Raw genomic sequence first — 55,620 nt, 5'->3', positions numbered from 1 at the left:
TTTTCCAGTAAACATTCTAACCAAATTAACCTACGATGTTACGAGTAAGGAGCTAGTTTCGTTCATGATAACTCGCTTCGGTCTCCCGTGTTCTCTTCATCCCGCAGGAGTCAAGTGCCTTCCGCTTCAGTCCACTGGTTTCTTATGATCACACATTCTGAAGCAGCATTATACAGGCAAACAAAATAAAGACGCGCTATTGCAGCGTGTCTTCCTGGTGCATGTCTTCAGTTGTTTCAAAGCTCAGTCTGCCAAGCTTTTCATGACGTATTTCCCTGACGATGAGTTCTGCAGCTTTATCGTAATCCACAAAGCCTCCGGACATCATGCAGCCGCGTTTCTTTGCAACGGCATCAAACAGCTCTATCCGGTCTTCAGGTATCGCGTCAAGTGCGAATCTTTCCTTTAGACGGTTTGGATAATGGGCGCTTAAAAACTCGAGGGCAAACAAAGCTACTTCCTGCAAGTTAAGAATGGCATCTTTAATCGCACCTGTAGTTGCAAGTTTTAATCCCACCAGCTCATCTTCGAACTTAGGCCAGAGAATTCCCGGAGTATCAAGCAGTTCCAGTTCTTTTCCGACTTTCACCCACTGCTGTGCAGTTGTAACACCGGGTCTGTCTCCGGTTTTCGCCATATTCTTTTTTGCCAGACGGTTGATCAGGGTCGATTTTCCGACATTCGGAATGCCGATGATCAGTGCTCTTATGGCTCTTGGCCTGACGCCTTTTGCCGCGAGTTTATCAAACTTCTCTTTCAGCACTTCTTTTGACATCGTGACAATCTGCTTGATGCCTGTCCCTGTTTTGGCATCAATCGGAAGGGCGTGAATGCCCTGCTCTTTAAAATAGGCAAGCCATTCCTGTGTTGCTTTCGGATCTGCCATATCTGCTTTATTCAACAGAACGATCCGCGGTTTGGCCGAGATGATTTCATCAATCATCGGATTTCTTGATGAAACCGGAATTCTGGCATCGACAAGTTCAAACACAATATCGATTAATTTTAATTTCTCGGTAACCTGTCTTCTTGCTTTGGCCATATGGCCGGGAAACCATTGTATGGTCATTCTTACCACCTGCTCTTATTCCTTACTTGACAAAACGGATATCGTTCAGAGGCCAGTAAATCAGGCTTGTCTGACCCATTACCTCGTCTTTTGAAACCGGTCCGATATGGCGGCTGTCTTTGCTGTAGCGGCGGTTATCGCCCATAACAAAAAGCTGTCCTTCAGGGACCTTTTCCACTGTAAATGGCTCTGTAAGCGGTCCGTCTATCAGTGTATTCTTGTATTCTTCAAGGTAAGGCTCCGCGTAAGCCTTTCCGTTAATATAAAGTGTATCATCTTTGTATTCAATCCGGTCACCGGGAAGACCTATGACTCTCTTGATATAATCCTTCTCTTCCGTTGCGTGAAAGACAACGATGTCAAACCGCTCTGGTTCACCAATTTTGTAGCCGATTTTGTTGACAATCATCCGGTCCTGATCATGAAGAGTAGGCATCATGGAAAGTCCGTCAACGACAATCGGTGCAAACAGGAAATAACGGATAACGGCTGCGAGTACTACGGCGACAGCAAGTGCTTTAATCCATTCAAACAACTCGCTCTTTTTTCGAGTCATGCTTTGAATTCACCTTCTCATACACTTTATTGTAGGCTGCTTGTTTGTTTATAGTATAGGATGACAGCTTCATTTGCAGTCATGTTATTTTTTTAATGATGAAAAAAGGGCTTGTTCATAGTAAACAAGCCCTTTCTGGTGCAATTATCGAATTTCTTTAATACGAGCCGCTTTACCGCGTAGTTCGCGCAGGTAGTAAAGTTTCGCACGGCGTACTTTACCGCGACGGATTACTTCTAACTGTGCGATTTTCGGTGTGTGAACAGGGAATGTACGCTCAACGCCTACTCCGTAAGAAATCTTGCGAACCGTGAACGTTTCGCTGATTCCGCCACCACGACGCTTAATGACAACACCTTCAAAAATCTGAATACGCTCGCGAGTTCCCTCAACAACTTTCACGTGTACACGGACAGTGTCTCCAGGACGGAACGCAGGAAGATCAGATCTTAATTGTTCTTTAGTGATATCTTCAATTAGTTTTTGCATCGTTTTCAACTCCTTCCAACAGATGTTCATTACAAAACATTTCATGCAGCGGAACACCGTTTTAGTGCGCGGCACCTATCAAGGAAAAAACCTTTATAGGCAACCAAATCACAAGAAACATCATATCATATTGCCCGGACGCATGCAATACTTCAATTATTGTTTTTTAAATTCATCGATCCACTTTTTCTGCTTATCTGACAATGTGTATGATTCAAGAAGATCCGGTCTTCTCTCAAACGTTCTTCGGAGGGATTCTTTTTCCCGCCATTCTTCAATTTTGGCATGATTGCCAGATATCAGTACATCAGGCACCTTCAGTCCCCTGAAGTCAGAAGGCCTCGTGTAGTGAGGATGCTCAAGGAGGCCTGTGCTGAACGAATCAAGGACAGGAGAGTCTTCATTCCCCAGCACGTCGGGAAGAAGCCTGACGACACTGTCAGCGATCACCATGGAAGCAAGTTCACCGCCGGTCAGAATAAAATCCCCAATTGAAATCTCATCTGTCACAATGTGTTCTCTTATCCGCTCGTCATAGCCTTCATAATGTCCGCAAATAAACACAAGATGATCTTCCTTTGCAAGCTCTTCCGCTTTTTTCTGGGTGTAGGTTTCTCCCTGCGGACACACAAGGATTACTTTAGGAGCAGAGCTTTCCTGTTTAATCGCTTCAACCGCATCAAAAATCGGCTGCGGCTTTAAAACCATGCCCGCACCTCCGCCATACGGATAATCATCAACGGTTGCATGCTTGTGATCTGAAAACTCTCTGAAATTTGTCACATTAAACTGGACGGCGCCTTTTTCTTCCGCTTTTTTTAAAATGGAGTTTCCGATGACTCCGTGGAACATTTCAGGAAAAAGCGTTAAAAAGTCTATTCTCATTCTTCAATAAGTCCTTCCATCAGTGAAATCACAATGCGCTTTTCTTCAGGATCGATTTCTTTTACCACATCATCAATAAAAGGGATCAGCGCATCCTTTTTCCCTTTCCGCTTGATGATCCAGACATCATTTGCACCCGTTTCGAGAATTTCGTTGACGGTGCCGATTTCTGCGCCTTCATCCGTTACAACGGTGCAGCCGATGATCTCGTGGAAATAATATTCGCCTTCTTCAAGATCTGCAAGCTGGCTTTCCGGCACTTTGATCACGGAGTTTTTATATTTCTCGACATCATTAATAGAAGGATGGTCTTCAAACGTAAGCAAATTGAACGTTTTATGGAACCGGTGAGATTTGACTGTTACCTCATCAGGTGTTGCTTGTCCTTCTTTAAATAAGTAGAGAACGTTTCCCGCCTTATAGCGTTCTTCCGGGAAATCAGTTGTCGACAGTACTCTGACCTCTCCCTTTACTCCATGAGTATTGACGATTTTTCCTACATTAAACCATTTCTCTGCCATATGTTCACCTCTAGCGTATTTCGACGACGATGCCGTCTTTTATCACGATGGTTCTTTCTTTCACAAGCTCATCCCAGCGGTCGCCGACGTTAATATCGACAAGTGCATTCATTTCTTTTTCTTTCATTTCGCTTCCGAGAGGGAGAGTTTCAAGCTGCTGCAGCTGAAAGTCAGCTATTTTTATTTTATCCATCCTTCTTGAGATCTCACGCTGATACTGTTTTCTCATCTCTTCAGTCTGAATGGTCTTTTCTTTTTTCTTCAATTGAAAGGAAAGCTGATCAATTTCCCTTTCAAGCTGCTGTTTCGTTTGTTTAAATGTTTTCATGAGCTGCTCTTTGCTTGCTGCTGTCAGGATCTGTTTGACCGTTACCGTCTGGAAGATCTCCATCTTCATTCCTCCGTCAGCTTTTGTTCAGCCATTCTTCTCTTTTATTGTACAAAAAAAAGGAAGGCTGATCCTCCCTTTTTTTCTTAATCATTAATTTCAAGCTGAACTCTCTTTTTAGAGCTGGATCCTGCTGCATAAACAACAGTCCGAATCGCTTTCGCTATCCGTCCGTGCTTTCCGATTACCTTGCCGATATCATCTTGATGTAAGGTTAATTCGTAGACAATTTGATGTTCACGTTCATTTTCTACAACAGACACATCTTCAGGATGGTCAACAAGCGGCTTAACGATCGACTCGATTAACTCTATCATTGAAGCAGCCCTTATTTGCTGTGCTTAGCGTTATGGAATTTTTCCATAATGCCTTGGTTTGAGAACAAGTTGCGGACTGTGTCAGATGGTTTTGCACCATTTTGCATCCACTTAAGAGCAAGCTCTTCATTGATCTCAACGATTGCAGGGTTTGCAACCGGGTTGTACGTTCCAACTGTTTCGATGAAACGTCCGTCACGAGGAGAACGAGAGTCTGCAACTACGATACGATAGAAAGGAGATTTATTAGCTCCCATGCGTTTTAAACGAATTTTTACTGCCATTTTAAATAGCACCTCCGAAAATATTTCAACAAGATAGTATGATATCAGTGAAAAACCACTTTGTAAAGTGTTTTTTCTTAACACCTAAAAATTGTTACATGAACGGAAACTTCATTCCGCCTTTTTTCTTGCCTTTTGACATGCTTGTCATCTGCTTCATCATCTTTTTCATGTCCTCAAACTGCTTAAGCAGGCGGTTCACTTCAGGCACGGTTGTCCCGCTTCCCTTTGCAATACGCTTGCGTCTGCCTGAGTTGATGATTTCAGGATGCTGTTTTTCTTCCTTCGTCATCGAACGGATGATGGCTTCAACAGAGCCGATCTGCTTTTCATCGACTTGGGCATTTTTCAGGCCTTTGATTTTATTTGCCCCCGGAAGCATGCCGAGGAGCTCATCAAGCGGTCCCATGCTGCGGACCTGGCCAAGCTGTTCAAGAAAATCGTCAAATGTAAACGAAGCGGTTCTCATTTTCTGCTCGAGTTCTTTCGCTTTCGTTTCATCTACGTTTGCCTGAGCCTTTTCAATAAGAGTAAGCACATCGCCCATTCCGAGAATCCGGGAAGCCATGCGCTCCGGATGAAATGCCTCAATGGCATCGAGCTTCTCTCCAAGACCGACGAACTTGATTGGCGTCTGAGTGACAGAACGGATGGAAAGCGCCGCTCCGCCGCGCGTATCGCCGTCAAGCTTCGTCAGAACTACACCCGTGAGTCCGAGCTGCTCGTTAAAGCTTTGGGCAACATTGACAGCATCCTGACCTGTCATGGCATCTACCACAAGGAAAATCTCATCAGGTTTTGACAGTTCTTTTACCTGCTTAAGCTCGTCCATTAAGGTCTCGTCAATGTGCAGGCGTCCCGCCGTATCAATCAAAACATAATCATGATGCTCTTTTTTGGCGTGTTCAATTGCCTGTTTGGCAATCTCAACAGGACTTACCTGATCCCCAAGTGAGAAAACAGGCATATTCAGCTGTTTTCCAAGCGTTTCAAGCTGCTTGATTGCTGCAGGACGGTAAATATCGGCTGCAACAAGCAATGGCTTGCGGTTATGCTTTTTGCGCAGAAGGTTGGCAAGCTTTCCGGTTGTCGTTGTTTTACCTGCCCCCTGCAGACCTACCATCATAATGACAGTCGGCGGCCGGTTGGCAACAGCAATTTTGCTCTGCTCACCGCCCATTAATGCAGTCAGTTCTTCTTTAACAACTTTAATGACCTGCTGGCCGGGAGTAAGGCTTGTCATGACTTCCTGCCCGACAGACCGTTCGCTTACTTTTTTAACAAAATCTTTTACGACTTTGAAGTTAACGTCCGCTTCAAGCAATGCAAGACGCACTTCGCGCATCATTTCTTTAACATCAGACTCCGACACTTTGCCTTTGCCGCGGATTTTTGCGATTGTATTCTGCAGTCGGTCGGCTAATCCTTCAAATGCCATACATGCCGCCTCCTAATCTAATTTCTCAAGCGATTCAACAAGCGATAAAACGTGTTCGTTTCCGTCCAGGTTCACCACTGCTGTTTTCAGCTGCTCAATCAGCTGCAGCCGCTTTTGAAATTTTTCAAAAAGCAATAATTTTTCTTCATATTGTTCGAGCATCGCCTCAGTCCGTTTAATGTTATCATAGACGGCCTGGCGGCTGATGTCATACTCTTCAGCAATTTCACCCAAGGAGTAATCATCCAGATAATAAAGCGACATATAGCTCTTTTGCTTTGGTGTTAACAACGATTGATAAAAATCAAACAAGTAATTCACTCTCGTTGTCTTTTCAAGCATCACTAAGCCTCTCTCCTTTGTTAAGGGAATTGCCTTTACAAGTCATTAGTTTACATTTTCAAAAGGGGGATGTCAAGTTTTTTTCTTGACTGCCAGAAAAGCGGAATCAGCCGTTTAGCTCCGATAGACAGATAAGAAATCGACCAGAAAGGCCGGGCTTGCCTTTTTCGGGGATTTTGTTCTGGCAGAGGAGTTGGTTGATGGAGCTGGACAATGCGAAATGCAGAATCGCCCGGGCAGCTATCTAAACAGAGTCCCTGAATTTTATATTTACTTGCTTCATTAGAAGGTATACTTGAATTTTTTCTTTGTTTACTTGAAAAACCAGACCCCTTATTTGCCGAAATCCCATGTTTGCTTGAAAATTCCCAGCTACCTCCTAATTTCGAAGAGGGGAATACGGCATCTCCGCCCATTAAGGTTTCTCTAATTGCTTCTGGGCATCTGATTCAATCTGTGAAACTCTGCAGTTTCGATCTTGATTCCCTAAACTCTCATTTACATGCCGTTTTAAAAAGATAATTTGATAACTTCCTCTTTTACTTGAAAAACCAGACCCTTTACTTGCGAAACCCCAGATTCACTTGAAGATTCCCGGCTGCCTTCCAAATTTTCCGGCCGCCAGCTTCTGTTTTCCCCACAAAAAAACCGCCCCCCTTCTTCATCGGAAAAAGAGAGCGGTTTTCATGTTTTTATGCTTCTTCCACAAGATCCGCAAACAGGCCGTAGACGTACTGTTCTGCATCAAATTCCTGGAGATCGTCCATTTTTTCGCCTAAGCCGACAAGTTTTACAGGGATGCTCAGCTCATTGCGGATGGCAAGGACGATGCCGCCTTTTGCCGTTCCGTCAAGCTTTGTAAGCACGATGCCTGTGACATTTGTCGCCTGGGAAAACTGCTTTGCCTGCACCATGGCGTTCTGGCCCGTGGTCGCGTCAAGAGCCAGAAGGACCTCATGCGGAGCTCCCGGGATTTCGCGCTCGATGACCCGTTTTACTTTTTCGAGCTCGTTCATGAGATTGACTTTGTTTTGCAGGCGTCCTGCTGTATCGCAGATCAGCACGTCCGTTTTTCTTGCTTTTGCCGCCTGAACAGCATCAAACATGACGGCTGCAGGGTCTGAGCCTGCGGATTGCTTAATTACATCCACTCCAGCACGCTCTCCCCATACTTCCAGCTGCTCAATTGCACCTGCACGGAATGTATCTCCTGCTGCAAGCAGAACTGATTTGCCTTCCTGCTTCAGCCTGTGGGCAAGCTTGCCGATGGATGTCGTTTTGCCGACTCCGTTTACGCCGACAAACAGAATCACATTTAGGCGTCCTTCCTGAATGTCAAGCTTTGGAGACTCTTCATCTTCTCCTTCATAAATCTCAACAAGCTTTTCAGAAATCACTGATCTTACATCTTTTGAGTCCTGAATATTCCGCCGCTTTACTTCCATCTTCAGCTCATCAATAAGATCCATTACTGTTGCTACGCCTACATCGGCGCCAATCAGAACTTCCTCAAGCTCTTCAAAAAACTCTTCATCTACTTTGCGGTATCGGGCAACGAGATTATTGACGCGTTCAGAAAATGATACTCTCGTTTTCGCAAGCCCCTCTTTATACTTTTCCGGTGAAGCATCAGGCTCCTGCTGCTGTGTAAATTTATCTTTTAATTTTTTGAAAAAACTCACTTAAGCTTCATCCTCTCATCTTGATTCGGCAAATTCTTTTGTTTCCTCCAGGCGGACTGAAACCATCTTGGATACGCCTGATTCCTGCATCGTTACGCCGTAGAGTACATCTGCATCTTCCATAGTGCCTTTTCTGTGTGTAATCACGATAAACTGTGTATCTTGGCTGAATTTTTTAAGGTACTGCGAAAATCTGTGCACATTCGCCTCATCAAGGGCTGCTTCGACCTCATCGAGCACACAGAACGGAACCGGTCTCACCTTTAAAATGGAGAACAGAAGGGCGATGGCTGTAAGAGCCCGCTCTCCGCCGGACAGGAGTCCCAGGTTCTGCAGCTTTTTGCCCGGAGGCTGAGCGACAATATCCACTCCGGTATTCAGCAGATCATCAGGATTTGTAAGCCTGAGCTCCGCCCGGCCTCCTCCAAAAAGAGCCTGAAAAACAGATTCAAAGTGTGACCTGATCTGAGTAAAGGTCGAGTGGAATCTCTTTTTCATTTCTTCATCCATCTCGCCGATTACCTGGTGGAGTGTATCTTTGGCCTCCTGAAGATCGTTGCGCTGGTCTGTCAGGAAATGATAGCGTTCAGACACTCTCTCGTATTCATCGATGGCGCCAAGGTTAACAGTGCCCAGTTCTTCAATCGCAAGCTTGATCAGCTTGACCCGTTTTCTCGCTTCTGCAGCATCTGTCTGAAGCTCATACTTTTCTTTTGCCGCTTCAAACGAAAGAAGATACTCTTCGCGAAGATGATTGAGCCTGTTATCAAGCTCCACATCATAACGGTTCAGCTTCACTTCCTCATCCTTCAGCAGCTCTGACAGCTGTTTGTACTGCCTGTTCAGTTCTTTCACTTCTTTTTCTGCTGTTTCAAGCTGATCCTGAAGCTTCAGACGCTGACTTCTTCTCACAGAGATCAGTTCAATCGTTTTATTTTTATCTTCCCGCTTTTCTTGTGCTGTTTGCTCGAGTTTTTCTTCCCCGGAAAAATCAGAATTCATTTCATCCTGAAGAAATTCCAGGTCTTCTTTTGCTTCGCGGTATTTTTTCTGCTGCGCGAGCAATTCCTGCTCTGTCCGTTCAGCAAGAGCGAGCTGATTTTCAAGCGCCTGCTTTTTGCCGGCAAGCACCACTTTTACATCTGTTATGTCCGACTGAACTTCTTCTTTGGACATTTGCTGACTTGATTTTTTGGCGCTCAGTTCAGCGATAAGCTGATCAAGCTCTCTTTTTTTGCTGTCATCCTTTTCAAGCCGGAGAGTCAGTTCTTCCTTGCGTTTTACCATTCTGGCCTTTTCTTCCTGATATGATTCTTTTTCGGCATCATAAAGGGAAAGATGGCTGTTTACATTCTTCTCCATCAATTCAATTTCTTTCAGGTCTGACCTCACAGCTCCTGTATCCATGCGGAGCTGTTCGCCTTTTTCCCTGAGAGATTCGAGGTTCTTTTCACCCTCTGATATGGAAAGTTTCAGTGATTTGACCTCTTGTTCAAGCTGATTTGTCTTATCGGACATTTCGCTGAACTGTTTTTCGATTGTTTCCAGTTCGCGGCTTCTGCTGAGAAGAGAATTGTTTTTCTGCTTGACTGCGCCGCCCGTCATCGAGCCGCCGGGATTCACAACATCTCCGCCGAGGGTCACAAACCGGAAACGGTAGTTTAAAAGACGCGCCAGTTCGTTTGCTCCCTTGAGATCTTCTGTCACAATGACCGTTCCAAGGAGATTTAATACCGCTTTTCGGTAAACAGGGTCATACTCGGTCAAATCAGAGGCAATCCCTTTAAATGCCGGATGGCTCTGAAGTGTCTGCAGATCATGCGCAGAAATAGTCCTTTCCTTCATAACCGTGAGCGGAAGAAATGTTGCCCGTCCAAACGCATGTTTCTTCAAATACGCGATAGCGGTTCTTGCAGCCTGTTCGTTCTCTACGACAACATGCTGGGCTGCGCCGCCGAGAGCAATTTCAATTGCCGTTTCATAGAGTTTATCCGTTGAGATAAGCTCGGCAATGGCACCGTGAATGCCTTCAAGGTCATTCCGGCGTTTCAGGATCTCTTTTACTCCCTGGAAAAATCCTGCATAATCTTCCTGCATGGATTCGAGCATTTCCTTGCGCGATTTCGTCTGCTGCAAATACTGATATGCCTGGTAAAGAGCCGTTTCCCTCTTTTGATAGGCTGCTTTTTTATGCTCAAGGCTTGTCTGGGCGGTTCTGAACGTTTTAATTTGCTCATCAAGATCTGCTTCAAGAAGGGAAAGTCTCGCCTCAAGTTTACGTTTCTTCTCTTCCGTTTCGCTTCTCTCGCTCAAATACTTTTGATTGGCTTCTTTCAGGCGGCCGGTCTTTCTTGCCTGCTGCTCAATCTGCTCATTTATGTATGTGATTTCATTTTTCGCCTGGGCTTCTGCATTTAAAAGATCAAAGTATTCACTTTTAAGCGATTCAATCTTTTCTTCCATGTTCTGATCAAAGGAGGACAATAGAGACTGTTTCTGCTGAAGCTGTTCTTTAAGGTCTGCCACTTCCGACTGCAGAGCTTTAAGCGTCCGCGACTGTTCTTCTTTTTCCTTTTCGAGCGCATCAATGCGTTCTGATGCTTCTTTGACCGCATGCTGAAGCTGGGATTTGTTCTGGCTTGCATTTTTTTTCCGTTCTTTCAGAACTTCTTTTCTGCCTTCCAGCTTTTCAAGGTCTTCACTGGCAAGAAGAAGCACCTGCTGAAGGTCATTGATGGATTCATCAAGCGCCTGAGCCCGGTCTCTGACCAGCTCTATATCCGCCTCTTTTTTCTGAACGGCGGCATAAAGGCTGCTTTCTTTCCGTTTTCCGTCTTCTACTGCTTTTGAAAGAGCTTCCCATTTTTGATGAAGTTCCTCAATTTCATAGACGGTCAAAGCTACTTCAAACTGCTCGAGTTCTTCTTTTTTCTCCAAATAGTCTTTCGCGATCGAAGCCTGGATTTTAAGGGGCTCCACCTGTCCTTCAAGCTCATGGAGAATATCCTGGACCCGGTTTAGGTTTTCCTGCGTTTCAGCCAATTTGTATTCGGCTTTTTTCTTTCTCGTTTTATATTTAAGGACGCCTGCTGCTTCTTCAAAGATACTGCGGCGTTCTTCTGCTTTGCTGCTTAAAATTTCTTCTACTTTTCCCTGGCTGATGATTGAAAAAGCTTCTTTTCCGAGCCCGGAATCCATAAAAAGGTCGACAATATCCTTCAGACGGCAAGTCTGATTGTTAATTGAAAACTCGCTTTCGCCGGATCTGTACACTCTTCTCGTGACAGAAACCTCATGATAATCGATCGGCAAAAACTGATCTCCGTTATCAAGAGTCAGTGTTACTTCCGCCATGTTGACACCTTTTCTTGAGTCGCTTCCGGCAAATATGATATCTTCCATTTTCGTTCCGCGGAGAGATTTGGCCGACTGTTCTCCAAGCACCCATCTGATGGCATCCGTTATATTGCTTTTCCCGCTGCCGTTTGGTCCGACAACAGCTGTGACACCTTTTACAAAATCGACATTCACGCGTTCAGCGAATGACTTAAATCCTACAATATCCAAACGTTTGAGGAACATTATGGATCCTCCCTACTATTCTATAAAATCATCCATATTCTATCATAATTTCTGCCCGGCAGGTTTAAAAACATATGCAAATGGACCTGCTCCCTGCAGAAAATCGCTGTACATAAAGAGAACCCCCTTGTATTCGGGGGTTTATCCATTAAAGCGGCTTCAGTTTTGTCAAGGCTTCCTGTGCCGCGTGCTGCTCGGCCGCTTTTTTTGATTTTCCGCTGCCTGTTCCAAGGATCTCGCCATTTAACGAAACAGTTGCAACGAATTCTCTGTTGTGGGCAGGTCCTTTTTCCTGAAGAATTTTGTACTCAAGGGATCCTTTGCTGTCCCGCTGGACAAATTCCTGCAGCTGGCTTTTAAAATCCATCACATGAGAAAAAGCACCATCATTTATTTTAGGGAAAACGCATTTTTCGAGGAAATGGACCACAGGCTCAAGACCTGAATCCAGATACAGTGCACCGATAAAGGCTTCAAAAACATCTGCAAGCAAAGCAGGTCTTGCTCTTCCGCCTGTCATCTCTTCCCCTTTTCCAAGAAGCACAAGCTTACCGAATGAAAGCTCGTTTGCAAATGCGACAAGGGACGGTTCACAGACGATCGCAGCTCTGACCTTTGTGAGATCTCCTTCGCTCATTGTCGGATATTTCTTGAATAAAAACTGGGAAATCGTCAGTTCAAGTACAGCGTCTCCTAAAAACTCCAGCCGTTCATTGTCTTCATACGGCTTTTTGCGATGCTCATTCACATAGGATGAATGTGTGAAGGCTTGGTACAATAATTTTTCATTTTGAAACGTATGGCCAATTTGCTCCTGAAATTGTTTGAATTCTGCTTTTTTGACAAACGATCTTCTCTCTCTGTAATTCATCTTCGGCATAATAACCTCCATCACTTAAACAACAGCATCTAACTTGATCTTTTCAAAATGGGATAAAGCCCCGCCTTATAACGGGGCTTTATTTGCAACATTACTGTTGACTTTGTATGTAGTTCACAGCGTCGCCCACCGTTGCAATCTTTTCTGCATCTTCATCAGAAATTTCCATGTCGAACTCATCTTCAAGTTCCATCACAAGTTCTACAACATCCAGGGAATCAGCGCCAAGATCGTCCTTGAAAGAAGCTTCCATTTTCACTTCTGCTTCATCAACACCAAGACGGTCAACGATAATTTTCGTTACGCGTTCAAGTACTTCTGCCATAACATTTCACCTCCCCTCAAAGTATTATAGTGTATATCCTTTTAAAAAACTAGCCGAAATCAATGATTGCAGAGCATGTGGAACATGTTTTTTTACATGACCATGCCGCCGTCTACATGAATTGTCTGCCCAGTGATGTAGCTGCTTTTTTCTGAAGCAAGAAACACGGCAGTGTGCGCGATGTCTGAAGCTTCGCCGAATCTTGCAAGAGGGATCTGCTTCAGCATTTCATTTTTCACATCTTCTGTCAGTTTATCCGTCATATCAGTCGTAATAAACCCGGGAGCAATCGCATTCACCGTAATATTCCGTGAAGACAGCTCTTTAGCAGCCGTTTTTGTAAGGCCGATTACACCCGCTTTTGCTGCTACGTAGTTTGCCTGACCCGGATTTCCGCTGACGCCGACAATGGAAGCAATGTTGATGATTCTGCCGTAACGCTGCTTCATCATTTGACGGGTAACAGCTTTTGTTGTGAGGAAAACGCCTTTTAGATTAATGTTGATAACATCATCCCATTCGGAGTCTTTCATTCTCATTAAAAGGTTGTCTTTTGTGATGCCGGCATTATTGATTAAAATGTCCAGTCTGCCAAAACGCTCAACCGTTTCTTTTACCATCGCTGATACTGAGTCACTGTCACTGACATCTGCCTGTACAGCAAACGCTTCTCTTCCAAGAGCTTTAATTTCGTCAACGACCTCATTTGCCTTAGCTTCGCTTCCGGCATAGTTGACCGCTACATTTACCCCGTTCCGTGCAAGTTCGAGTGCGATGGCCCGGCCGATGCCTCTTGATGCACCGGTAACGAGTGCTGTTTTACCCTCTGTCATAACTGAACCTCCTTCAGTTTTTGAACGGCTGCTTCAAATGATGCCATGTCTGAAACAGCTATCAATTGTGCACTCCGGTCAATTTTTTTCACAAGTCCCGAAAGAACCTTTCCAGGGCCGATTTCTACAAATACCGTTACACCCTGATCAATCATTTCTTTCACTGATTCTTCCCATCTGACAGGTGAATATAATTGTTCAACTAATAAACGCTTGATCTCATTTTTGTCTGCAACAGGCTTGGCGGTTACATTGGCAACAGCAGGAATGGCCGCATCGTTTATCTCAAGTTCCTCTAAAACACCCGCAAATTTTTCAGCAGCAGGCTTCATAAGTTCCGAGTGAAACGGACCGCTTACATCAAGCGGAATAGCGCGTTTGGCACCTTTTTCTTTAGCAAGTGCCGATGCCTTTTCAACGCCTTCTGCTGTACCCGAAATCACAATCTGGCCCGGGCAGTTTAAATTCGCAAGCTGGACAGAAAATCCTGATGCCGTTACCTCTTCAGTCACGCTTTTCAGGGCTTCCGCTTCCATTCCCAAAATGGCAGCCATAGCTCCTATGCCTGCAGGCACGGCTTCATTCATATACTCCCCGCGCTTTCTCACAGCGTAAACCGCATCCTCAAAGGACATCACGCCGCTTGCAACCAAAGCTGAATACTCTCCGAGACTGTGCCCTGCTACATAATCAGGTGAAATACCGCTTTCTCTGAATTTTGACAGGATTGCTGTACTTGCCGTAAGAAGTGCCGGCTGAGCGTTGTACGTAAGTGTCAGTGTTTCCTGCGGCCCTTCAAACATGATTTCTGAAAGCTTCAAGCCGAGTTTTTCATCTGCCGCTTCAAAAATGGACCGGGCAGCTTCTGACTGATCATGCACATCTTTCCCCATACCGACAGACTGCGAACCCTGACCGGGAAAAATAAACGCCAATTTACTCATGATAATCTCCCCTCATGCATTTAGTTATCGGCCGACTTTTCAACTGAGTGTCTAATCGTGCCTGTTACATCGTTGCTGACCATTTCCCGCGCCTGGCGGATGGCGTTATAGACGGCGTTCGGATCTGATGAGCCGTGTGCTTTGATCACCGGCGCTTTTAATCCGAACAGCCCCGCACCGCCATATTCGGAATAATCCAATTTCCCTTTAATGACTTTAAGCTTTGGTTTCAGAACAGCTGCGGCAAGCTTTGACTGAAGATTGCTTGTCAGAGCTGATTTCAGCATTTTGAACACAGAAAGTGCCGTCCCCTCAATGGTTTTGAGGGCAACATTTCCGGTGAAACCGTCTGTTACAACAACATCCGCGATGCCGTCAAGCAAATCCCTTGCCTCTACATTGCCGATAAAATGCAGGTCTGAGCCTTTCAGCAGCTGGTAAGCTGCTTTAGTTAACTCATTTCCCTTCTTTTCTTCCGTGCCGACATTCAGCAGGCCGACACGAGGCTTTTCAATCCCTCTTACTTTGTTTGCATAAATAGAGCCCATCATGGCATATTGCAAAAGCTGCTCAGGTTTGGCATCAGCGTTGGCGCCGACATCAAGCATTAAAAACCCGTTTCCTTCAATGGTTGGCAGCGTAGGAGCAAGTGCAGGCCTTTCAATTCCCTCGATCCGGCCTACAACGAAGAGCCCGGCAGTCATTAAAGCGCCGGTGTTTCCGGCGGAAATGCATGCATCCGCCTCCCCTTCCTTGACAGCGTTCGCCATCAGCACCATTGAAGCATCTTTCTTTCTGCGGACGGCTCTTACAGGCTCGTCAGTTGCTTCGATCACCGTATCTGTATGTACAATCGAAATTCGTTCTTGATTTGTCAAATATTCTTTTATTAAAGGCTCTTTGCCGTAAAGTGTAATTTCAATATCGCTGAAAAGAGTGACAGCTTTCATTGCGCCTTCTACGATTGCTTTAGGAGCATTGTCTCCTCCCATTGCATCAATTGCGATCTTCATTGCTGAAACCTGCCTTTTTTGTTGTTTTTGAACGGTACATGTCAAATTCTCCTGAAAAGACAAGCTCACTGCCTACATAGCTTGTGACTTCTACCGTCGTTCTGCCTTTTTCTTCATCTGTATGGATGACTTTTGCCTTTGCGACAACTCTTTCTTTTTCCTTTACTTGCCTTGTGAAACGGATATTTGCCTTTGCTGTAAGAGCAAGCTCGTCATCAATGACCGCCACTGCAAGCGAATTGGCCTGGGCGAATAAGTGATGCCCGCGGGCAATCTGATTGCGGCTGAAAACATGCTCTTTTTTCACTTCGAAAATCGATATCGCAGAAGAATCAAGCTCTAGATCAATAATCTCCCCGATCACTTCTTCTAAGGGCAGAGATTTCACTTCATCATCGAGCTGCTTTACTGCCACATGCTTTATCCGTTCTCTTAGCTCAGGAATGGAGAGTTCAAGGCGGTCGAGTCTGACCGTCTGGATACTGACCTGAAATTTATCAGCCAGTTCTTCGTCGGTAATAAAGGGTGTATCATTTATTGTCTGCTTCAGCAGAGACTGCCGTTCTTTTTTGGATTTTCTCATTGCACTAACACCGTCCGCACTCTTAAGACTAGGTACTAATAGTAGTATATAAGCAAATAAAGCAGATTGCAAGGACTGATTGCAATCTGCTTCTGTCTCAAAATCTCTTAATCTAATTTTCCGCCGCTTATGATGCCTGATGCGTATACATAGTCACGAAGCTCCCTATAGTCATCAGATTTCCAGAAGGCTTCTGACTGCACAAGCTTAGCCGCATCGTTTCTCGCCGTTTCTAAAGCCCTGTAATCATGGACCATGTCCGCAACTTTAAATTCCGGCATTCCGCTTTGTTTTCTTCCGAAAAAGTCGCCGGGGCCTCTCAGTTCAAGGTCCTTTTCAGACAGTTCAAAGCCGTCCGCTGTTTCTGTCATGACCCGCATTCTTTCTTTGCCGGTTTCAGATTTCGGATCTGCTAGCAGGATGCAATAGGACTGGGCGCTTCCGCGGCCAACCCGGCCTCTCAGCTGGTGAAGCTGGGACAGGCCAAAACGTTCTGCATCATAAATGACCATCACGGTTGCATTTGGCACGTTTACGCCAACTTCAACTACTGTTGTGGAGACGAGAATTTGAACCGCATTCTCACTGAACTCTCTCATCACTTCATCTTTTTCAGCACTCGAAAGTCTTCCATGCATAAGACCAAGCTTCCATCTGTCGCCATAATAATGTACAAGCGTGCTGTGGACATCAATGGCATTCTGCACATCAAGCTTATCGGACTCTTCAATAAGCGGACAGATCACATAAGCCTGCCTGCCTTCCATCAGCTCTTTATCGATAAATTTAAGGATACGGTCGAGCATCTCATGCTTGACCCAGTAGGTTTCAATTTTTTTCCGTCCGGCAGGAAGCTCATCAATGACAGAAACATCCATTTCGCCAAAGGTTGTAATTGCGAGCGTCCTCGGGATTGGTGTGGCCGTCATGAAGAGCACGTCGGGGTTTTCCCCTTTTTCGCGGAGCACCTTCCGCTGGCCGACCCCAAACCTGTGCTGTTCATCTGTTATCACAAGACCAAGCTTTGAAAATTGAACATCCTCCTGGATCAGCGCATGCGTGCCTACAAGAAACTGGATTTCCCCAGACTCCACCCGGGCAAGCAATTCCCGTCTCTTTTTGCCTTTTACAGAGCTTGTAAGAAGGGCTGCCGTGACGGGGAAGCCTGAAAAAATCGCGGTTAATGATTCGGCATGCTGTTCAGCAAGGATCTCTGTCGGAACCATGAGGGCGGCCTGATAGCCGGATAAATAGGCAGCATACATCGCGATAGCCGCAACGACAGTTTTGCCTGAACCTACATCTCCCTGAAGAAGGCGGTTCATTCTGTAAGCCGATTTCATATCCGTCAGAATTTCGTCAATCACCCGCTGCTGTGCATTTGTCAAAGGAAACGGAAGAGACCCGATAAATCCGTCCAGTCTTTCCTTGTCAATCCTGTGGGAAACTCCCATTGACTGTTCACGCTGAAACTTTCTCAGCGCCTGCATTTTCAGCTGAAATAAGAGAAACTCTTCATACACAAAATACCGCCTTGCATGCTTCAGATCTTCATGTTTAAGAGGGTGATGCATAGTCAGGATGGCTTCTTTTTTTGCGGGAAGCCTGTATGCCTCCATCAGCTGTTCAGGAATGACATTGCGAATCTCCGGACCAAATTGGGTGAGCGCGTGATTGATGAGTTTCCTCATGGTTTTGACCGTCATATTTTCTTTCACGGAGTAGACCGGCTCGATCTCATGTTCTTTTGCATGCGGGCCAAAGACGATTTGATTGGCCGTAATCGTCTGACGGTGTTTGTCCCATTTTCCTGTAACCGTGACGACCGAACCGAGTTCAAGTTTCTTTTTATAATAAGGCTGGTTAAAAAAGACAGCGCTGATCAGGTAGTTTCCGACTAAAATTCTTACAGTAAGCCGTGATTTCTTTTTGCCGAAAAAGGCAAGAGAAGGTTCGCTGTGAACCTTCCCTTCGACTGTCACCCGCTCATCATGCTGTACGTCCGCTAAGTCTTTCAGGCGATAATCTTCATAACGATATGGCAAATATTCAATTAAATCCATGACCGTTAGAATGCCCATGCTTCCCAGAACCTCTGCGGATTCAGGACCTACTCCTTTGACCGCACCTACAGGCTGCAGCAGCGGATTAACTGCGTTCATCAAGTGATATCCCAAAGATTTTTGCTTCAAGCTCCCGTCCTGTCGGCGTAGCGGCAAGACCTCCCTGTGCGGTTTCTTTAAGAGCTGTCGGCATGGATTGTCCGATTTTGAACATCGCGTCGATGACTTCATCGCAAGGTATGCGGCTTGTGATGCCTGCAAGCGCCATATCGGCGGCAATCATGGCATTTGCAGCACCCATGGCATTTCGTTTTACGCAAGGAACTTCAACCAGCCCCGCAACAGGATCACACACAAGCCCGAGCATATTTTTGAGGGTAATGGCCATTGCTTCTGCAGCCTGGCTTGGAGTCCCTCCGGCGAGCTCAGTTATCGCAGCAGCGGCCATGCCTGATGCTGATCCAACCTCTGCCTGGCATCCGCCGGCCGCGCCTGAGATGGATGCATTGTTTGCCACAACGAATCCAAAAGCACCTGATGTAAACAGGAATTCTATCATTTCCTTCCTGCTCGGGTTTAATTTATTTTTCACAGCAAAAAGAGTCCCCGGAACAACACCGGCAGATCCTGCTGTAGGCGTGGCGCAGATCGTTCCCATTGCTGCATTGACTTCGTTCGTTGCGACCGCCTTGCTGACAGCATCAAGAATATATTCTCCTGAGAGAAAATTGCCTTTCTCGATGTATGCCTTCATGAGAACAGCGTCGCCGCCTGTCAGTCCTGAATGGGATTTGACTCCTGCGAGCCCCTTTTCAACCGCCTGTTCCATGACCGTCAAGTTCTGGTCCATCATTTGAAGAATCTGCTCCCGCGATCTTCCGGTCATCTCCATTTCCTGCTGAATCATAATTTCCGCTATTTTAACGCCTTTGCTTTCTGCAAGTTCGACTAGTTCTGCTACATTGCGAAACATATTTTTACCCCCAATCGCATCACGGTTAATCTGCTATTTTTGTCACCTGAAGAATATTCGGCAGGGTTTTCAGTTCATCCAGTACCGATCTGTCAATATTCTGGTCAACTTCAATGGTCATCAGTGCAAGCTTCCCTTTTTCCTTGCGGGCAACATTCATATGGCCGATATTAATCGCGTATTTTGCAAGCACATTCGCTACAGCTGCAATCGCACCGAAACGGTCATTATGCACTACAAGAATGGCAGGATGGTTGCCTGAGAGCTTAAGCTCAAAACCGTTCAGCTCTGTAATTTCAATTTTTCCTCCGCCGATCGAAATGCCGACAAGCTCCAGCTGGCCATGGTCATCTCCGATAATCACACGGGCTGTATTTGGATGATCTGTAATCGCTTCTTCTTCGGAAAATGTCACTTTCATCCCTTTTTCAGATGCGATGTCAAGCGACGTTTTTATCCGCTCATCAAATGTATCAAAATCAAGCAGGCCGCCGATGATCGCTACATCCGTCCCATGGCCCTTATAGGTTTTTGCAAATGAACCATAGAATGAAATGGCTGCCCATTCAGGTTCTCTTCCAAATAAGCTTCTTGCTACTCTCCCGATTCTTGCAGCCCCTGCTGTATGGGAACTTGAAGGACCAATCATAATCGGTCCGATAATATCAAAAACACTTCTGTATTTCATATGCTCCCCCCTGAACGTGCATAGCGTGTTGTCTCATGCTTACTGTGATCAAACGTGTTTCCTTCATAGTTTATCAGATAAACACAGCTTAAGAAAACGGAATCATCACCGAAATCGCACCCTGAATTTTGGACATAAGAAATAGAAGGGGGTCGCCCTTCTATTTCTTCCTGCTTATTCGATTGAAAAAATGTAGGAATAAAGAGGCTGCTCCCCTTTATGGACTTCAACTTCCACATCTTCAAATTTGCTCTCGATATAGGAAACAAGTTCCTTCATTTCATCATCGGCTGCATCGGCGCCCTGAAGGACAGTCAATATTTCGTCGTCTTCTGTCATCATGGAATCAAGAAGTTTTTTGGCAGATGCAAGCTGATTGCGGTCTTTCGTCACAATCTTTCCGTTTGCAATACCCATGAAATCGCCTTTTTCAATATCAAGGCCGTCAATATTTGTATCGCGGACTGCGTACGTAATCTGACCTGTCTTAACAGTTCCAAGAGCATCTTTCATGACTTCTTCGTTGTCCTCAGCTGATGCAGACGGATTAAATGCAAGCAGTGCTGCCATTCCCTGAGGGACGGTTTTAGACGGAATCACGATGACGTTATCTTCCACAACAGACGCAGCCTGCTGAGCAGCCATCACGATATTGGAGTTATTCGGCAGAATGATCACTGTTTCAGCATTCACATCTTTAATCGCCTGAACGATGTCTTCTGTGCTCGGGTTCATCGTCTGTCCGCCTTCAATGACAGAGTGTGATCCGATGCTGCGGAACAGCTCGGCAATTCCTTTGCCCATTGTGACAGTCACAATACCGTAAGGCTGTTTTTCTTTCTTTTCAGCGGGCTTTGATGGTGCGTTCCCGCTGTCAAGCAGACTCGTATGCTGCTGGCGCATATTCTCAATCTTCATATTGATCAGGCTGCCATAGTTCTGGGCATATGTCAGAACTTTTCCCGGATACTCTGCGTGAATATGTACTTTTACAATTTCATCATCTGCAATAACCAGAAGGGAATCACCATGTTCACTCAGATCCTGTCTGAACGCATCTTCTTTGAATGGCTCTTTGTCATCTTCAAAGCGCACCATAAATTCTGTGCAGTATCCAAATTCAATATCTTCTGTATTGATGTGGGATGCAACGCTTTTGTGGTGTTCTGCGCTCACAAGGTCCGTCATGGACGCTGCAACTTTGGCAGAAGACACTTTCTCTCCTTTTAGTACGGCAAGAAATCCTTCATATACAAAGACAAGACCTTGTCCGCCGCTGTCGACAACTCCTACCTCTTTAAGGACTGGAAGCAGGTCAGGGGTTCTTTTGAGGGATGCCTTTGATTCCGCAAATACAGCTTCCATCAATTGATCAATGCTGATCTCAGGATTTGACTCCATTGTATCAACAGCTTTTTTGGCTGAATCTTTTGCTACAGTTAAAATCGTTCCTTCAACGGGCTTCATCACCGCTTTATATGCTGTGTTGACGCCAGCTTGAAGAGCAGCTGCAAATTCTGCTGCTGAAATCGTGCTTTTTGATTCAATTGCTTTTGAGAATCCTCTGAACAGCTGGGAAAGAATAACCCCGGAATTTCCGCGGGCTCCCATCAGCAGGCCTTTTGACAGGGCCGTACCGACTTTGCCGATATGCTCAGATACATGATTTTGAACCTCTTTCGCTCCGGATGTCATCGAAAGGTTCATATTCGTCCCGGTATCTCCGTCCGGAACCGGAAAAACGTTCAGCGCATCGACATAATCTGCATTGTTTGACAGGTGGCCTGCCCCCTGCAAGATCATTTCTGCAAAACGTTTTCCATCTAAAGTTGTAATTGACACGGACTTTTTCCTCCTTACTACGGGTTCGTTACACGAACACTCTGAACAAAAATATTGACTGAATCAACAGCTAGTCCGACTGTTTTATCCAGTGTGTACTTCACTTTCGTTTGAACATTATGTGCCACTTCAGAGATTTTCGTTCCGTAGCTGACGATAATGTACATATCAATGTTGATATGATCTTCTTCCTGGCGGACAATAACACCGCGGCTGAAGTTTTCTTTTCTCAGAATTTCAGTGATGCCGTCTTTGATCTGGTTTTTGGATGCCATTCCGACAATGCCATAACAGTCAATGGCTGCACCGCCAGCAACCGTTGCAATGACTTCATTGGATATGTCAATGTGTCCGTACTTTGTTTTCATCTCGATGGACATGATGGTTCCCCCTTTGGAATTGTTCGCATAGGCTAAAGCTATTTTACTATATACAGGCGATTTTTAAAAGTTATTCTGCGGGACAGCTTTAAGGACCTCTTACCCTATAGTATTATTCAGCATGAAATATTCATGTATGTCAAGGAAAAATTCTTGAAAGCAAAAGCAAGAACTATTGCATTCAGAAAGGAGTTGTGATAAATTATTAAAGTATCTCATGACAAACAAGACTAGTAATGTTTGAATTGGAAAGGTTTTTTGCAGTTAGGAGGGAATACGATGGCACGTAAATGCGTAATCACTGGTAGAAAAACACGTTCTGGAAACTCACGTTCTCACGCAATGAACGCTTCAAAACGTACTTGGGGTGCTAACCTTCAAAAAGTACGCATCTTAGTAGACGGCAAACCAAAACGCGTATATGTATCTGCTCGCGCTTTGAAATCCGGTAAAGTTGAGCGTGTATAATCAAAAGTTCTGCTTTTGATTCCCATAAGGGAACATATAAAAAAAGCACCGCTATGGCGGTGCTTTTTTTATAGTTTCAAAACCTCGTATCCGCTCTTTATTAATCCTTCTTCATCGACCCAAGCATTGCCCTGATAATGCCCCCTAAAAACTTCGGTAACTTGATTGTATAAAATTTCATACTTTCCCTCCTCAGCCATTCGTTCAGTTTGCTGCTGGGGCGAAGCCCATCATGTGAGAAACCGGTTATGCCCAGGTTATGTGGTTAACCTTCATGTTTGAAGTTATTCATCAGTACTTCTTACCATCATTAATATGCCGCTGCTGAATGAAAAAGTACCGGATGGACGAATAAGTTCATTACTAATACATAGTGTCGACCCAATCTTTATATGACAGCCTGAAAGCGGATATTTAAAACCCTCGAGTGTAATATCCCTTACTTCCATGCTCACGGGCAGAAACGAGATATAAGGAAATCTGCTGTCAGAATGCACGCTGCGGGTGCCGGGGAGGAAAACAGACAGCTGATTTTTCCGGTCAATGATTTCGATGTTCGTTTCCGGATAACGTGCCAGAAGCTGTGTGTTTGCAAGAAAATGGTCAAGCCTACCGCCTGTTGAGCCGAAGAGGATGATGGCTTCAGGGTTCATTTTCACCGCCCATTCCAGGGCAATCTCAGTGTCTGTCTGGTCCTTTTCCGCAGGAAAAAGATCAAGATGCACAGCAGACCTGTTCAGCGTGTTCAGCTCTTTTTCTGTCACAGAATCAAAGTCTCCAAACGCTCTGTCCGGTATAATGCCCGCCTGCTGCAGATAGATCACTCCCCTGTCAACGCCAATCCAGACTGCATCTTCCGTTTGATAATCCTTTAATGAAGGAATATACGCTTCAGGACCTCCTGCGACAATGTGAATCTTCACTGATAACCACTCCTGTTTACATAATAATGTTATGGTATAAGTCTAAAAAAAGAGAACCGCTTTTGGCGGTTCTTATGCGTTTCTTATTTGATCAATCGCCCGTTTGCGGTCACTCTGGTAATAAACAGCAGAGCCGGCAACCAAAACGTTCGCTCCTGCATCCATGCATAATCTTGCTGTTTCAGCGTTTACTCCGCCGTCTACTTCAATCTCTGTTTGAAGGCCCCGTTCTTTTACCATGTCCGCCACTTCTTTTATTTTAGGAAGAACAGCATGGATAAAAGACTGCCCGCCAAACCCGGGATTCACTGTCATCAGCAGGACAAGATCCACATCATCAATCACATGCTTGATCATATCAGCAGGTGTATGAGGATTCAGCACAACACCTGCTTTTACGCCTTCTGATTTAATCAGCTGAATTGTGCGGTGCAGGTGAGGGCATGCTTCAGCGTGCACAGAAATAATGTCCGCACCCGCTTTTGCAAATGCCGGAATGTATGCATCCGGATTTTCAATCATCAAATGCACATCCAGCGGCAGCTCTGTCACAGGTCTGATTGCTTCCACAATCAGCGGGCCAATCGTGATATTCGGGACAAAATGGCCATCCATCACATCAACATGAATATAATCCGCTCCGCCTCTTTCAACATCCTCTATTTCTGCTCCAAGCTTTGAAAAGTCTGCTGAAAGGATGGAAGGTGCAATTTTAATCATGATCAGTACCTCGGCTTTCTGTCTTTAATTTCTTCTATAAAACTTAAATAATGTTCATATCTGTAAGCAGGAATGCTGCCATTCTCAACAGCTTCCTTCACGGCGCATTTCGGTTCTGAAATGTGCGTGCATGCCCTGAATTTGCAGTTTCCGCTCACATTGCGCATCTCAGGAAAACAGTAGGAAAGGTCTTCTGTTTCTATGTTCATAAACTCAAGTGAACTGAAACCAGGTGTATCAGCGACTAGGCCGGTTCCGACCTGGATGAGCTCCACATGGCGGGTTGTATGTTTACCCCTGCCCAAATGAGACGAAATGCCGCTCGTCTTCAGTGAAAGTTCAGGGCGCAGAACATTCAGAAGCGAAGATTTTCCGACACCGGACTGTCCGGCAAAAACGGATATCCTTCCGTTCAAAAGCGGACGCAGTTCAGTAATTCCGTCTTCCTCAAGAGTAGAAGTGAGCATCACCTCATACCCGATTTTTCTGTAATCCGCTGCATATTCTTCAATTTCCTGACGCTGTTTTTCATCCTTGATCAAATCCATTTTGCTGATGCAGATGACAGGTTCAATGTCATTGGATTCAATTAATACGAGAAAACGGTCAAGCAGTACCGGGCTGAAATCCGGTTCGACTGCTGAAAAGACTAAAATAGCCTGATCAACGTTGGCAATCGGGGGGCGGACAAGCTCATTTTTTCTCTCGAGCACTTCCTGAATTGTGCCTTCACGTTCATTTTCGTAATCATACACGACTTCATCGCCGACAAGCGGGGTGATTTTGTTTTTTCTGAATACCCCGCGGCCGCGGCACTGGATGGTCCGGTCACCGTCAAGACAATAGTAAAACCCGCTTAACGCTTTGATAATTTTGCCTTTAGGCATACATTTCCTCCTTGGTGATTCACGTATTACTCATATGGAATGGTTTCGGTTTTCTCAACGCGGTTGTCAACCGTTACCATGTAATAGGCTCTTCCACCGGGTTCGATTGCGAATTCAATTTCTCTGGTAGTGTTCTCTGTAATGGTGAATACTTCAAAATCATCGGATACAGACCGCTCGGCATCATCAATGTTGATTTTCACTTCTGCCGGCTGCCCTGCAAGCTCTTCCGGATACGGAATTTCAATTACCCGCTTTACTTTTTTGGCAGGCTTTTCTTCCGGCCCAAGGGAAACGGTGGCCTCAATGGTATCGCCCGGAAGCACTTTTGCTGACGGCTCAGGAGAATGGGAAATGACCTCTCCTTTCGGCACTGTGTCAGAAAAGACATCCTTCCTCACAAGCTGGAGCTGATTCTCTTCGATATAAGCATTCAGCGCTTCTTCTGAGTAACCTCTTAAGTCCTGAAGTTCAAACTCCTCCGGTCCGGCGCTGACAGTCAGGACGAGTTCATCTTCGCTTGGAATCACCATGTCACCCGGTTCAGGATCCTGCTCTAAAATCGTTCCCGCTGCTGCTTCATTGAATTCTTCTTCGACCGTAATCTTTTCAAATCCTTTTCGTTCCAGAAGCTCCCGGACTCTTGTAATGTCTCTGTCCACATAATCATCTAGCTCGACTTTTTCTTTGCCTGAGCTCTGGTAGATGATAATGCTGTCCCCTTCCTTTGCCATTCTGCCTGCTTCAGGTTTTGTTCTGACGACATCCCCTTCCGGAATTTCGTCATCGGCAATCAGGATGGGGTCATCCACTTCAAATTTTTCCGAGACAAGCTTCTCAACCGCATCCTGATACTTCATCCCTGTCAGATCAGGAACTTCCACATCTTTTGGCATCATCAGGGCAGGCACAACGGTGACAGCGGCAACTCCTGCTGCAAGAAGGATCAAAAAGAGGCTGATCAGGATGACTCCCGCTTTGCTTTTTTTCTTTTTCTCTTCTTTTTTCTTTTTTTCTTTCTTTACCGGCGCATGTTTTACAGCCGTTTCTTCCGCAGCCGGTTCAGGCGCTCGAACAAGCGTATCCCCTGTTTTTTCAAACATATCTGAATCCGTGATAATCGGTATGGCTTTTGTTGCCTCTGTATCTTCAGGTATGACAAACTTTTCTTCATGAAGCCGTTCCGGATTTAAAGCGGTTGATAGATCAGCTTCCATCTCTTCAGCAGACTCATAGCGGTGAAACGTGTCCTTTGCCATTGCTTTTAAAATAATGTTTTCAACACTTTGGGGAACCGTCGCATTCCAGCGCTTGGCAGAAGGCGTTTCAGACTGCAGGTGCTTCAGCGCAATGGAAATGGCCGATTCTCCGTCAAACGGCAGTCTTCCGGTCAAAAGTTCAAAGAGCACAATGCCAAGTGAATAGATATCTGATTTTTTATTGGCCATTCCTCCCCTTGCCTGTTCAGGCGAAAGGTAATGGACAGATCCCAGGACAGAATTTGTCTGGGTAATCGTGGTCGAGCTAAGCGCCATTGCAATCCCGAAATCCGTTACTTTCACATTGCCATGAGGATCGATCAGGATGTTATGAGGCTTGATATCCCTGTGGACAATATGGTTTTCGTGGGCGTGTGCAATGGCTGATACGATTTGCTCCATGATATTGAGAGCTTCTCTCGGATGCAGGGGAGCATACTGCTGTATGTATTGCTTAAGTGTGTTTCCTTCCACATACTCCATAACAATATAGTAGATGCCGTCTTCTTCTCCAACATCAAAAATGCTGACAATATTCGGGTGGGCTAGGCTTGTTGCAGACTGTGCCTCACGCCTGAACCGTTTAATGAATTCGTCGTCGTTTGAAAAATCGAATCTGAGAACTTTCATTGCAACATCGCGGTCTAATATCATGTCCCGCGCCAAATATACGTTAGCCATTCCTCCGCCGCCTATCACGCGGAGTATTTTATATCTGCCGCTTAACCGCTTGCCGATCAGCACGCCCCATCACCCTCTTTGATTTCAGACGGCTGTTTGACGATGACGAGTGAAATGTTGTCCTCTCCCCCGTTATCATTCGCCTTTCTGATCAGTTCCTGAGCAATGTTCTGAAGCGAGTCACCAGATGAAAGCAGATCCTTAAGCTCCTCTTCGCCTACTTTGTTCGACAGGCCATCGGAACATAATAGAAGAAGATCAGATTCTTCAAGACAAATTGAGGTCATGTCAAGTTCCACGTGTTCCTCTGTTCCTAAAGCCCTTACAAGAACGTTCTTGCGCGGATGATGCTCGGCATCTTCTCTTGATATTTGTCCGGATCTCACAAGTTCATTGACAAGCGAGTGGTCTTCTGTAATTTGTTTAAACCCGCTGCTGTTGCAGAGATAGCCGCGGCTGTCGCCAATATGACCGACACTTGCAAAAGCTTCTGTACAAATTGCCGCCACAACGGTCGTGCCCATTCCGCTGCAGTCAGGATGTGTTTTTGCATGCTGCAGCAAGGTCAGATTCACCTTTGCCACATGGTCCGAAAGCCAGCCTGAGGCGAGATCGGGGGAGGATATGCCCGAGGCATCCTCCCACATCTCTTTTAATGCAGCAATCGTCATCTGGCTTGCTACATCACCTGCTAAATGACCGCCCATTCCGTCAGCCACGACGGCTAAAACATCACCGTCTTTATTTTGAAAAACACCAACGCTGTCTTCATTGTGCTGTCTCACTTTTCCCCTGTCTGTTGCGATAACGGTTTCCATGAAGTCACCTCGTCTCCTCTTTGCGCTCCTTCGCTCTCAGCTGACCGCATGCTGCATCGATATCATGACCCTGCTCGCGTCTTGTCGTTACATTAATGCCGCGCTTTTTCAATGTTTTCTCAAAAAGATCAATCTGTTCTTTAGGAGTTCTTACATAATCGCGCTCAGGCACATAGTTCACGGGAATCAGGTTTACATGGCATTTTAGATGCTTAATAAGCGCTGCGAGCTCTTCAGCGTGTTCTACCCCATCATTTACTCCGCCGAACAGCCCGTATTCGAAGCTGACGCGTCGTCCTGTTTTGTTCACATAATACTCAATAGCTTCCATCAGCTCAGGCAGCTTATATGCTCTGTTGATCGGCATTAAGCGGCTTCTGAGTTCTGTATTCGGTGCATGCAGAGATACAGCGAAGTTAATTTGCAGCTGTTCGTCCGCAAATTTGTAGATTTTAGGAATGATTCCGCTTGTAGATACGGTAATATGGCGTGCACCAATATTCAAACCGTCGTCATGATTGATGATTTTAAGGAATCCCATCATTTCATCATAGTTATCAAACGGTTCTCCGATACCCATTATGACGACATGGCTTACCCTTTCTCCAAGTTCATCAAGAGCCTTTTGTACTTTTACGACCTGGGCAACGATTTCTCCTGCTTCAAGGTTGCGTTTTAATCCGCCCAGTGTTGAAGCGCAGAACGTACAGCCGATCCGGCAGCCGACCTGTGTTGTTACGCATACTGAATTGCCGTATTCATGGCGCATCAGAACCGTTTCAATGGAATAGCCGTCGTGCAGCTCGAATAAGAACTTCATCGTGCCGTCGCTTGATGTCTGCTGAATGATTGTTTTAAGCGTGGTAAGCGTAAAGTTCTCCTCAAGTTTTGTTCTGAGCGCCTTTGAAAGGTTTGACATCTCTTCAAATGCTGTTGCCCGTTTAATATAAAGCCAGTCAAAAATCTGAGCAGCCCTGAAAGGCTTTTCTCCGTTTTCCGTAAGCCAGTTTTTTATTTCTCCCAGTTCGAGAGAATAAATGGAAGGTTTTTTGTTTTCTTCGATGACTGTTTTCTTTGTGCGTTTTACCTCTTCCATTTTTACACCTTCTTTCTTAAGCTTGCTATATAAAATCCGTCAGTTCCAAAATAGTGGGGCAGAATCTGCACTTGCCCTCCGTCTGCATACGGCTTTGCAGCCTCCGGCAGCCGGTCAGCCATTGCTGAATCAAGTTCAAATTCACTGTGTTCTGCAAGAAATTTGTCAACAACCTGCCCGTTTTCTTCGCTGTCAATTGTACATGTACTATAGACTAGTGTACCACCTTTTTTGAGTAAAGGCGCGGCAGATGACAGAATTTCCAGCTGAATTTGCGACAGCCTTTTTACGTCTTCGGCTGATTTCGTGTATTTAATGTCAGGCTTTCGTCTGACAACCCCAAGTCCTGAGCATGGGGCATCGACCAGTATTTTGTCAAACTGTTCGTTTTTAAAGCGCTCATGCACTTTTCTGCTGTCCATTGCTTCAGTCTTAATGTTTGTAAGGCCGAGTCTTTCCGCCTGTTCAGTGATCAGGCTGACTTTATGTGTGTGGAGATCAAGGGAGTAAACGGTCCCTGTGTTCTCAAGAATCTCCGCTATATGGGTTGATTTTCCCCCGGGAGCTGCGCATGCATCGAGAACGGCATCTCCTTTTTCAGGGGCAAGAGTTCTTGCAACCAGCATCGAACTTTCATCCTGAATCGTAAACCTGCCTTCTTTAAATTCTTCCGTCTGCACAAGGCTGCCTTTCAGGCTTTTAATGGCATCAGCAGTCAGATCGCCCTCTTCCATTTGAAAACCTTTTGCTAAAAGCCGCTCCATTAACTCACCGCGGGTGTTTTTCATAAGATTGACACGGGCTGATACACTTGGCGGCGTCAAAGTGGCTTCGCACATTTTTTTCGCATCATTCGCCCCAAGCTGGCTGATCCAGCGCTTCACAAGCCATAGCGGAAAGCTTGTCTCAACAGCGATGCGCTCTGCCTCATCTTTTATTTCAGCAGTTGAGGGCAGCCCCTTTCGCTGAATGGATCTTAAGATGCCATTGACAAAGGATGCAATGCCTTTGTGGCCCCTGTGTTTTGCAATTTCAACTGCCTCGTGAAATACTGCGCGCTCCGGCACTCTGTCCAGATACACCATCTGATACACGGAAAGCCTTAAGAGATTTTGCACCCACTGCTCTGTTTTTTTGGCATTTTTAATAAAAGGCGCAAGATAAAAATCCAGCGTATCCCTGCGCTGCAGCGTCCCGTATACGATTTCTGTAAGCAGAGGGATATCAATCTCTTTTACACCGTGCTTCTTTATCATGGAGTTTAGCAGGAGATGGCTGTACGCCTGGTTTTTTTCGATCATGAGCAGCGTTTCAAGAGCCGTTACGCGGACATTATTTTTCTTCATGGCTCTCTCCCAACTTGTCTCCTGCCTGGATTTGAGCGCCCCTGAGGAAGTCTTCGCCGTTCATTTTTTTCTTCCCTGAAGGCTGAAGTTCTGTGATCTTGATGGCTGTCGTATTTCCTGTGGAGACGACGATCCCATCTGAATCAATTCCGATGACGGTTCCCGGCTGTGCGGTATGTTTGCTTCCCGTCATTTTTTCTCCCCACCAGATTTTCACAACCTGGCCATTAAGGTAGGTATAGGCAACAGGCCAAGGGTTTAAGCCTCTGATATGGTTATAAATGTCCTCTCCGGACTTCGTCCAGTCAATGATTTCCTGTTCCCGTTTAATGTTTGAAGCGAATGTCGCTTTTTCGTGATCCTGCTTCTGCGGTGTAAGGTTGCCTTCCAAAAGAGGAGGCAGCGTTTCAGACAGAAGATCCGCTCCTGCAGCACTTAGTTTATCGTGCAGTGTTCCTACGTGATCCCGTTCATCAATCTCCACTTCAGACTGCGTAAGAATATCGCCGGCATCAAGCTTTTCAGCCATATACATAATGGTAATGCCTGTTTTCTTTTTCCCCTGAAGGATCGAATAATGAATCGGAGCCCCGCCTCTCAGCTCAGGTAGCAGCGAAGCATGGACATTAATGCAGCCGTGCTTTGGCGCTTCCAGCAGTTCATTCGGAAGAATTTGCCCGAAAGCGGCGGTTACAACGAGATCAGGCTGCAAAGCGAGCACTTTTTCAAGTTCTTTTTTATCTCTGATTTTTTCAGGCTGCAGAACGGGTATATTCTGCTTTTCTGCTTCCACCTTTACAGGCGGCGGCGTAAGAGTTTTCTTTCTGCCTTTTGGACGGTCCGGCTGGGTGACAACCCCGACCACATTGTACCCTTCATTTATAAGTCTCTTAAGTACAGGAACAGAAAAGTCGGGCGTTCCCATAAATACAATTCGTGTCATGACCATCATCCTTCCGATTCTTCTAGCTCTTCTTCATTTAAATAGGCTGTCACCTTGGACGTGAAAAGAATTCCATGAAGGTGATCGATTTCATGCTGGATCGCTCTCGCTAAAAAACCATTTGCTTCCATAACAAATGGTTTGCCCTTGCGGTTTTGAGCCTTCACTTTCACATACTCGCTACGCTCTACTTCTCCAAAAAGGCCGGGAAAACTCAAGCAGCCCTCAGGACCAGTCTGAGAGCCTTTTTTTTCGATGATCACCGGGTTAATCAGTTCAATCGTCCCGTGATGATCATCTATATCAACAACAGCTGCACGGACAGGCACTCCAATTTGGGGAGCGGCAAGTCCCACACCGTCAAGTTCAATCATTGTATCATACATATCTTTCAGCAGCTTTGACAGCTTTCTGTCAAATACTGTTATATCTTCACATTCCTGCTCCAGCACATCTGCCGGATGCAGAACAATCGGTTTAATAGCCAATGAAACGTCCTCCAACTACTTAAAAGCTTATTTTTTCTCCAGTTTTGACGCTAATCCGCATTCTGAAACCTACATCATGGCGTTAGGATTCATATCTATTGAAATGGACAGCTGATTTTTGTTCATATCCTGCTGAAACCGTTCAATAATCATCTTCAGCGCAGAATGAAGATTTTCTTCCCGCTTGTATTTTATCATGCATTGATAGCGATATCTATCGTTTACCCTTGGAATCGGCGAAGCGGACGGACCGAGAATCTGAACATGATCTGACAATTTGTAATTCAGGTGCTGGGTAATTTTCTCCGTCACAGAGACGGCTTTTAACAGATCCGGATGACTGACCGTGACGAGTGCAAGAAAGTAAAACGGAGGGTATGCATGCTGCTTTCTTGCTGTCATCTCCTGCATGTAAAATGAATCATAATCATGCTTTCCTGCAAGCTGGATACTGTAATGCTCCGGTGAATAAGACTGAATCACAACTTCTCCCGGAAGCAAATGCCTCCCCGCCCTGCCTGAGACCTGGGTTAGAAGCTGAAACGTTTTTTCAGACGCCCTGAAGTCAGGCAAATGCAGCATCGTATCTGCCGTCAGAACTCCAACAAGCGTCACATCAGGAAAATCCAGTCCTTTTGCAATCATCTGTGTGCCTAAGAGGATATCTGCCTCTTTGCTGCCGAACGCTGTAAGGAGTCTTTCATGTGCCCCTTTTTTACCCGTAGTGTCAACATCCATGCGGATTATCCGGGCTTCCGGCAGGACTTTTGCCAGTTCCTCTTCAACCCTCTGTGTGCCGGTCCCAAAAAAGCGGATATGCTCGCTTGAACACTCAGGGCAGACACCCGGCATCGGCTCCTCATGGCCGCAGTAATGGCATTTCAACAAATGTCCGCGCTTGTGATACGTAAGGGAAATGTCACAATGGGGACAGCCTTTTACACAGCCGCAGTCCCTGCACATGATAAAGGAGGAATATCCTCTTTTATTCAGGAACAGTACGGACTGCTGCCCTTTTTCCAGCCTGTCCTCCAGCTTCTCAAGCAGCACCTTTGAAAACATTGTCCTGTTCCCGCTCCTGAGTTCATCCCGCATATCCACAATTTCCACTTCGGGAAGGGGGCGGCTGTTCACGCGTTCTTTCAAGGCAAGCAGCTGATAGACCCCTTTACCCGCTCGTGCAAACGACTCAAGGGAAGGGGTTGCGCTGCCGAGGACAACAGGGCACTTGTGGCGCTTTGCCCTGTAAATGGCTACATCCCTTGCATGATAGCGGGGATTTTCTTCCTGCTTGTAGCTGCTTTCATGCTCCTCGTCGATGATGATCATGCCAAGATTTGTAAACGGAGCAAAAACGGCAGACCTTGCTCCTACGACAAGCTTAACTTCACCGCGGCGGATTTTTCTCCACTCATCGTATTTTTCACCGATTGAAAGACCGCTGTGGAGCACCGCAACAAGCGAACCGAACCTCGCTTTAAACCGGTTGACCATCTGCGGCGTCAGTGAGATTTCAGGCACAAGAACAATCGCTTCCCTCCCCTGATTTAGCACGGATTCAATGGATTGAAGATAAACCTCTGTTTTCCCGCTTCCCGTGACCCCATACATCAAAAAGACATCATGCGCGGTCCGTTCGATGCCGTCAAGAATAGGCGCAATCGCTGTCTGCTGTTCTGGTGTCAGCGGCAGAGACTCTGTTTTCTGGAATGTACGGTCAGCATACGGGTCTCTGTAGATTTCTTCCCAGGATTCAGACAGAAGATTTTTCTTTATGAGAGTCTTGACGGGAGAGTCCGTGATATTCAGCTTAAGCAAAAGCTCCTGCAGAGGGACAGCCGCTCCCCCCATTTCTGCGAAATAATCCAGCACTTTTTTTTGCTTTGCTGCCTGAGGCGTGCACCCTGAGGCTTCCTCCTTCAGCACGTCTGATGAGACAGCAGCACGGATGACCTTCTGTGTTTTTTGTTTGTTTTTCTGTTTTACCCGGTATATGACCTCAAGCAGCCCGCGCTCAATATCCCCCTGAAGCTCTTTTACGCTGTCACTTTTCTCTATCTCTTTCCAGAAGATGCCCGGTGCTTTTTCAAACCAGCGGGCAGACTTCGGATGCAGCCTGTCCCTTGCCTCAGAGGATGTCAGGCGGATCTCTTTATCATACTTCGCTTTCATGGCAGCAGGGAGCATGGCCTGAAAAGCAGAAATTTTAAAGCAGAGTGTTGTCTCTGTCAGCCAGTGGCCAATGTCAAGAAGCTCCGCGGTCAATGCAGGCGTGATATCCATAACTTCCGTAATCGGCTTCACTTTGTCAAAATCGCTGCTGTCTTTCAGAGCGGTAACAAACCCCTGTACCGCACGCGGTCCGAACGGCACGATCACACGCATGCCGGGTTTGATAAAACCCGTCCATTTTTCAGGAATCAGGTAATCGAACGCCCTGTCTGTCTGCATGGCTTTAACATCTACGATTACACTGGCAAACTTCATCATTTAAACTCCTTTATCCAGACGGATGATCTCGCGGAGAATATTCTTTGAGACTTCTTCTTTGGACATAACGGGAAGTTCCCTTTTTTCTCCGCCACGCTTAAAGATCGTCACAATGTTTGTATCTGTGCCAAAACCGGCGCCATCCTGATTCACATTGTTTGCTACAATCATATCAAGGTTTTTCTTTTCAAGTTTTTTTAATGCATAATCCTCAACGTGATCGGTCTCAGCAGCAAATCCGACAAGAATCTGATGCTCTTTCCGTTCGCCGAGCTCTTTTAAAATATCCTTCGTCCGTTCAAACTCAATCACAAGATCGCCGTCCTGCTTCTTCATTTTTTGATCAGACACAAGACGGGGGCGGTAATCGGCTACGGCAGCAGATTTGATCACGATGTCCGATTCACCGAACCTCTTAACTGTCTCCTGATACATGTCTTCAGCCGATTCTACATTGACCGTTTCTACTCCCTGCGGCGGGGTGAGACTGACCGGGCCGGACACCAGAGTGACCTCGGCTCCCATGTCTTTTGCCGCAGCAGCGAGGGCATATCCCATTTTCCCAGTCGATGAATTCGAGAAGAATCGGACAGGATCTGCTTTTTCACGTGTAGGCCCTGCGGTTATGATCACTTTTTTGCCTTTTAGCGGCTGTTCAGCTTCAGCGGAAAAATAAGCTGCGATCAGCGCCGTGATTTTCTCCGGCTCTTCAAGCCTGCCTTTTCCGACATACCCGCACGCAAGATACCCTTCGCTCGGTTCAATGTACTGATAGCCGAACTGCGAAAGGGTCATGATGTTCTTTTGAACGGCAGGGTGATCATACATATGGACGTTCATAGCAGGAGCAATCCATACGGGAGCTGTGGATGCAAGCAAAGTAGTCGTAAGCATGTCATCTGCTATGCCATTTGCAAGCTTTCCGATTGTGTTGGCTGTAGCCGGTGCCACTATGATCAGATCCGCCCAGTCTGCTAGATCAATGTGAGCGATAACCGCAGAATTTTTCTCATCGAACGTGTCGTAATAGACATCATTTTTTGACAGTGCCTGAAACGTAAGAGGCTGGACAAATTCACGGGCTGAAGCCGTCATGATCACTTTCACTTCTGCTCCCGCCTGCACCAGCTTGCTTGTCAGCGCAGCTGCTTTATAGACTGCAATTCCCCCGCTTACACAAAGGAGTATTTTTTTGCCCTTCATTTTACATCCCCCCATCAGTGCTGTTAATTTTGTAATTGCTGACAGTATGAAAAAATAACAACCCATGATGAAGCAGGTTGTTATTTTTATAAGTGATTTAATTAGTCTTGTTTTTCATAATCAAGCAGGCCTGAATGAATTTCTTCAAGTGCTTTTCCTACGTATTTATGAGAAACAGGCTTCACGATCTGCTGATCATGATTTTCCTGCATTTCGCGTGCGCGTCTTGCGGCAACCGTTACAAGCGTGTATTTTGAATCCAGTTTGTTCATAAGTTTGTCAATAGATGGATATAGCATATGTTTTATTCAACCTCCAGCATTTTCTTATAGCGAAGTGCGATGCGGTCACGTCTGCAGTGCTCAGCCGTTACGATCGCGCGAATGCGTGCACAGGCAAGGTCCACCTGGTCATTTTCGACTACATAGTCGTATGCATCCATCATTTCGATTTCTTCTTTGGCAGCAGCCATTCGGTTATTAATAATCTCCTGTGTCTCAGTGCCGCGTGTGACGATCCGGTTTTTCAGTTCGCTTAAGCTCGGCGGCATCAGGAAGATGAACAATCCTTCCGGAAATGCCTTTCTGACCTGCAGGGCACCCTGCACTTCAATCTCAAGGAAGACATCTTTTCCTTCACTGAGCGTTTTTTCAACGTATTCAATCGGCGTGCCGTAGTAATTCCCTACAAATTCCGCCCATTCAAGCAGACCTTCTTCTTTTATAAGCTGCTCAAATTCCTCTCTTGTTTTAAAGAAATAGTCGACTCCGTCAACTTCTCCCGCGCGGGGCTTGCGCGTTGTCATGCTGATCGAATATTCAAAGTCTGTATTCTGCGAAAAAATGGCTTTCCGCACTGTACCTTTCCCGACTCCTGAAGGACCCGAAAGCACGATGAGTAATCCTCTTTCTTTCATATCCAGAACGTTCCCTACCCTTCGTCTGTTAACTCGTCTTTATTTGAAAGCCTGTGGGCAACCGTTTCTGGCTGAACCGCAGATAGTATAATATGATCGCTGTCCATAATCACAACTGCTCTTGTTCTGCGTCCGTAAGTCGCATCAATAAGCATCGCTCTGTCACGGGCATCCTGAATGATCCTTTTAATCGGAGCTGATTCAGGACTGACAATCGAGATAATCCGATTGGCAGAAACAATATTTCCAAAGCCAATGTTAATTAGTTTAATACTCATCTGTTTGCTCCCCCTAATAAACGACAACCCTATTTTTGCCCTAAAAGGCCCGGCATAAACGATTAACTGCTAATTATTCAATATTTTGAACCTGTTCTTTGATTCTTTCAATCACGCTTTTCAGTTCGACTGAGCATCTTGAGATGTCTTTGTCATTTGCTTTTGAACCGATCGTATTTGCTTCGCGGTTCAGCTCCTGAACAAGAAAATCAAGCTTTCTGCCGGCAGGCTCAGGCTTTTCAATTGTCTGCCTGAACTGAAGAAGGTGGCTTCTAATTCTTGTAATCTCCTCTGATATGTCCGCCCGGTCAGCAAAGAGGGCTGCTTCGGCTGCAATTCTGCTGTCATCGATGGAACCTTCTGACAGCTCAGCCATCTTCTTCTCGAGCCTGTTTTTATAACGGAGCACAACGTCCGGGGCATGCTTTTCAATTTCGTCTGCATATGCCTCTATTTCAGACAGCTGCTTCAGAAGATCATTTTTCAAATAGGATCCTTCCTCGCGCCTCATATCCTTAAGCTGCATGGCGGCACCCCTGACAGCCGAAAGAATCAAATCTTCAAGTGTTTCATTTCCTTTAGCCATTTCAGCCACGGAAAAGACACTGTCAAGCCTGAACAGATCTGAAAGCTTCAGCCTGCTCCCGGTCTGATACCGGTTTTCCATTTCCGACGCCGCATCCGCATACTGGTCAAGCAGCTTCCAGTCAATCTCAATGACCCGTTCTGCGAGCGCTTCGCCTTCAATCGTTATGTATACTTCCACCCGTCCTCTTTTAACCTCGGATGAGATCACTTTTTTGATTTTATCCTCAACAGACATCAATTGTCTAGGCATTCTTACGCTAATTTCAAAAAAACGGTGATTAACCGATTTCATTTCGGCTGTTATGGTGTGTTGATCATTTCTCTCAGTTGAACGTCCATATCCTGTCATGCTGCATACCATTTTTATCACATCCAATTATCTGATCATATCATAAGAAATGCTTTTCTGTGTATTTAAACAAAAGAAAAGGTAATAGAGAACTCTATTACCTTTAAAATTATAGCATATTCTCCCTTTTTTTACTTGTCAAAAGTGACCCCGCGAGCAAAAAAGTTGGAATCGCGGACAGTCCGAGAACGAGAAGCCAGTCTCGCGCCAAAATCGGCACCGTGTGGAAAATCGGCTGCATCGGAGCATAGTAGATGACACCGAGCATGAGCAGGACGGATGAAATGACTGCACCGACCAGGTAGAGATTTTCAAATGGATTTCTTAAGAATACGGACCGCTCGCTTCTGCAGTCAAAAACGTGAATCAGCTGGGCCATGACGAGCGTTGCAAAGGCGATGGTCTGTGCATAAATCAAATTTTCCGGGTCTCTGTAATAGACAATCATGAAGGCTGCGAGAGTGACAGCACCGATTAAAAATCCCCTTGAAATGACTTTCCATCCTAGACCCCGCGCAAAGACACCTTCTTTGTGATGCCTTGGTTTTCTCTGCATCAGATCGCCTTCAGGCTGATCGAGACCCAGGGCCATGGCCGGAAGACCGTCTGTGACAAGATTCACCCACAGGATCTGAATCGGAACGAGCGGCAGCGGCAGGGCCAGAAGCATCGCAAACAGCATAACGAGAATCTCGCCGACATTTGAGGCAAGCAGATACCTGATGAATTTTCTGATATTCTCATATATATTGCGTCCTTCTTTAATAGCAAGCTTAATGGTTGCAAAATTGTCATCAACCAGAATAAGAGAAGAGGCTTCTTTTGCGACATCTGTTCCTGTTATACCCATTGAAATCCCGATGTCGGCGGATTTGATGGCAGGAGCATCATTCACCCCGTCACCCGTCATGGCAACGACGTGCCCCCTGCTTTGCAGTGCTTTGACAATTTTAAGCTTATGCTCAGGCGAAACCCTTGCAAAAACATAGACATCTTCCACTACCCCCACAAGCTCTTCATCTGACATGGCAGACAGTGCCGCACCGTCCAGCACTTTTCCATTTGGAGGAAGAAGATCAAGCTGAGAGGCGATTGCGCGCGCTGTATTTGCATGGTCCCCTGTGATCATAACGGTTTTGATCCCGGCCTGCCTGCATTCTTTTACAGCCTGTTTCACCTCAGGGCGCGGCGGATCAATCATGCCCTGCAGCCCAAGAAATACGAGGTTTCTCTCAACTTCATGCTGATGGTACACACTTTGTACGGGTACAGGTTTAAATGCAACTGCTATCGTTCTCAGTGCCTGGGAAGCAAGGCTGTCGATCGCTCCCATGATTTCTGCTTCATATTTTGAAGAAACAGCATGCTGTTGTTCGCCCCATAGAACAAAATCAAGTTTTTTCAGAAGAATATCAGGTGCTCCTTTTGTAACTGCAAATCGTTTTCCGTTTTTATCCTCGATGATGACACTCATCATTTTTCTCGTTGAATCAAATGGGAACTCTTCCACCAGTTTAAATTGTTTGAGGAGCGATTCTCTCGACAGTCCGGCTTTCATCGCCGCAACAGCCATAGCCCCTTCAGTCGGATCGCCGTCGAGAACATAGTCGTCATCTTTTTCGGTTATTTCTGCCGAGTTGCAGAGCATGCCGAACGTCAGAATCTGCTGCAGCGGCCTGCTGTCTTTCACAAGCACTTTCTGGTCATTGATAAAAAACTCGCCTTTAGGCTGATAGCCTGTTCCGCTCAGTGTCCACGTCGTACCGCCCGACCAGATGTGTGTAACCGTCATTTTGTTCTGTGTCATCGTACCAGTTTTATCCGAACAAATGACAGACGCACATCCAAGCGTTTCAACAGCAGGAAGCTTTCTGACAATTGAACGCTGTTTGATCATCCTCTGGACGCCAAGAGACAGGGCAACCGTCACAATCGCAGGGAGACCCTCCGGGATTGCAGCTACTGCAAGCGACACGCCTGCAAGGAACATATCGTAAAGCTCATGTCCCTGAATGACTCCGACTGCTACTACTAAACATGTAAGGGCAAGGGCTACAATGATGAGAATTTTGCCAAGCTGTTCAAGCCGTCTTTGCAGCGGAGTTTCAAGCGTTTCAGCTGATTGAAGAAGGTCTGCAATCTGTCCCATCGCGGTGTTCATTCCCGTTGCGACGACAACCCCGACACCATTTCCCCTTGTCACAAGCGTTCCCATAAACGCCATATTCACGAGATCCCCAATTCCTGCCTGACTGTCAGCAAGGGCATTTGTGCATTTGGCAACAGGAAGAGATTCACCTGTAAGGGCTGATTCTTCAATCTCAAGGCTTTTTGCTTCAAGCAGCCTGAGATCTGCCCCGATCCTGTCACCGCTTGAAAACTTCACGATATCACCGGGAACAAGGTCCTTTGACTGGATTCTTGTCCACTCTCCTTCTCTCAAGGCCTGCACCTGAGGCGCCGACATTTCTTTCAGCGCCTGGAGAGACTTCTCTGCTTTCTGCTCCTGGAAAAAACCAAGGATCCCGTTTACCAGCACAATGGCAATGATTGCAATGGCATCAATGTATTCGCCGAGCAAACCGGATATCAGAGTTGCCGCGAGTAATACAAGGACCATAAAATCTTTGAACTGCTCAAGAAACACTAAAAAGGCTGAAGGTTTTTCCGCTTCCTTCAGTTCATTAAATCCGTGGTGCCTGACCCGTTTCTGTACGTCTTTTTCAGACAAACCGTTTTCCCTGCTGGAATGAATGGACTCTAGTACTTCCTCAGGTTTCACTTCATGCCATTTCATGAATGATTATTACACCTCTCAATACTCTAAATAGTAGGACAATCTCTTCTAATGCCAATTTATTCAGACCTGTCCGAAAAAATGCTATAATAATTCGAATGAACAATTGTTTCCTAAACAGCTATAGAAAAGGGTGCTTGCGATGTCATTTGATGGCATGTTTACATATGCGATAACAGAAGAACTTAAAACTTTACTTGAAAACGGCCGAATCTCAAAGGTTCATCAGCCGTATAAAAACGAACTCATTTTTGTGATCCGCTCAAATGGGGCCAATCATAAGCTTTTGCTTTCTGCTCATCCGAGCTATGCAAGAATTCACATTACAGAAGAAAGCTACGAAAATCCGAGTGAGCCTCCGATGTTCTGCATGCTGATGAGAAAGCATCTTGAAGGCGGAGTCATTGAGGAAATCGGTCAGATTGGGATGGAGCGGATTCTCTATATCGATGTGAAAGGGCGAAGCGAAATTGGAGATGTCACCTACAAGAGGGTGATCATTGAAGTCATGGGAAGACACAGCAATATCATTTTAATAGACCGCGGCAGGAATATGATTCTTGACAGCATTAAGCACCTTTCACCTGCTGTAAACCGCCACCGGACGGTGATGCCCGGACAGGAATATGTGCTTCCCCCCGAGCAGATGAAAGCAGATCCATTTGAAGCAACGGAAGAAACCGTGCTCCGGAAGCTCGATTTTAACGCAGGAAAATTAGACCAGCAGATCATGCAGCAGTTCTCAGGGATCTCCCCGCTGTTTGCACGCGAGATCCTGTTCCGCGCAGGCCTTGCCAACAGAAGCAGTCTGCCGCAGTCCTTTCTTTCTCTAGTCGGTCAAATTAAAGAGCATCATATTTCACCTGCCATGATTGAACTTCCGGAAAAAGAGTATTTTTACATTCTTCCCCTCACCCACCTGGAAGGAAGACAAAAGCCGTTTTCAACCATTTCTGAAATGCTTGACCGGTACTATTACGGAAAAGCAGCAAGGGACAGAGTTAAGCAGCAGGGAAATGATCTGGAACGGTTCGTGCAGAATGAAATCAAAAAAAATAAAACGAAAATCAAAAAACTTGAGGGAACGCTAAAGGATGCTGAAAAAGCTGAAAAGTACAAGCTTCAGGGAGAGCTGATTACAGCCAATATGTACGCGATCAAGCGCGGAGATGCATCTGCGGATGTCATCAATTACTATAACGGGGATACAGTCACCATCACGCTGAATCCTCAAAAAACGCCGTCAGATAATGCACAGGCCTATTTTCAGAAATACAACAAAGCAAAGAAATCTGTCGCATATGTAAAAGAGCAGATTTCACTTGCCGAAAAAGAGATTGCCTATTTCGAAAACCTTTTCCAGCAAATCGAATCCGCTTCCCCGAAGGATATAGAGGAAATCCGAGAGGAACTCATGGAAGGCGGCTATCTTAAAAAGAAACAGACAAAAGGAAACAAAAAGCCCAAACAGGCAAAAATCGTGCTGGAAGCATACCGATCCAGCGACGGCACCGAAATTCTTGTAGGAAAAAACAATAAGCAAAACGATCACCTGACAAACAAAACGGCAGCCCGGGATGATATCTGGCTGCACACGAAAGATATTCCAGGCTCCCACGTCGTGATCCGCCATCCGGAGCCAAGCGATGAAACCATCCTCGAAGCAGCGAACCTTGCAGCGTACTTCAGTAAAGCAAAAGGCTCAAGCTCTGTTCCGGTAGACTACACAAAAGTCCGTCACATCAAAAAGTCGAACGGATCAAAGCCCGGCTTTGTCATCTACGACAACCAGCAGACGGTCTATGTCACGCCGGATCCCGATCTTGTGATCAAGCTTAAAAAGTAAGAGAAAGACCCCGGAAACGAGATTTCCGGGGTCTTTTTATTGAATCAGCACTTGCATACCATGAGCGTGTTTCCGTCAGGGTCCTGAAACGTAAAATAATGATCATGCTGAATGTCCGATTGCCGTGCAGCTCCTTTTTCTTTAATGAATGAATGAGCTGTATTAATATCTTCGGCATTGAAGTGAAACAAAGGCACTTTTGATGCTTCTCCCTCTCGGTAAATCTTGCTGTCGAGAACGGCACCTGTCCCCTGCATCGGGAGAACATAAATATGGCCGAACTGGATTTCTCCTTGAGGTTCCACACCTAGAATGCTGCAATACCAGTCTCTTGCTTTTTCTACATCGCTGACAGGAACGAAGACGGTTCCGATTTGGTTCAGTACAGGGCTTTTCATTTTTTCTCCTCCAGATTTTTGTTAGATGTCCTTTGATACCATTCCATATCTTTTTTTGTATTCCTGCATACTTAGGAAAAACATAGATTTTACACTTTGGCTCAAGGACAAGAACTTATTCTTCCCTCTTTTTAATGGCGGGCTGTATTTATATAATTTATAACGCTCCATATCGTACCCGCTCCCTTGCGCTCCAGTCACTTGCTTTCCGCGGGGAGTGCCTGAAGCTTCCTCGCTGCGCTTGCGGGATCTTCAGTGCCCTCTTCATCCCGCAGGAGTCAAGTGCCTTCCGCTTCAGTCCACTGGAGCTTGGAGCATTCTAATAAGCTTCAAAAGGTTTGAAATAGACTCATGTTTTAAATTAAACAGTGAGTCAGATTACATTTTAGATAAGGCTCTGTTAAAGGTAACAGGTATGGTTGAAAGGTGTAAACTGCCAAATAACATGCTAATTAATATAATCAATTAGCATACTGACCGGATAGGTATTGATATGCACGTCAAATGGCATACGAAAAAAGGAGCTCAACCTAATACGGATTCTCTCTTGTTTCATTAAAGCACCCGATTGCTTAATAAATCGCCAAGCAGAAAATTAAATGGAGCCAGCATAAAAGAATAGTATGACAATTGGAAATAGAGAAATGACAATTATGGCTAATACCGCTATTTCAATTGACTTTTTCGCAGATATATTCCATATAAGGTAAAAAGACCAGCAAATTAAGACCGCTCCAATAAATAATCCTAATAGAGTGGGAACTGGTTCAGAAATACCTAGATATGTATGACCAATTGACATTTCCTTTTCACCAATAGGTGTGGTGAAGTTTATTACTGACACGCCCATAAGCACTAAGCCTGTTAATATACTTGCATATCCCAGCTTCTTACACATTTTTAGATAACCACCCCACTTTGTCCAGCATTCAAAATAGCACATAGAACCTTTAACTAGTCACTTATTACAATACTGTATGAAATATTAATCTTATCCCAAACCCAAGCCTGAAATATTTTATCTAATTCTGTTTTCAAATTTTCACCATTTAATTCCTCGTCAATTCCTAATTCTTTAAGACTAAATGTTTCTGCCGCTTCTATACCTGCATAATTTGAACTAGCGAAAGAAAAGGTAACTGTTTTAGCCAACGGTCATCCTCCTATCATTTAAATCTTTGCATACTTCTTAAAGAGTTCAATAAAAGAAGCAATTATCCTTTCTTTGATAATCGCCTCCTATAATGGAACAAGACCTTTATTTTAAGTGCTGTAATTGTTCTTCATTTACTTTTCTCAATATTCTTTGAGCCTCCAAAAATTCTTCTTGAAGTTCTGATGGGATTTTATCGACCTCATCTGATTCTTTAATTCCACTTTGAGCCATAATTTGTTCGTACATCATAATGGCTTCTATATATTTTTCATATTCGCTTGAAGACAGTAATTCTTTGCTTGATTTTTGACCGTTCAATTTATCAAAGTAAGGTTGAATCTCAAACAAGGTTTTCTTTAAATCATCCAGGTTTTCACTCGGGACTTGGGTATAATCAATGTTGCCGTATTTATCCCCGTACGCTACCTTGGCATGAGTTATCACGTTTAGCAATTCCTTGAAATGTTGATACTCTCCCTTTTCCATATCACCTTGCGCTTGGTTTAACTTTGCATCCAAAAGCAGATAGCCCTCCATTGTGGCACTTGAAATATGAGTCTTAACATTTTCAAATGTTCCATAGATTTCGTCAGCTAAATTGGTCTGATATGCAATTGCGCCTGAAGGAATGATTAAAGAAGCAGCAAGTATAGCTGACACCATATTTCTTCTGATAAACCTTTTTAATCGTCCACCTTTTTCAATATGTGCTTTTTGCACCCCCATCTTTGCCCGTTCGTGCAAAGTGGATGGAATTACAATTTTGTTTATTTCCTGCTTTATATTACTCACAAGTATCAGCCTCCTTAAAATGCTTCCGCAGTCTACCTAAAGCACGATATAAAATTGTTTTTGCAGTTCCAAGGGGAATCTCAAGTATTTCGGCAATCTCCTTGAACGAATACCCTTCATAAAACCTCAGGGTAACGATACTTTTTTCTTCTTCTGATAATTGCTCTAACAACTCTTGAAGAGTAATGGTAAGAAGAGCATCCTGTTCTTCTACCCCGATGAATTCCTCATATTCTGGTTTAAGTTGAACCACCTTTTTATTTTTCTTTAATAAATTTAATGAAGTAGTAATTGCCATTTTTGTTAACCAGGTTTTAAAATACGCTGGATTTTTTAATGTTTCAATATTTTTAAAGGCCCGATATGCCACCTCTTGAACAACATCCAAGGCATCATTTTCATTTTTGACATATACATACGCCATTCTGTATATATCCTCTTCATAGTATTGAAACAGTTTTAAAAATGCCTTTTTATCACCCTGTTGAGCCTTCTTTACCAATCTGTTGATGTTCATCACCCTTTTTTTTATTCTTACAACAATTAGACAACTCAAAAGAGTAATTGGCTTTAAATATTTTTAAAAAATAAAAAAACAGAGATAAATGAATCTCTGTTTTCCTAGGGCTGCTCCATTAATCTGCCCCGATAATGGAATAACTTTAACATAAAAAGCGTTAATCCTTCTTAGATCAACGCCCCCCGATTGTGGAATAACAGTTTTATTCTTTAAAAGTTCGCTCTTATAAAAACTACGTACATAAGAAGCAAGCGAAGTAAGCAAATCACCATCTATCCAAAACCATAAGCATACTTAGACTATAGCTTTAAATAGATAAGAAAATATGTTGTAGCTTGGTTAGAACCATCCATTTCGATGTCATCAATTATTATTTATCTATATTGGATATAACTCCTCCAGTCTTGGCATCAATGTACCGGATGGGGGTCCTGGAATGATGATCACACGCTTGATAAACAAGGATATAGGATTCCGTTACACTATCAATATCTTTGTTCCAAGCTAATTCAAAATCCAAATGATCGATAAATATTTCACTTGCTTCTTTTTCTGAAATAGCGGGTTCAACAGGGATTTGGCTCAATTGTTCCATATCAAAACTCGGTCCGCTATAATAATCAACCTGTCCAGTTTCGCGATTAACAGCAACTATCACTAATTCCAGCTGTATCGGTATGCCGTGACCGTTATGCACACGAAATGTGAATGATTCATTCATTGAAGTATCATCCACTTCTTCCCCCTCGTTTTCATGAACGATCAGCTGCAGATACTGATAATAATCTGGAACGATCATTTGTAAAAATGCAATAGCTTTTTGATAACATGTTTCACTACTAAGTCGAAGATCTCCCCTTCGTTCATGAAACCATATGAAGCTTCTGACTTTTCCCGTTTTCTTTGAAATGAAAGCTTTAACTGTCTCCTCGGATTGTCTCTTGAAAAAGCCGTTAATAGATAGATCTTTTTCATTCATATTAAAGCCCCGATCCCGCCATACTATACCAGTCTCTTCCCCCATATCAACTTCTCGAATAACTTCCATCCTCTCGGTAATACCAATGATATATTCAATAGATAAACATTTTCTTGAGGAAGTAGACGCAGGAGGAGTCACCGAGACATATGTTTGCGGATCGTCTTCGTCATGTACAATCGATAAAGTCGGTTTCAGAACGTCCGCCCTATATTTCATAAAGTATTGCTGAGGTTCGTAGACAAGACGGAGTCCATCTTCCGCTACATCATAAATATCAGGAGATAAATTAGCAATTGTCAGTTGAAAGTCAAGTCTATCTTGCACATCTTTAACCAGTTTTCCCTTTGAAATCAACACTTTAGGAACTTCAGGAACTCTTTTCACACCTTCATATGTAAAATTAACAACTTTTCCGGAGTGGTCTATATCAATCGTACAACCAGCATAATCTAACGGTAAATCCATTACGATTTGCTCAAAGTAAAAACGGTCTGAACACCTGCGTTTTATTGTTTTACTATATGTTAAATCTTTCAATGCTTCAGGATAATGCCTATGTATAAATTGTTTTGCACATTCCCTTTTTTCATCAATATGTAAAGGAGTCACGTCTAAATTTTCATCGCAATGATCAATTGATAACCTCGTCAAATTACCCGAGAAATCCAAATTGATCGTAATACCCTCATCTTGTTCTTCATTTGTCCATGAAAACATAGCCTCCCCTTCTCCATTCTCTTGCTCAACATACTCCTCAATAAGAGGTTGAAAATGACTGGGAATTTGAACCATTGATAACGCACGTTTCTTTAAATCTTTTATTAGCAAGCAAGCCACCTCTGTAGTTTAAATATGTTTTTCTCTTTCTCTACTATTTAAATTTTACAGTATTTAAAAGAATTGATATACCTTCCAGCATTATACTGGTTTTTTGAATAATGGCAGTATAATGACCTCTTCGAAACCTTTTCAATTATTGCTGCTTATTCCACAATTTGGCCCGATTGCTGAACAAAAAGTTGAATCCACACTTCAATTAAACAGCCCTATAACAGAATAACTGATATTTTTATTTTACCATAATTGTCCAATATTCTGTTTAAATGAAACAAATGAAAAAACACACCATTCTAATTGTTGAATGGTGTGCGAATGACTTTGCGATTTCCTGTTTAGCACCTTCTGAACCGTACCCGTTAATCTTAGATAGGATGCTTTTTCATAAAAGTTCCATGCAGTCATCTGCCAGCTTTTTAAGAAATTTCTTTTTTTCTTCCCTGCTCAGATCAGATGCGTGAATGTTTTTCCGGTGTTCATGCAGTTCGTTCAGTTTGCTGATGAATGGTTCGTTCAGCTGACTGGCAAAATGATCGGCTATTTCTTTGGCTAAAGCAGGGCTTGCGCTGTCTGTTGAAACCGACAGGGTAATCCTGCCTCTTTTTTTAATCGAGGGAACTTGTACATTTCCGAGTCCGGCTTCACCCGCAATGTTCACAAGCTGATGTTTTCCTGCTGCTTCTGCAGCCCAGGCATTTACTTCCCTGCTTCCGGCAGCTGCTATGATTATGAATGCATCCGAAAGGTCTTCTTTTTGAACTTCTTTTTGCTTCCATGTAATGGTGCCTGCATGGTGAAGCTCCTGAATCTCCGCAGCAGCCTCAGGGCTGACAACTGTGACAGCTGCTCCCTGCTCAAGAAAAACGGCAAGTCTTCTGCATGCGATTTTGCCGCCGCCTATAATGACTACTTTCCGGTTTTTCACATCAATCATTAATGGAAGCATATGATTTTCCCTCATAGATAAAGTCAAATGCACCGTCCCGGTTTGAGATGGCTTCCTGCACCCGCTCTGTAAAGACTTCCTCAACCCCGCTGTCGTATCCGAGGTATCTGCATACCGTTAAATCCGGGTGCTGGACAGACAGTGCCTTTCTCATAACCTCTCTCATGACAAGACCTGTAAAGAGCAGATAAGGCACAAGAAAAATGCGTTTATCATTCATGCCTGAAACCCTGTCAAGCATATCATCAAGACTCGGTTTTGCCGCTGTCACGAAGGCTGTCTCCACTTCGCTTCCGCCTGCACGGTCCTTTACCAGCAGGCTGATTTCCTTTAAATCTTTTGCCACATCCGGATCAGAGCTTCCTCTGCCGACAATGACAATCAGCGAGTCAGGACCGGGATCTCCCTGTTCTGTTACTCGCTTGAAGACACTCTCAGCCAATTTTTCATGAACACCGATTGGTTTTCCGTATGTTACGTCAACATGCTGGAAAAGCGATGCAGCTTCTGCAACTTCTTTTGGTATATCTTCTTTCGCATGAGCGGCCGTCAGCAGAAGCAGGGGCACTATCGCAATTCTTTCAGCCCCTTTTTTGACGCATGCAGCGAATCCTTCTTCAATCGAGGGCTCGGCCAGTTCAAGAAAGCAAATTTCCTGAATATCCGCTTCGATGAGCGGCTGGACCCGCCTGATAAAAGAGACAGCCTCATCGCAGGCCTGTCTGATGCGGCTGCCGTGGCAGACATATAAAACAGCCTGTTTCATCCTATAGCACCCCGCTTATGGCAGCTTCAGAGGCTTTTTCCTCAAACCAGCTGATTTTTTCGCGGTAGCGGACAACTTCTCCGATGATGATCATGCTCGGGTTCGTGATTTTTTCAGTTCTGGCAATATCTGCAATCGTTTCAAGCGTTCCGGTCACAGTCTTCTGCACGTCAGTCGTTCCCCAGTGTACAAGCGCAGCAGGGGTATCTTTGGACTTCCCGTTTTTCAGCAGCTGCTCTTGAATATAGGGCAGGTTCCCCACTCCCATATAAATTGCAAGTGTATCAATCCCTTTTGCAAGACTTGCCCACTTTTGGTCTTCTTTTTCATCGTTTTTATGGTGCCCGGCAACGAAGGCGACGCTTGCACTCACATCCCGGTGGGTGACGGGAATTCCTGCATATGCAGCAGCAGCTATTCCCGATGTGATGCCGGGTACAATTTCAAACGGGATGCCGTGTTTGACAAGGGCTTCCGCTTCTTCTGCACCCCGGCCGAACACAAACGGATCTCCGCCTTTCAGACGGGTGACGGTTTTGCCGCTTTTAGCGTAGCGGACGAGAAAATGATTGATTGTTTCCTGCTTCATTAAGTGGTAATCGGGCAGCTTTCCGCAGTAAATAAGGTCAGCACCTTCTTTCGCGTAGGCAAGCAGCTCTTTGTTCACAAGGCGGTCATATAAGATGACATCGGCCTTTTGAATGCATTTAACAGCCTTTAATGTAATCAGTTCAGGATCACCAGGTCCTGCACCTACTAAATAAACATTCCCCATTGATAGACTCTCCTTACTTATATGAAAACTGCCTCGCTGCGTTCGGCGTGTGATGTAGTGATTCTTACAGTCTACTATATCAGGAAAACGGAGCATTTTTTTAATTATTTTTAAATCAAGCCTCTTTCAATTAACGCTTTCGTCAGCTGTTTGACACACGCTTCAACGGAGTGCTTTTCGGTATCCAGGACGATTTCGGGCTGAAGAGGTTCCTCATACGGGGCGCTGATTCCCGTAAAATTTTTGATTTCTTCATTTCTCGCTTTTTTATAAAGTCCTTTAGGATCACGCTTCTCGCATTCTTCAACAGAACATTTCACATAGACTTCGAGAAATTCATTTTCCCCGACAAGTCCTCTGACTAGATCGCGGTCAGCGCGGTAGGGTGAAATAAATGCCGTCAGAACAATCTGTCCGCTTTCCACAAACAGCTTTGAAACCTCGCCGATGCGGCGGATGTTTTCTTTGCGGTCATCTTCCCCGAAGCCAAGATCACTGTTCAGGCCATGTCTCACGTTGTCGCCGTCCAGAACAAATGCCTGGGCGCCGCGGTCAAACAGGGTCCTTGCAAAGGCGTTGGCGACACTCGATTTGCCTGAAGCAGACAGCCCTGTAAACCAGAGGATAAAGCTTTGATGCTTGTTTTTATCATGACGTTCTTTTTTTGCGATTGATGCCTCATGCCATACGATATTGCTGCTCATCACTGTTTCCCCCTTCTTACGAAACGACTTCTTTTTTTAATCCGCTGATCAGAACTTCAATGACTTCAGGTCTGCTGAACGTGCTTGGCGGCACTTCGCCGTTTCTAAGCATCTGTCTTACCTTTGTGCCGGACAATATGACATGCTCCGAGCTATCGTGGGGACAGGTTTTTGTTGTAGCCATGCTTTCGCATTTGCTGCAGTAGAAGCTGTGGTCAAATTTCATCGGTTTAATGCCAAGCTCCGCTTCTTCAAACTGTTCAAATATCTTCTGCGCATCATATGTGCCGTAATAATCACCGACACCTGCATGATCTCTTCCGACAATAAAATGCGTGCATCCGTAATTTTTCCGGACAAGCGCGTGGAAAATGGCTTCTCTTGGTCCTGCATATCTCATCGCAGCAGGGAAAACGCCAAGCTCCACTCGTTCTTCCGGATAGTAGTTTTTAAGCAGAACTTCATAGCTCTCCATGCGGATTTCTGCTGAAATATCATCTGATTTTGTCTCCCCGACAAGAGGATTCAGGAACAATCCGTCAACCGTTTCCAGGGCAGCTTTCTGAATGTATTCATGTGCTCTGTGTACAGGATTTCTTGTCTGGAAGCCGACGACGGTTTTCCACCCTTTGCTTTTGAAAATCGCTCTTGTTTCTGATGGGTCGAACGTATATTCTTTGAACGGCTTCTCGGGACGCTTGATCAGAGTGATTTTGCCTCCTGCATAGACGTCTTCCCTTTCATGCAGTTTTTTCACTCCGGGATGGGCAAGATCTGCCGTTCCGTAAACATTGATTGCCTCATTCGTTTTATCCGGCTCAAAGAGATCTTCGATTTCAATCAGACCGTACACTACACCGTCATATTGAAGCTTTGCTTTGTCTCCTGTCTTCAGCGACGCTGCTGTTTCTCTGGATACCGGAAGCGTGATCGGAATGCTCCAGACCGTGCCGTCTGCTAGCCTCATGCTGCTGACTACATTATCATAATCCGCTTTTGTTAAAAAACCCGTAAGCGGGCTGTAGGCTCCGATTCCGATCAATTCCAGATCGCTCAGGGCCATTGCATCAATTTCAATCACCTGTTTGATTTCCTGTATGCTGACATCAGGATTGTATACATCAACTAATACTCCGCCATGAGGCTGTAAACTCATTTATTTTTCCTCCTAAACTGACCTTTTTAATTGGTTTTACCGTTAAATGCCTCCGCCTTCTTCATGCACGGCACGCTTTTCATCCCGAATCGCCTTCATCAGGCTCAGTGTACCAAGGGTTGCCAGCATGACACTCAGAAGAACGACAAGAGAATACATATCCTTTTCTAAAAACAGTTTGACTAGCATATACGATATGGCAAGTGAAAACAGCGGCGAGACAATCCAGATCCGGATGATTTTCTTCACGATGTGCTTTTGAAGGATCTCGCTTCCGCTTTTCGCCATTCCAAGTCCGATAATAGCTGAGGAGGTCACCTGCGTCAGGGGAACGGGAAGTCCGAAAATGGAACTGGCAATCACAAGTCCCGCTCCTGTACCAGATATCAGAATGCCTTCAGGCTTTGAATATCTGGTAATTTTCTTTCCGTTTGTTTCAAGCACTTTTTTGCCGAGTAAAATCGCGCCAAGAGCAACAAATGCTCCTCCGAGCAGCGTCCCGTCCGGCACCGAAATCAGTCCGGCCCCGACAAGCGGCCCTACTGCGTTTGCCACATTGTTCATTCCGGCTGAGAAAGCCTCGAAAAATCCGGCCAGGATCAGGATGCCTGTAAGGAGCGGCCGGTCTTTAAAGAACGGCTTGTGCTGAACTTTATATAGACCTTTCCCGAACAGCCAGGCAATTCCGAAAGCTGCAACGGGAACGATCACCCAGAACATCATGATGACAAGCAGTGATTTTATAAATAGTACCTGATAGGCAATACCCACTCCCACAACGGCGCCAACCGTCACCTCGCTTGTTGAAAGCGGGATCCCCAGCAGGTTTGCAAGAAACAGCGAGCTTGTCGCAGACAAAATAATGATCAGAACAATCTTCACATTAATGATATCCTGCGGAATAATCCCTGCACTTATTGTCTTAACAACCTCTCCGCCGCCAAGATACGCGCCTGCAAAAACACCAACGGCGCATATTAAAAGGGCATGCCTGGCTTTAGGAACTGCGCCGGAACCGTAAGCTACTCCCATGGAAGCAGCGGCTCCGCTCGCTCCAATATTCATGGCGAAGAAGAGACTGATGGCAAGCGCACCCAGTTCAAGCACGGCAATCCCCCCTTATCCATGCAGGCCGCATTCTGTTTTGCCCTGGCCGCTCCATCTGCCTGAGCGCAGATCGTCTGCACTGAACGCAGGCTGCGTACAGTGGAAACAGCCGATGCTCGGGTATCCCTGATCGTGGAGCGGATTATACGGGAGGTCATTTTTATGAACATAGCGCCAGACATCTTTCCATGTCCAGTGAATGAGAGGACAGACTTTTACCGACTGAAACTTGTCGTCTTTATTGATAAATTGGACATGTTTCCTGGTTTCAGACTGCTCTCTCCGAAGCCCTGATATCCACGCTTCTGACTGAGAGAGTGTTTCATTCAGCGGCTGAAGTTTTCTGATTGCACAGCATTGATTCGGATTCGTCTCCCACAGCTTATCTCCATGCTGTTCAGCCTGTTCAGCAAGAGTAAGGGCAGGTTTTTTCATTTTAATTCGGAGCTTGGGATATTTTTCTTTTACACGTTCAATGGTTTCATACGTTTCCTTGAAATGAACATCTGTATCAAGAAAAACAATCGCCGCCTCCGGATTTACTTTTGAAATCAGGTCAATGAGAACAATGCCCTCAATGCCAAAGCTGCAGGCATAAACAATCTCTTCCCCGTAATGCCCGTAAGCCCACTTAAGCACATTCAATGCTCCGCTGTATCCGTCGTCTGTTTCAAAATTCTGTTCATGCTCATGCCATGTTTTGTATGTCAGCATGCTGATCTTCTCCTCACTTTTCAGGTCCCGCATAAAAAGCTTTTAACATTAGGACACGAGCCCTCTTTTGTTAAAACGCCTCCGGTTTATCCGGTCAGCATCCTCATTTCATTCTGATTTTTTCATTTTTTTCAAGCTGAATTACTTTTCCGTCCTGAACGATCAGTGTGACGGAACCATAGCTCATAGTTTTAAGCATTTCCTTCAGCCTGTCGATGACCGCGTCAAGTTGCTGATCAGTACCCACAGTGGTCCCCCGTTTCTTACCCATTAAAAAAAGCCTTCCGGTTTGAAAGACTGTTCAGGCATCAACCTTATCTTCCAAAATGGGTTTCATTTTGCTGGATGTAGCACCTTGCACGCATGCAGGTTGCCGGGCTTCACCGGGCCAGTTCCCTCCGCCTCTCTGGATAAGTTTATTATATTTTTCTAAATTTTATCACAATTGCAGACTATGTCAATCATAGTTTTGCTATCGGAATTAAAAACCTCTCTTTTTTTAGAGCTAATTATAAAAAAGTGCTAGATTAACAGGGTTTGAATAAGGTGTAGTAAAGTTCGTTCCGAGAGGTGAGAGTTATTTTTATTTTGTTAAGTGCAGCTGCCGTTTTTTATGCTTTAGGCGGATTTTCATTAGCTTATGCGGCAATGGAGTTTGATGACCCAGCCATTTTTGAAAAAATGAAAGAGGAACGCGGAGTGATGAAAGGCTTCGGGATGATCGGTTTTGCGGGATTTCAACTCAGCGGGAAACTGCTGCCTGCGCCATGGCAGCAAAAAGGATTCAGAATTGGCTGTTTGCTGATCAGCATACTGTGTTTTTCCGGCAGCATGCTGATATGGAAATAAAAAAGGCATCAGCTGCTCCTGATGCCTTTTTTATTTATACGCTCAGCCATTCTTCGGAAGATGGATTTTCACGCCATTTCTTCAGCTTGGCTAAATCTTCTGTTTGAATGGAACCTTTCTTCAGAGCTGTTTCAATAAGAGAAGAATAGTCCGTCAATGAAACTGAATGGATTCCTTCTTCCTCAAGCATCTCTGTCCCTTTTTGAAGTTCGTATGTGAAAATGGAGACAGCGCCGATGACTTCACAGCCGGCTTCTCTAAGCGCTCTGACGGCTGTAATCACGCTTCCCCCGGTTGAAATCAAATCCTCCACTACAACCACTTTCTGGCCTTCGCGGACCTTCCCTTCAATCTGATTTCCCTTTCCGTGCCCTTTCGGCTTGCTTCTCACATAAGACATCGGCAGATTCAACAGATCGCTTACCCATGCAGCATGAGGAATTCCTGCAGTAGCCGTGCCTGCAATCATTTCAGCTTGAGGGTAATGCTCTCTGATCAGAGCGGACAGACCTTCTGCAATGTTTTTTCTTACCTCCGGATAAGAGAGCGTCAGGCGGTTATCGCAGTAGATCGGTGATTTGAGCCCGCTTGACCATGTAAACGGATCATTAGGGCTAAGGTATACAGCTTCGATTGTCAGCAGTTGTTCGGCAATTTGATGGTTCATACAGGCAGTCCCTCCCAGGCGTTTTTCATTTGTGTATAGGCGGCAAGCGGATCCGGTGCTTTGGTGATGCTCCGTCCTGCCACAATGGCAGTTGACCCGAGCTCTCTCGCTTTTTCAGGAGTAGCCACCCTGACCTGGTCATTTACTGCATCACCGCTCATGCGTATTCCGGGTGTTACTGTCATAAACGAGCGGGGAAGCTCGCTGTAGATGCGGGGCACCTCAAGAGAAGAGCACACAATACCGTCAAGGCCGCTTTTTGCAGCAAGCTTAGCGTAGCTTAATACCGTGTCATCAAGGCTAGTGCTGATCAACAATTCGTTCTTCAGCATCTCTGCCGACGTGCTTGTCAGCTGAGTGACAGCAATGCAGGCGGGACGCTTGGAGCCTGCAGGTGTTCCGGCCTCAAGACCTTCCATTGCAGATTCCATCATGGCACTGCCGCCGGCCGCATGCACATTGACGAGATTGACTCCGAGTCCTGCAAGACCCCTCATCGCTTTTTTCACGGTTTCGGGAATATCATGGAGCTTAAGATCAAGGAAAATCTCATGACCGCCTGATTTCAGATGATCTATGACCGCAGGACCTTCCCGGTAAAAGAGCTCCATGCCAGCTTTTACATAAAGTTTCTGTCCGGACATCTTTTTTAAGAATTCTCCTGTTTCGGCAGCATCCTTAAAATCAAGCGCGATAATCAGCGGTCTCTCGTTCATGCTTAAAGCTCCTTCCGATGCATTCTGTAATGTGATCAAACCCGTATTTTCTAAGCACATGAGGCAGTTCTTCAATGATTTCAGGGCAAACAAACGGATTCACAAAGTTGGCTGTTCCTACTGCTACGGCGCTTGCTCCCGCGTACATGAATTCAAGGACGTCTTCTGCTGTCTGAACACCGCCCATGCCGATAATCGGAATGGATACCGCCTGGCTGACTTCATGAATCATGCGGATGGCCACCGGTTTGATGGCAGGGCCGGATAAGCCGCCTGTGCGGTTTGCAAGAACCGGCTTGCCTGTTTTCAAATCCAGTCTCATTCCGATGAGCGTGTTGATCATCGTTAATCCATCAGCTCCT

General features: G+C 45.2%; 60 protein-coding genes and 1 riboswitch (1 of these 61 running past the window's edge). Of the genes, 3 read left to right on the top strand and 57 right to left on the bottom strand.

The genetic code is table 11. The annotated features are described in order from the left end of the window. Window positions 1-196 precede the first annotated feature (196 nt). From ylqF to ACTSEZ_RS04790, 24 genes are all read right to left on the bottom strand, one after another. Window positions 197-1,069 carry a ribosome biogenesis GTPase YlqF gene (gene ylqF, locus ACTSEZ_RS04905; RefSeq protein WP_369733045.1) on the bottom strand — a complete coding sequence of 291 codons (873 nt, stop codon included), beginning with the start codon at window positions 1,067-1,069 and terminating at the stop codon, window positions 197-199. A gap of 22 nt (window positions 1,070-1,091) precedes the next feature. Further along, window positions 1,092-1,625, bottom strand: coding sequence for a signal peptidase I (gene lepB / locus ACTSEZ_RS04900; RefSeq protein WP_369733044.1), 534 nt, complete (start codon window positions 1,623-1,625; stop codon window positions 1,092-1,094). A 144-nt stretch (window positions 1,626-1,769) separates the two neighbouring features. Further along, window positions 1,770-2,114, bottom strand: coding sequence for a 50S ribosomal protein L19 (rplS, locus tag ACTSEZ_RS04895; RefSeq protein ID WP_029281375.1), 345 nt, complete (start codon window positions 2,112-2,114; stop codon window positions 1,770-1,772). Window positions 2,115-2,270: 156 nt separating this feature from the next. Further along, window positions 2,271-2,999 (bottom strand): tRNA (guanosine(37)-N1)-methyltransferase TrmD, encoded by a 729-nt coding sequence (trmD, locus tag ACTSEZ_RS04890; protein WP_369733043.1) that lies wholly within the window; start codon window positions 2,997-2,999, stop codon window positions 2,271-2,273. Continuing rightward, a complete protein-coding gene (gene rimM, locus ACTSEZ_RS04885) occupies window positions 2,996-3,520 on the bottom strand; it encodes a ribosome maturation factor RimM (RefSeq protein WP_369733042.1) in 525 nt (174 codons plus the stop codon). Before rimM ends, trmD begins: the two co-directional genes overlap by 4 nt. A 10-nt stretch (window positions 3,521-3,530) precedes the next feature. Next, the gene (locus ACTSEZ_RS04880) at window positions 3,531-3,911 is read right to left on the bottom strand and encodes a YlqD family protein (RefSeq protein WP_320154307.1); all 381 of its coding nucleotides are present in this window, start codon (window positions 3,909-3,911) and stop codon (window positions 3,531-3,533) included. 83 nt (window positions 3,912-3,994) lie between these two features. Continuing rightward, window positions 3,995-4,225 (bottom strand): KH domain-containing protein, encoded by a 231-nt coding sequence (locus tag ACTSEZ_RS04875; protein WP_029281383.1) that lies wholly within the window; start codon window positions 4,223-4,225, stop codon window positions 3,995-3,997. Window positions 4,226-4,236: 11 nt separating this feature from the next. Then, a complete protein-coding gene (gene rpsP / locus ACTSEZ_RS04870) occupies window positions 4,237-4,509 on the bottom strand; it encodes a 30S ribosomal protein S16 (RefSeq protein ID WP_029281384.1) in 273 nt (90 codons plus the stop codon). 94 nt (window positions 4,510-4,603) lie between these two features. Beyond that, a complete protein-coding gene (ffh, locus tag ACTSEZ_RS04865; RefSeq protein WP_369733041.1) occupies window positions 4,604-5,947 on the bottom strand; it encodes a signal recognition particle protein in 1,344 nt (447 codons plus the stop codon). Window positions 5,948-5,959: 12 nt separating this feature from the next. Continuing rightward, a complete protein-coding gene (locus tag ACTSEZ_RS04860; RefSeq protein WP_369733040.1) occupies window positions 5,960-6,292 on the bottom strand; it encodes a putative DNA-binding protein in 333 nt (110 codons plus the stop codon). A gap of 47 nt (window positions 6,293-6,339) precedes the next feature. Beyond that, on the bottom strand, window positions 6,340-6,705 hold the full coding sequence (locus ACTSEZ_RS04855) for a hypothetical protein (RefSeq protein ID WP_369733039.1): 366 nt from the start codon (window positions 6,703-6,705) through the stop codon (window positions 6,340-6,342). Between the two features lie 276 nt (window positions 6,706-6,981). Continuing rightward, complete coding sequence (gene ftsY, locus ACTSEZ_RS04850) at window positions 6,982-7,971, bottom strand: signal recognition particle-docking protein FtsY (protein ID WP_369733038.1); 990 nt, start codon at window positions 7,969-7,971, stop codon at window positions 6,982-6,984. Between the two features lie 15 nt (window positions 7,972-7,986). Continuing rightward, the gene (smc, locus tag ACTSEZ_RS04845) at window positions 7,987-11,553 is read right to left on the bottom strand and encodes a chromosome segregation protein SMC (protein WP_369733037.1); all 3,567 of its coding nucleotides are present in this window, start codon (window positions 11,551-11,553) and stop codon (window positions 7,987-7,989) included. A gap of 148 nt (window positions 11,554-11,701) precedes the next feature. Further along, window positions 11,702-12,433: a ribonuclease III gene (gene rnc / locus ACTSEZ_RS04840; RefSeq protein WP_029281393.1), complete on the bottom strand. Its 732-nt coding sequence runs from the start codon at window positions 12,431-12,433 to the stop codon at window positions 11,702-11,704. Window positions 12,434-12,524: 91 nt separating this feature from the next. Further along, window positions 12,525-12,758 carry an acyl carrier protein gene (gene acpP / locus ACTSEZ_RS04835; protein ID WP_029281395.1) on the bottom strand — a complete coding sequence of 78 codons (234 nt, stop codon included), beginning with the start codon at window positions 12,756-12,758 and terminating at the stop codon, window positions 12,525-12,527. A gap of 92 nt (window positions 12,759-12,850) precedes the next feature. Continuing rightward, window positions 12,851-13,591: a 3-oxoacyl-[acyl-carrier-protein] reductase gene (gene fabG, locus ACTSEZ_RS04830; protein WP_369733036.1), complete on the bottom strand. Its 741-nt coding sequence runs from the start codon at window positions 13,589-13,591 to the stop codon at window positions 12,851-12,853. Beyond that, a complete protein-coding gene (fabD, locus tag ACTSEZ_RS04825; RefSeq protein ID WP_369733035.1) occupies window positions 13,588-14,535 on the bottom strand; it encodes an ACP S-malonyltransferase in 948 nt (315 codons plus the stop codon). Before fabD ends, fabG begins: the two co-directional genes overlap by 4 nt. 20 nt (window positions 14,536-14,555) lie before the next feature. After that, window positions 14,556-15,548, bottom strand: coding sequence for a phosphate acyltransferase PlsX (gene plsX, locus ACTSEZ_RS04820; RefSeq protein ID WP_369733034.1), 993 nt, complete (start codon window positions 15,546-15,548; stop codon window positions 14,556-14,558). Then, complete coding sequence (fapR, locus tag ACTSEZ_RS04815) at window positions 15,532-16,131, bottom strand: transcription factor FapR (RefSeq protein ID WP_029281403.1); 600 nt, start codon at window positions 16,129-16,131, stop codon at window positions 15,532-15,534. The genes plsX and fapR overlap by 17 nt, the downstream gene beginning before the upstream one ends. Before the next feature lie 107 nt (window positions 16,132-16,238). Next, the gene (gene recG / locus ACTSEZ_RS04810) at window positions 16,239-18,293 is read right to left on the bottom strand and encodes an ATP-dependent DNA helicase RecG (protein WP_369733033.1); all 2,055 of its coding nucleotides are present in this window, start codon (window positions 18,291-18,293) and stop codon (window positions 16,239-16,241) included. Continuing rightward, window positions 18,280-19,167, bottom strand: a complete 888-nt coding sequence (gene sdaAA, locus ACTSEZ_RS04805) for an L-serine ammonia-lyase, iron-sulfur-dependent, subunit alpha (protein ID WP_369733032.1) — start codon at window positions 19,165-19,167, stop codon at window positions 18,280-18,282. The genes recG and sdaAA overlap by 14 nt, the downstream gene beginning before the upstream one ends. Window positions 19,168-19,192: 25 nt before the next feature. Continuing rightward, a complete protein-coding gene (gene sdaAB, locus ACTSEZ_RS04800) occupies window positions 19,193-19,855 on the bottom strand; it encodes an L-serine ammonia-lyase, iron-sulfur-dependent subunit beta (RefSeq protein ID WP_369733031.1) in 663 nt (220 codons plus the stop codon). A gap of 174 nt (window positions 19,856-20,029) precedes the next feature. Continuing rightward, window positions 20,030-21,697: a DAK2 domain-containing protein gene (locus ACTSEZ_RS04795; RefSeq protein ID WP_369733030.1), complete on the bottom strand. Its 1,668-nt coding sequence runs from the start codon at window positions 21,695-21,697 to the stop codon at window positions 20,030-20,032. Window positions 21,698-21,714: 17 nt separating this feature from the next. Continuing rightward, a complete protein-coding gene (locus ACTSEZ_RS04790) occupies window positions 21,715-22,077 on the bottom strand; it encodes an Asp23/Gls24 family envelope stress response protein (RefSeq protein WP_029281411.1) in 363 nt (120 codons plus the stop codon). 279 nt (window positions 22,078-22,356) lie between these two features. Here ACTSEZ_RS04790 and rpmB point away from each other — a divergent pair, with 279 nt between their 5' ends. After that, a complete protein-coding gene (rpmB, locus tag ACTSEZ_RS04785) occupies window positions 22,357-22,545 on the top strand; it encodes a 50S ribosomal protein L28 (RefSeq protein ID WP_029281412.1) in 189 nt (62 codons plus the stop codon). 100 nt (window positions 22,546-22,645) lie between these two features. On the opposite strand, the gene spoVM is transcribed toward rpmB, so the two are convergent. The 17 genes from spoVM to ACTSEZ_RS04700 all read right to left on the bottom strand — a co-directional run bounded on the left by spoVM (window position 22,646) and on the right by ACTSEZ_RS04700 (window position 40,327). Further along, complete coding sequence (spoVM, locus tag ACTSEZ_RS04780; RefSeq protein ID WP_035206513.1) at window positions 22,646-22,726, bottom strand: stage V sporulation protein SpoVM; 81 nt, start codon at window positions 22,724-22,726, stop codon at window positions 22,646-22,648. Window positions 22,727-22,829: 103 nt separating this feature from the next. Continuing rightward, window positions 22,830-23,468 carry a thiamine diphosphokinase gene (locus tag ACTSEZ_RS04775; protein ID WP_369733029.1) on the bottom strand — a complete coding sequence of 213 codons (639 nt, stop codon included), beginning with the start codon at window positions 23,466-23,468 and terminating at the stop codon, window positions 22,830-22,832. Window positions 23,469-23,540: 72 nt separating this feature from the next. Then, the gene (gene rpe / locus ACTSEZ_RS04770; RefSeq protein ID WP_369733028.1) at window positions 23,541-24,188 is read right to left on the bottom strand and encodes a ribulose-phosphate 3-epimerase; all 648 of its coding nucleotides are present in this window, start codon (window positions 24,186-24,188) and stop codon (window positions 23,541-23,543) included. A gap of 2 nt (window positions 24,189-24,190) precedes the next feature. After that, entirely contained in the window at window positions 24,191-25,075 is an 885-nt protein-coding gene (gene rsgA / locus ACTSEZ_RS04765; RefSeq protein WP_369733027.1) for a ribosome small subunit-dependent GTPase A, read from the bottom strand. Window positions 25,076-25,101: 26 nt separating this feature from the next. Further along, the gene (gene pknB / locus ACTSEZ_RS04760; RefSeq protein WP_369733026.1) at window positions 25,102-27,078 is read right to left on the bottom strand and encodes a Stk1 family PASTA domain-containing Ser/Thr kinase; all 1,977 of its coding nucleotides are present in this window, start codon (window positions 27,076-27,078) and stop codon (window positions 25,102-25,104) included. Next, entirely contained in the window at window positions 27,072-27,833 is a 762-nt protein-coding gene (locus tag ACTSEZ_RS04755; RefSeq protein ID WP_369733025.1) for a Stp1/IreP family PP2C-type Ser/Thr phosphatase, read from the bottom strand. The genes pknB and ACTSEZ_RS04755 overlap by 7 nt, the downstream gene beginning before the upstream one ends. A gap of 4 nt (window positions 27,834-27,837) precedes the next feature. Next, window positions 27,838-28,929, bottom strand: coding sequence for a dual-specificity RNA methyltransferase RlmN (rlmN, locus tag ACTSEZ_RS04750; RefSeq protein ID WP_029281423.1), 1,092 nt, complete (start codon window positions 28,927-28,929; stop codon window positions 27,838-27,840). A gap of 2 nt (window positions 28,930-28,931) precedes the next feature. Beyond that, on the bottom strand, window positions 28,932-30,275 hold the full coding sequence (gene rsmB / locus ACTSEZ_RS04745; protein ID WP_369733024.1) for a 16S rRNA (cytosine(967)-C(5))-methyltransferase RsmB: 1,344 nt from the start codon (window positions 30,273-30,275) through the stop codon (window positions 28,932-28,934). Further along, entirely contained in the window at window positions 30,262-31,218 is a 957-nt protein-coding gene (fmt, locus tag ACTSEZ_RS04740) for a methionyl-tRNA formyltransferase (protein ID WP_369733023.1), read from the bottom strand. Before fmt ends, rsmB begins: the two co-directional genes overlap by 14 nt. Before the next feature lie 5 nt (window positions 31,219-31,223). After that, window positions 31,224-31,706 carry a peptide deformylase gene (gene def / locus ACTSEZ_RS04735; protein ID WP_369733022.1) on the bottom strand — a complete coding sequence of 161 codons (483 nt, stop codon included), beginning with the start codon at window positions 31,704-31,706 and terminating at the stop codon, window positions 31,224-31,226. 69 nt (window positions 31,707-31,775) lie between these two features. Next, window positions 31,776-34,193 (bottom strand): primosomal protein N', encoded by a 2,418-nt coding sequence (priA, locus tag ACTSEZ_RS04730; RefSeq protein ID WP_369733021.1) that lies wholly within the window; start codon window positions 34,191-34,193, stop codon window positions 31,776-31,778. A 3-nt stretch (window positions 34,194-34,196) separates the two neighbouring features. After that, window positions 34,197-35,399, bottom strand: coding sequence for a bifunctional phosphopantothenoylcysteine decarboxylase/phosphopantothenate--cysteine ligase CoaBC (gene coaBC, locus ACTSEZ_RS04725; protein ID WP_369733020.1), 1,203 nt, complete (start codon window positions 35,397-35,399; stop codon window positions 34,197-34,199). A 101-nt stretch (window positions 35,400-35,500) separates the two neighbouring features. After that, window positions 35,501-35,698, bottom strand: coding sequence for a DNA-directed RNA polymerase subunit omega (gene rpoZ, locus ACTSEZ_RS04720; RefSeq protein ID WP_029281435.1), 198 nt, complete (start codon window positions 35,696-35,698; stop codon window positions 35,501-35,503). A gap of 5 nt (window positions 35,699-35,703) precedes the next feature. Then, window positions 35,704-36,315, bottom strand: a complete 612-nt coding sequence (gene gmk, locus ACTSEZ_RS04715) for a guanylate kinase (RefSeq protein ID WP_369733019.1) — start codon at window positions 36,313-36,315, stop codon at window positions 35,704-35,706. 14 nt (window positions 36,316-36,329) lie between these two features. Then, a complete protein-coding gene (gene remA, locus ACTSEZ_RS04710; RefSeq protein WP_029281439.1) occupies window positions 36,330-36,593 on the bottom strand; it encodes an extracellular matrix/biofilm regulator RemA in 264 nt (87 codons plus the stop codon). Window positions 36,594-36,666: 73 nt separating this feature from the next. Beyond that, window positions 36,667-37,542: a YicC/YloC family endoribonuclease gene (locus ACTSEZ_RS04705; RefSeq protein WP_369733018.1), complete on the bottom strand. Its 876-nt coding sequence runs from the start codon at window positions 37,540-37,542 to the stop codon at window positions 36,667-36,669. A gap of 97 nt (window positions 37,543-37,639) precedes the next feature. After that, entirely contained in the window at window positions 37,640-40,327 is a 2,688-nt protein-coding gene (locus ACTSEZ_RS04700) for a calcium-translocating P-type ATPase, SERCA-type (protein WP_369733017.1), read from the bottom strand. A 142-nt stretch (window positions 40,328-40,469) separates the two neighbouring features. Here ACTSEZ_RS04700 and ACTSEZ_RS04695 point away from each other — a divergent pair, with 142 nt between their 5' ends. After that, a complete protein-coding gene (locus ACTSEZ_RS04695; RefSeq protein WP_369733016.1) occupies window positions 40,470-42,173 on the top strand; it encodes an Rqc2 family fibronectin-binding protein in 1,704 nt (567 codons plus the stop codon). 44 nt (window positions 42,174-42,217) lie between these two features. Here ACTSEZ_RS04695 and ACTSEZ_RS04690 read toward each other — a convergent pair whose 3' ends face one another. The 13 genes from ACTSEZ_RS04690 to ACTSEZ_RS04630 all read right to left on the bottom strand — a co-directional run bounded on the left by ACTSEZ_RS04690 (window position 42,218) and on the right by ACTSEZ_RS04630 (window position 53,273). Beyond that, entirely contained in the window at window positions 42,218-42,571 is a 354-nt protein-coding gene (locus ACTSEZ_RS04690; RefSeq protein WP_369733015.1) for a VOC family protein, read from the bottom strand. A gap of 954 nt (window positions 42,572-43,525) precedes the next feature. Continuing rightward, window positions 43,526-43,723: a hypothetical protein gene (locus tag ACTSEZ_RS04685; RefSeq protein ID WP_369733014.1), complete on the bottom strand. Its 198-nt coding sequence runs from the start codon at window positions 43,721-43,723 to the stop codon at window positions 43,526-43,528. Between the two features lie 106 nt (window positions 43,724-43,829). After that, on the bottom strand, window positions 43,830-44,519 hold the full coding sequence (locus tag ACTSEZ_RS04680; RefSeq protein ID WP_369733013.1) for a DUF3600 domain-containing protein: 690 nt from the start codon (window positions 44,517-44,519) through the stop codon (window positions 43,830-43,832). Beyond that, complete coding sequence (locus ACTSEZ_RS04675; protein WP_369733012.1) at window positions 44,512-45,036, bottom strand: sigma-70 family RNA polymerase sigma factor; 525 nt, start codon at window positions 45,034-45,036, stop codon at window positions 44,512-44,514. Before ACTSEZ_RS04675 ends, ACTSEZ_RS04680 begins: the two co-directional genes overlap by 8 nt. A gap of 373 nt (window positions 45,037-45,409) precedes the next feature. Then, window positions 45,410-46,858, bottom strand: a complete 1,449-nt coding sequence (locus ACTSEZ_RS04670; RefSeq protein WP_369733011.1) for a YcdB/YcdC domain-containing protein — start codon at window positions 46,856-46,858, stop codon at window positions 45,410-45,412. 382 nt (window positions 46,859-47,240) lie between these two features. Continuing rightward, complete coding sequence (locus tag ACTSEZ_RS04665; protein WP_369733010.1) at window positions 47,241-47,804, bottom strand: NAD(P)-dependent oxidoreductase; 564 nt, start codon at window positions 47,802-47,804, stop codon at window positions 47,241-47,243. After that, window positions 47,785-48,570, bottom strand: coding sequence for a sirohydrochlorin chelatase (locus ACTSEZ_RS04660; protein WP_369733009.1), 786 nt, complete (start codon window positions 48,568-48,570; stop codon window positions 47,785-47,787). The genes ACTSEZ_RS04665 and ACTSEZ_RS04660 overlap by 20 nt, the downstream gene beginning before the upstream one ends. Before the next feature lies 1 nt (window position 48,571). After that, window positions 48,572-49,345 (bottom strand): uroporphyrinogen-III C-methyltransferase, encoded by a 774-nt coding sequence (gene cobA, locus ACTSEZ_RS04655; protein WP_369733008.1) that lies wholly within the window; start codon window positions 49,343-49,345, stop codon window positions 48,572-48,574. 110 nt (window positions 49,346-49,455) lie between these two features. After that, window positions 49,456-50,049, bottom strand: a complete 594-nt coding sequence (cysC, locus tag ACTSEZ_RS04650) for an adenylyl-sulfate kinase (protein WP_369733007.1) — start codon at window positions 50,047-50,049, stop codon at window positions 49,456-49,458. Between the two features lie 16 nt (window positions 50,050-50,065). Continuing rightward, entirely contained in the window at window positions 50,066-51,205 is a 1,140-nt protein-coding gene (gene sat, locus ACTSEZ_RS04645) for a sulfate adenylyltransferase (RefSeq protein ID WP_369733006.1), read from the bottom strand. A gap of 42 nt (window positions 51,206-51,247) precedes the next feature. Next, window positions 51,248-52,270 carry a sulfate permease gene (gene cysP / locus ACTSEZ_RS04640; RefSeq protein WP_369733092.1) on the bottom strand — a complete coding sequence of 341 codons (1,023 nt, stop codon included), beginning with the start codon at window positions 52,268-52,270 and terminating at the stop codon, window positions 51,248-51,250. Between the two features lie 54 nt (window positions 52,271-52,324). Next, complete coding sequence (locus tag ACTSEZ_RS04635; protein ID WP_369733005.1) at window positions 52,325-53,026, bottom strand: phosphoadenylyl-sulfate reductase; 702 nt, start codon at window positions 53,024-53,026, stop codon at window positions 52,325-52,327. Between the two features lie 103 nt (window positions 53,027-53,129). Continuing rightward, window positions 53,130-53,273, bottom strand: a complete 144-nt coding sequence (locus ACTSEZ_RS04630; protein ID WP_369733004.1) for a YezD family protein — start codon at window positions 53,271-53,273, stop codon at window positions 53,130-53,132. 64 nt (window positions 53,274-53,337) lie between these two features. Then, window positions 53,338-53,443, bottom strand: a riboswitch (SAM riboswitch). Window positions 53,444-53,614: 171 nt separating this feature from the next. On the opposite strand from ACTSEZ_RS04630, the gene ACTSEZ_RS04625 reads away from it, so the two are divergent. Further along, the gene (locus ACTSEZ_RS04625) at window positions 53,615-53,875 is read left to right on the top strand and encodes a hypothetical protein (protein WP_369733003.1); all 261 of its coding nucleotides are present in this window, start codon (window positions 53,615-53,617) and stop codon (window positions 53,873-53,875) included. Window positions 53,876-53,909: 34 nt separating this feature from the next. Here ACTSEZ_RS04625 and pyrE read toward each other — a convergent pair whose 3' ends face one another. The 3 genes in view from pyrE to ACTSEZ_RS04610 are tightly spaced (each overlapping or abutting the next) and all read right to left on the bottom strand, a layout consistent with a single transcriptional unit that may run on beyond the window. Next, window positions 53,910-54,542, bottom strand: a complete 633-nt coding sequence (gene pyrE / locus ACTSEZ_RS04620) for an orotate phosphoribosyltransferase (RefSeq protein ID WP_369733002.1) — start codon at window positions 54,540-54,542, stop codon at window positions 53,910-53,912. Next, a complete protein-coding gene (gene pyrF / locus ACTSEZ_RS04615; protein WP_369733001.1) occupies window positions 54,539-55,258 on the bottom strand; it encodes an orotidine-5'-phosphate decarboxylase in 720 nt (239 codons plus the stop codon). Before pyrF ends, pyrE begins: the two co-directional genes overlap by 4 nt. Beyond that, window positions 55,227-55,620: the end of a dihydroorotate dehydrogenase gene (locus ACTSEZ_RS04610; RefSeq protein ID WP_369733000.1), read on the bottom strand. The gene runs 542 nt beyond the window's last position; 394 of the gene's 936 nt are visible here — the last part of the coding sequence; its start codon lies off the right edge, out of view; its stop codon occupies window positions 55,227-55,229. Before ACTSEZ_RS04610 ends, pyrF begins: the two co-directional genes overlap by 32 nt.

Origin of the sequence: Metabacillus mesotrionivorans, from assembly GCF_052171315.1 — a bacterium.
Classification (GTDB): domain Bacteria; phylum Bacillota; class Bacilli; order Bacillales; family Bacillaceae; genus Bacillus_P.
The sequence above is the reverse complement of the archived record's forward strand: the minus strand, read 5'-3'. Positions and strand labels throughout refer to the sequence as shown.

Coding starts and splice junctions, on each gene's coding strand:
- ylqF (WP_369733045.1), bottom strand. CDS start 1,069: ATGACCATACAATGGTTTCCCGGCCATATGGCCAAAGCAAGAAGACAG.
- lepB (WP_369733044.1), bottom strand. CDS start 1,625: ATGACTCGAAAAAAGAGCGAGTTGTTTGAATGGATTAAAGCACTTGCT.
- rplS (WP_029281375.1), bottom strand. CDS start 2,114: ATGCAAAAACTAATTGAAGATATCACTAAAGAACAATTAAGATCTGAT.
- trmD (WP_369733043.1), bottom strand. CDS start 2,999: ATGAGAATAGACTTTTTAACGCTTTTTCCTGAAATGTTCCACGGAGTC.
- rimM (WP_369733042.1), bottom strand. CDS start 3,520: ATGGCAGAGAAATGGTTTAATGTAGGAAAAATCGTCAATACTCATGGA.
- ACTSEZ_RS04880 (WP_320154307.1), bottom strand. CDS start 3,911: ATGGAGATCTTCCAGACGGTAACGGTCAAACAGATCCTGACAGCAGCA.
- ACTSEZ_RS04875 (WP_029281383.1), bottom strand. CDS start 4,225: ATGATAGAGTTAATCGAGTCGATCGTTAAGCCGCTTGTTGACCATCCT.
- rpsP (WP_029281384.1), bottom strand. CDS start 4,509: ATGGCAGTAAAAATTCGTTTAAAACGCATGGGAGCTAATAAATCTCCT.
- ffh (WP_369733041.1), bottom strand. CDS start 5,947: ATGGCATTTGAAGGATTAGCCGACCGACTGCAGAATACAATCGCAAAA.
- ACTSEZ_RS04855 (WP_369733039.1), bottom strand. CDS start 6,705: ATGGGCGGAGATGCCGTATTCCCCTCTTCGAAATTAGGAGGTAGCTGG.
- smc (WP_369733037.1), bottom strand. CDS start 11,553: ATGTTCCTCAAACGTTTGGATATTGTAGGATTTAAGTCATTCGCTGAA.
- rnc (WP_029281393.1), bottom strand. CDS start 12,433: ATGCCGAAGATGAATTACAGAGAGAGAAGATCGTTTGTCAAAAAAGCA.
- acpP (WP_029281395.1), bottom strand. CDS start 12,758: ATGGCAGAAGTACTTGAACGCGTAACGAAAATTATCGTTGACCGTCTT.
- fabG (WP_369733036.1), bottom strand. CDS start 13,591: ATGACAGAGGGTAAAACAGCACTCGTTACCGGTGCATCAAGAGGCATC.
- fabD (WP_369733035.1), bottom strand. CDS start 14,535: ATGAGTAAATTGGCGTTTATTTTTCCCGGTCAGGGTTCGCAGTCTGTC.
- plsX (WP_369733034.1), bottom strand. CDS start 15,548: ATGAAGATCGCAATTGATGCAATGGGAGGAGACAATGCTCCTAAAGCA.
- fapR (WP_029281403.1), bottom strand. CDS start 16,131: ATGAGAAAATCCAAAAAAGAACGGCAGTCTCTGCTGAAGCAGACAATA.
- recG (WP_369733033.1), bottom strand. CDS start 18,293: ATGAACGCAGTTAATCCGCTGCTGCAGCCTGTAGGTGCGGTCAAAGGA.
- sdaAA (WP_369733032.1), bottom strand. CDS start 19,167: ATGTTTCGCAATGTAGCAGAACTAGTCGAACTTGCAGAAAGCAAAGGC.
- sdaAB (WP_369733031.1), bottom strand. CDS start 19,855: ATGAAATACAGAAGTGTTTTTGATATTATCGGACCGATTATGATTGGT.
- ACTSEZ_RS04790 (WP_029281411.1), bottom strand. CDS start 22,077: ATGTCCATCGAGATGAAAACAAAGTACGGACACATTGACATATCCAAT.
- rpmB (WP_029281412.1), top strand. CDS start 22,357: ATGGCACGTAAATGCGTAATCACTGGTAGAAAAACACGTTCTGGAAAC.
- spoVM (WP_035206513.1), bottom strand. CDS start 22,726: ATGAAATTTTATACAATCAAGTTACCGAAGTTTTTAGGGGGCATTATC.
- rpe (WP_369733028.1), bottom strand. CDS start 24,188: ATGATTAAAATTGCACCTTCCATCCTTTCAGCAGACTTTTCAAAGCTT.
- rsgA (WP_369733027.1), bottom strand. CDS start 25,075: ATGCCTAAAGGCAAAATTATCAAAGCGTTAAGCGGGTTTTACTATTGT.
- ACTSEZ_RS04755 (WP_369733025.1), bottom strand. CDS start 27,833: ATGGAAACCGTTATCGCAACAGACAGGGGAAAAGTGAGACAGCACAAT.
- rlmN (WP_029281423.1), bottom strand. CDS start 28,929: ATGGAAGAGGTAAAACGCACAAAGAAAACAGTCATCGAAGAAAACAAA.
- rsmB (WP_369733024.1), bottom strand. CDS start 30,275: ATGAAGAAAAATAATGTCCGCGTAACGGCTCTTGAAACGCTGCTCATG.
- fmt (WP_369733023.1), bottom strand. CDS start 31,218: ATGACACGAATTGTATTTATGGGAACGCCCGACTTTTCTGTTCCTGTA.
- priA (WP_369733021.1), bottom strand. CDS start 34,193: ATGAAGTTTGCCAGTGTAATCGTAGATGTTAAAGCCATGCAGACAGAC.
- coaBC (WP_369733020.1), bottom strand. CDS start 35,399: ATGAAGGGCAAAAAAATACTCCTTTGTGTAAGCGGGGGAATTGCAGTC.
- rpoZ (WP_029281435.1), bottom strand. CDS start 35,698: ATGCTATATCCATCTATTGACAAACTTATGAACAAACTGGATTCAAAA.
- gmk (WP_369733019.1), bottom strand. CDS start 36,315: ATGAAAGAAAGAGGATTACTCATCGTGCTTTCGGGTCCTTCAGGAGTC.
- remA (WP_029281439.1), bottom strand. CDS start 36,593: ATGAGTATTAAACTAATTAACATTGGCTTTGGAAATATTGTTTCTGCC.
- ACTSEZ_RS04705 (WP_369733018.1), bottom strand. CDS start 37,542: ATGGTATGCAGCATGACAGGATATGGACGTTCAACTGAGAGAAATGAT.
- ACTSEZ_RS04700 (WP_369733017.1), bottom strand. CDS start 40,327: ATGAAATGGCATGAAGTGAAACCTGAGGAAGTACTAGAGTCCATTCAT.
- ACTSEZ_RS04695 (WP_369733016.1), top strand. CDS start 40,470: ATGTCATTTGATGGCATGTTTACATATGCGATAACAGAAGAACTTAAA.
- ACTSEZ_RS04690 (WP_369733015.1), bottom strand. CDS start 42,571: ATGAAAAGCCCTGTACTGAACCAAATCGGAACCGTCTTCGTTCCTGTC.
- ACTSEZ_RS04675 (WP_369733012.1), bottom strand. CDS start 45,036: ATGAACATCAACAGATTGGTAAAGAAGGCTCAACAGGGTGATAAAAAG.
- ACTSEZ_RS04665 (WP_369733010.1), bottom strand. CDS start 47,804: ATGCTTCCATTAATGATTGATGTGAAAAACCGGAAAGTAGTCATTATA.
- ACTSEZ_RS04660 (WP_369733009.1), bottom strand. CDS start 48,570: ATGAAACAGGCTGTTTTATATGTCTGCCACGGCAGCCGCATCAGACAG.
- cobA (WP_369733008.1), bottom strand. CDS start 49,345: ATGGGGAATGTTTATTTAGTAGGTGCAGGACCTGGTGATCCTGAACTG.
- cysC (WP_369733007.1), bottom strand. CDS start 50,049: ATGAGCAGCAATATCGTATGGCATGAGGCATCAATCGCAAAAAAAGAA.
- sat (WP_369733006.1), bottom strand. CDS start 51,205: ATGAGTTTACAGCCTCATGGCGGAGTATTAGTTGATGTATACAATCCT.
- cysP (WP_369733092.1), bottom strand. CDS start 52,270: ATGAATATTGGAGCGAGCGGAGCCGCTGCTTCCATGGGAGTAGCTTAC.
- ACTSEZ_RS04635 (WP_369733005.1), bottom strand. CDS start 53,026: ATGCTGACATACAAAACATGGCATGAGCATGAACAGAATTTTGAAACA.
- pyrE (WP_369733002.1), bottom strand. CDS start 54,542: ATGAACCATCAAATTGCCGAACAACTGCTGACAATCGAAGCTGTATAC.
- pyrF (WP_369733001.1), bottom strand. CDS start 55,258: ATGAACGAGAGACCGCTGATTATCGCGCTTGATTTTAAGGATGCTGCC.